Source organism: Acinetobacter sp. YH12227, from assembly GCF_013417785.1.
Classification (GTDB): Bacteria; Pseudomonadota; Gammaproteobacteria; order Pseudomonadales; family Moraxellaceae; genus Acinetobacter; species Acinetobacter gandensis.
In genome coordinates, this window is record NZ_VPDH01000023.1 from 1 (window position 1) to 49,859 (window position 49,859).

Genomic DNA, 49,859 nt, shown 5'->3' on the forward strand with positions numbered 1-49,859 from the left:
CAGCAGGGGTGTCATCGGGTCGTCATCCACCGCATCCGAGGCCAGATAGCTGTTTTCGACATCCCGTTCCAGCAGGCCTTGCCGTTCCAGATAGCGACCCACCCGGTGGGCGATGGTGTGCGTCAGCTGGGTGAGCTCTGGGCTGGTCGGCGCCTTGACCCAGCGGAAACGCGCTGAGCCGTGGGATTGCTCGACATACACACCGTCGAGAAACAGCATGTGGAAGTGAACATTCAGATTGAGCGCCGATCCAAAACGCTGGATCAGGGTGACCGCGCCCGTCTTGGCCACTTGGTGGGTATGGCCCGCTTTCTTGACCAGGTGCGTGGCAATGACGCGGTAAACGATGCCCAGCACCCACCCCATGATCTCGGGCCGGCTGGCAAACAGGAAACGCAGCTGAAACGGGAAGCTCAACACCCACTGACGCATGGGTTGTTCAGGCAGTACTTCATCAACCAGCAAGGCGGCACTTTCGGCCATCCGCCGCGCCCCACAGCTCGGGCAGAAACCGCGACGCTTACAGCTGAAAGCGACCAGGTGCTCGGCGTGGCAAGACTCGCAGCGAACCCGTAGAAAGCCATGCTCCAGCCGCCCGCATTGGAGAAATTCTTCAAATTCCCGTTGCACATAGCCCGGCAATTCCTTTCCCTGCTCTGCCATAAGCGCAGCGAATGCCGGGTAATACTCGTCAACGATCTGATAGAGAAGGGTTTGCTCGGGTCGGTGGCTCTGGTAACGACCAGTATCCCGATCCCGGCTGGCCGTCCTGGCCGCCACATGAGGCATGTTCCGCGTCCTTGCAATACTGTGTTTACATACAGTCTATCGCTTAGCGGAAAGTTCTTTTACCCTCAGCCGAAATGCCTGCCGTTGCTAGACATTGCCAGCCAGTGCCCGTCACTCCCATTCAGTACTTAATGAAAGCTACGGAACAACTAATAAATTTTATGGTTTGCATCTCACCCAAGAAGAAGCAGAAAAAACCATCCCGAAATTATTAGAACGTACTCAAAAGTATTTAAACCATAAAAAAGGTTAATACCCTTGCGTTGATCAGCTAATTGATCAACTGCTGGCTTTATAAACGCAAACGATGTTTTTTTAGTTGATTAAAATAATCCAAAACTTAATTTTGATAATTCAGCACCCATAATTCTACTAATGCATTTCCATCAAGCCTTAATTCAAACCATATTCAATTAACAATGAATTAACACCACTACGGCGTTATTTCTTAAATGTGGTATATGGCTTTACCCACCCCCTACTCGTCTATGGCTAATTGTTCCAGTGTCAGTCAAAAAATGAAATATAATTCATTCTCAAAAATGAGAATCTGTTCACAAATGGGAACGCGAAGCAGCCTTAATTTTAAAAATACCAGTTCATCTAGACTAAATTTGAGTAAGTCTGATTAATATTGAATAAAAAACCTAAGTTTTTCGCCGTATGTTTTAATCTTCAATGGTTTAACTTTAATGAAATTTTTTTTAAATAAACTAATTTAGTGGATTTTGACCGTTATAATGGTTTTATCTCGAGGCATATTGCCTTAAACTTGGAGCCGTGTGATATTAAAACTATCTAGTATCTTTTCTCATGAAGCTAGGATTGAATCCCTTGTTATTCAATTTGAAGCCGATTATCAAACTGCACTAAAGCAAGGTTTAGATATTTACTTTGGCGTTGGCTATGCAACTAATGAGGATAGTCAATCTATACAGGCGTATCTTGTGAAAGATAAGGAGATTTATAAAAAGCATTACTGGAGTTGGGAATACCCAAGAACACCACACAAAATTGAAAAAACTAAAGCTGAGCACCGCCATTGGTTAAACCTAGCTGATGTACGAAACGCTGCGCTCGAGGCGAATATTACAAATGAAGCAGATCTACAATCTGTTTTACAACGTTCATTCGCTACAATATAAAAAGGTAATCTAAATGATAAAAAAAAGTGTGGGTTTTGAACGTGCTTCTGATGTTCAAGCCATCGTTTACTCAGTAAATGATGGATCTGCAGTTTTTGTCGTACCAAATGGCTTTGTGGTGCTGGAGGTTCCATTGTCACAAACTCAAGCCGAGTACTTCAAGATGTATGAGAAGTCACCTAATGTATTTGTGTTGCACGGTAAGGCAAAATTCCATTACGTGTGTGATTGTGAAGTTGAACTGGTTGGCTTTAGTATAGAAAAATCTAAGCTAACAAATCAATTGGTCAATCCAAGCTTATTTAGCCACATTGATAAACCTGCAGTCAGTATAGATTGCGTCTATGATGATATGTCTGCACCAACTATAAGCCCTGGCTTTTATTGTTAATTAGCTGGTATAAAAGTAGCCCGAAATTCGGGCTTTTAATTTGTCTGAAGACAAGTTATTTCAACTCGCACGGCGCTTTAATTCTGATGTTATTTGCCCAAGAAAAAACATCCGAACCTTTTTGTGGGAAAGGCTGACTCTTAGAATACTGCAACCAACACACCGAATTATGGGTTGGATCTTGTGCCTTACGTTTTTCACGTAATTTAATCAGGCTTTCTCTTAACGCTGCAGTATCGTATTTTGGATCAAGTGACATAAAACCTACCGCAAACAGATCCGCATAAGATTCTCGCCATAGTTGCGTTTTACCGCTACTTTCAGCGGTTACAAAGGTAGATACATCATCCATCTTTACTTTGGACCGATCAGACGGCGCAATTGAATTTAATGCTTTAAGTGGCTGGCCAAGTTCACCAGGCACATCGGTCGCACGATCTAAACAGTGAGATAACTCGTGCGCTAATATCAGCATTTCCCAATCGTTGTAGCTTACATCGGTTTTTGCTTCTTTATACATGGTGTTCATGCTGGTTTTAGACATATTCACCAGGCAATATCCTGTACTAGATCTTAATGAAGCTGGAGAAGCTTGCGGTATATCTAAGGAAGTTAAAGCCCAACTTTCGTTAAAGTCACCTAACACAAGTGGCGCGTTGTAGTTTTCCTTGGCAAACTTTTGTAGTTGATTGAAGTTACTACCCGGTACCATCGCAGCAATATGGTCATGGTTGAACTGTTTCTTTTCTAGCGTTTTGAAACACCATATAAAACCATATGACAGTAGAAACATTAGGAATGGAACAACAGCAACAGAGAGCATAAGTAGCATAAAGTTTTCGTCTAGTCGCTTGGTTCGGTCTTTGGTCTTAATATAAGGTGTTGCCAAGCACCAGCTGAGCACTACTGTCATCAAGATTAAAATAACAAGAAAAGTCATGGTGTAGCCAACTGGTTGAATAAACGTAAAGGCAATCCACGCAAAACAAGTTAGGACGGTTAAGGTCCACAAAATGATGTTTAAAATGATTTTTGTTTTCACGCCGTTGGCATCCCTAATCTATAAAAATAAATGTGGCCCATTAAACGGGCCATATTGAGTCTGTTCTCTTCATCATCGCCAATGTGGTCGATATAAATATATTAATAAACCATCAAAGCTAAAAACTTTTCTTAAAAATTTAAGATGCCTGCACACCAGGATAATCGTTGTAGTTGCCATCAATAAATTGATTGGTAGATTTACTGACATCATCATACCAAATCGGCATGCATTTCGACTTGTCAGTTTGATCGATGGCCATGTATGGAAGTCCTAATTCGTTTTGAATCAATTCAGCATCCATAAATGGCTCAAGAACCTTCATAGGAATGGAAAACAAACACTCAACATACCCATTATCATGAATGACCTTCCGGCTGGCTTTAGAAGCACTGTCAAAGCGCAATGCATTCCACAAGTGAGAAGCTTCATTGATGGTATGTGGTTGTTTTAGGTAATTAGGATTTTCAGACGCATAGATCGACAGTGTATTCACATCAATCATCAGCTTAAGTACACCTGAACCGACCATATGTTCAATCGGTATATACAGCATGATAGCGCCGTATCCTAAGCTTCGTTTTTTAGCATCTGGATGTTCACCAATACCACCAATAACGCTATGAATAAGAATAGGTAGAGTTGTGTTCATTTTATAAACCTTTCAATAGTTTTATATCTCTTTATACATTTGATACCGCGTATAGCAGATATATAACACGGCGATGTTAATAGAGATTGCATACAGCCATTAATATTGATTAATGACTTCATCCATCACATAAATTGAGTAGTTGTACTGGTCTAAGCGATATTTGCTTTCTTCAGTATGTTCACTGGCCAATGCTTGTAGTTGAGTTTCGTTCATGGAAGAAGCATAGCGGTTACGGATTGATTTAAGCTGGCTCAATTCTAAACGTCCAGTACTCTTGGTCAGATTGCTAACAGTTGTGAATAGATCCTGGTCATATTCTTGCAATTCACCATACAGCCAAGCAAGGTGTTCTGCACTGATGTATGGGTTATTTTTTTCATAGTAGTTTTTCAGTTTGAGTAAACTCAAACCACATATGAACACAGCAACCATAAGGCTAATGACAAGCCCCTCACCGAGTTTAAGTAGGTACAGGAATATAAAGATACTAATCACGCCAATGGCAATAGAGATATATCGCATAGTTTGATTTTGGAACATTTCTAACATGGGCATTACTCACTTTTTGTAATGTTGTTTTGATAAAGATGGTCTATTTGAGCGATGGCAAGTTTCATGCGTTCCGTGGTGCAAGTCAGGTCGTCATCAAAACGATGGTTGAATTCAACAATCCCCTGTTCTTCCATGTCTTGCATTTCACGCTTAGCATTACTTAAGCCTTTTTCTATACCAACCAGATTCAAGTTAAAGAAGTCTTCTAGTAGCTTTTCACTCTCAATGATTTGTTTGAGCTCAGTGACATAGACTTCAGTTTTCTTTTTGCTGATTTCCGCAGCCATCGCATAACGAAAGTTGCCGTTTACAACAACAGTTTTGAGTTCTGGTGAATATTCGTTGTATTCACTTGGAATTCGACTAACGGACTGGACGGCGTGACTCCAGCCATATTTCTGAAAATATTCAATTCCCGTCATGGTATATACCTACGATTGTTCTTTTTTAAGTTCAATAACAGCCAATAACGCTTTGTTTTGGCGTTCCAATTCATATTGTTTTTGGCGGTCTACATTTTGGCGATCGAAAAGTTCTCTAATCTGCTGTTTGTAGTGGTTGTCATAGTACGAATAGGCTTTACGTTCTGCTTTTCTACGTGCAATGCGAACTTTGGGATGCCAGTTGAATTCTTTGTCGTCTGCATAACCCCTCATGAACTCAACCAGTTTGCTATCACCACGCATTTTACAAACCTTAATGAAGCCCATTTCTAAAACTGTAATTGGCGCACGGCGCGGATCTCCAAACTCCCAACGCCGTTTAATCCCAAAGCCACACATCTCTATTTGAACCGTAATCATGGTTTAACCTTTATCAAATGTTTGAGCTTCTGGATCTTCGACATTAAATCTGGACCATCACTTTCATGGTAAACAAGGTGTTCATTAACGAATGTGATAAAAGCATCCAATTCAGTTTGAATCGTTGCCAATTGATTGCGTAACCACTGGCATGTGGCTTCATCTTGTTTTATCGCCGTTTCAAGCAATCCTCTCGCATGTTCATAGGCATTTGCCTCACCTTGCGCCACCATATCTGCAGATGATTTCCAATCGCCCCATTTCTTATTCCAAAAGTCATCGAGCAACTGCAGTAATTTTTCCACTTCCAATTGGTCATCGCTGATGGCTGGTGTTTGCATTTGATAGATAGATTTTTTAGTTTCTACTTCACTTTGCATCCAACCATCACGAAAAGCTTCCCATTTCGCCTGATGCACCCAAGAAGAATAGTTGCCACTGGCCAACAGACTACCGACCACGCCGTATCTATTTTCAAAAGCGCTACGAGCTTCAATTTCTGAAGCAATGTTTTCATTAGTATTTTGCGTATCAATCATGCTGACTATCCCCATGAAGCAAAGGCACTTGTAATGAGATTTTTGTTTCCTTCATCTCATGAAGTTTTTGAATCGCACGTTCTGGATCTATCACCCATGCATCAAAGAGAAGTTGAGTGACAAAAGAAAACTTCTCACCAACTTTGCGGAACGGTGCGCCGTGGCCATTCAGGAATTGTTCAAACACAAGATATTGCTGTTCGATGGCCTGGTTAAGTTCAAACAGGTCAATACAGCCCTCTAGCAAGTTGTACTCACCTGAAGCATTCGGCATAAACATCCATTTACGCTCATGGGTTAAGCCATCTACATGTAGGTAGGCATGTTTGTTGAGGCTAGTCCACTCAGGTTTCATCATGACGTAGGTGTTGTACTCGTCATCTTCAAGATAGTTGTAGTGGGTAGCATCAACGGGTTTCTTTGCTAAAACAGAAATGGCCTGTTCAAGTGTCAGACCGAGAATGAGTGCATGTGGTGTAGTTGATGATTGGTGATCCATTTTCCCTACCCCTTAGATTATCGGGCTAGTCGGTTTAGGACCACTCAAACAAATTTCGTTTTGAACGTGATTGTAGATCTCAGCCAAGTGAGGTCGTGTGCTAAAGAATTGATCTTTTGATGTATCAGAGAGGTTAGCACTCATGATGGTGAGTAGTGCTTCATTTTTGAGTTGCGCTTGAACCGCCGTCTTTAATGCACCATTCAATGAAGCATGCAGATTGTTGAATAGCGAAATAATACGGGCATTCTGATCATTTTTTTTGAAGAAGATAAAATTAACTTCACGTTCACGGAAAAACACCAGCTGATATTCAAGCCCTGATTCAGATAAATCATTCCCCATATCAATCAATGCATCATGTGTCACGGCGAACGCAGCGTATTTTGAATCAAAGTTTTGAAGTGCTTTACTTGAGATTAGATTCAAACTTACTTTGCCTTGAATCGGCACACATTGGCTCAGTTTCTTAGCCAAGTAATGTGCAGCAGCCATGTGATGTGATCCACCAGCATTTTGAACAAAAATCTTAGGACTCCAGCCATAGATAAAAAATTGATCAGTGGTTGTATCTGGAGAGTTCAATAAACGGATTTCTGGCCATAACAACATTCGTTCTAAATTTTCCATACTCACATCACTAATGTAATCAGGGCATGCGTTTTTTACAAAATCATCAATGCTACGGTACTGGCTTAAATCCGACTTGGAATTTGAGAACCCCCCAATTTCAGATAGGTCAAGTAAGCATGGTGTTTCAAGATGAATGGTTTCTGCAAAAATCGGGTTAAATACTTCAGCCAATTCTTCAGCAAAGGTAGAGATGTAGAACGGCTTATGATTTTGCGTATCTTGACCAAGGTAGCTGATGGAATCGTTATCTTTGGCATGTGGATTCAAAACAATGTTTTGGCCTGGTACAAAATTAGTAGGAGATATACCAGTCATACAAAGAGAATCTTTGATTTGATGAAAAGGGAAAACATCGGTCATGGCGATGCTGTCAGAATTGACTAAATAGGTATCAATAAAGGGTTTTAGCTTGAGATTCTTATAAAGCTTATGTTTTGGTGAAAATACCGAAAGTAAAGTGTCTAACATTTTAAGCACTCCATTGATTAATGCTTTATTAAAACTAATAAAGACATATTAATACAGAAAGTGCTTATAAGTATTTTTTTGGAAAATTAATTTAAGAATTGCGTTTGAGTGGTATTAGTTGCAAGTGGTTGTACGGCGTTGTTATCGACAGACTTTGAGTACTGTTGCACTTCAATAATTCGCACACCTTTAACGTGTAAACGTGTTTTATAGTCAGTCATTCCAAGTGTTTGTAAGTCGTCTAGCTGTTCTTTAGTCATTGCCTATATCCTGTATATTAGATGTGATTTAAGGGCAATTTAATTGATGTATTAAGGATTGTAAAGGGTAAAACACAGTTCATTAAACTTTTTATGAAATGGTATATACCGATTAAGCCTAAAACAAAATAAGGTTTTAAGAAGTGGTTTAGTCATGTTTAAGAATATGCACGTTAAAACTAAGTTATTTTATTAAAATGAATCTATACTAGGGTTAAAACCAAACTGGATGCCAATATGTGTTCAAACATTGAAACTTACGCCGTGAACCTATCCAATGTACCTAAAGCTATCTCTTGCTTGAATATGTATGACTTTCAAACGTTAGCACTAGGACCAACCTTTTACCCGGATTTACACTTGCAGATCGCCACATTCCATATACGGCGTTATTGGTTGCATTTGATGTGAATGCGTCTGAAAAGTTTCGCTTACTCGAAATGATAGTGCCTGAAGCCATTCCGCTGTCGCAGTTGTTGTTATTAGCCATATTCAATGAAACGCCGTATAAGAGCGAATATTAAATAGCCCAATACATGCCGAGTGATGAATTAAGGCGTATTAAGTACAAACAGCTCACCCAAAAAAAACTAAAGGCTGGATAACCAGCCTTATGTCTTCTACATGGATGCGTTTAGTCATCCTTTTTTTTGATTGTAATGCCTGATCGTAATGAAGCTGAAGAACCTTTTGAACCAAGTATCACCAACAATTTTTCAAAAGTAACGCATTCGTGCGAGAACGGGTTTTTCATCAAAGCTTTTTCAAACTTAGCTGCATACTGTTGTTCTACGAATTCCATTTCATTTTGAGTGCTATGTGAGATGGCTTGATCAAGACTGGCTTTGTTTTCCGCAATGTATTGTGTCTGATCTTCAGGTTTTACATGGCGTGGCATCTGAACAAGCTGATATTCAGTAATTGGCGCAACGGTTAAGTCATATCCTGTTAGGATCTCTTTCAATTCATCATAGTAGCTGTCTAGGTTCATTGGTGTGATTAAGGCGCGAGTCACAGCTTCAACATCACTTTCCTGTTGAGCCTGTTCAGGTTCGCTTATACGTTCACCATAGATATTAAATTCAGCATCAAGATCCGCATTGTTGTAAGCACCAGCTTGTACTTGAGGTGAAATGTCAGAATCTTTACCGAAGTACTGGAACTGTTTTCGCTTCTCAATAATCTGGTCTTTAATGTTTGCTTCTTTTTGTGCTGAAACAATACTTTCACGGTGTTTTTGTTCTTTGGAGATTTCACCTTTCGCCGTGGACGAAGACATTACTGTTCTTTGTCCAGGTGCCATCCCTTCAGGTGTGATGGATTCAAGACGTCTTGCTTCAAGAATCTGATGTACAAAATCTTGAGTAAAGTCTTTTACCGTGTTGTTGTTTTCGTACAAGGTGTTATTGAGCTTTCTGCAGATCTCAAAATCACCAAGCGCCGTGACATTGGCAGATGAATTGTTGTCTGTCAGTAGCGTATGTTTTTCCTCAATCTCATGAATGAAGTCTTCAATTTTTAAAGTAGGATCGTAGATTTCAGATTTTTGGATATTGAAGATTGGGCAAAGGTCATTTAAGCGTAAGTACTTGGGTTGAGCACCAGCCACATAGAACGCCAACATTGATACGATTTTAACGTCTGAAGTTTTACCACCTTCCCCTTTAGTTGATATGAGCAAGGTAAATTCGCCGTTGTGCTGTCCGGCAATTTGTTCAATGGTCACACGTTTTTCTTTGGCGAACTGGACTTCTGTTTGTGGTACCGAACGGTTGAATACTAGACCTTGATACATATTGATTGAGTTAACTTTACCTTGCCACTCTTCACCAGCAAAACCATCAACCAATTTGTATGTTGTACTTTCAGCACCCGAAGTAGTACGTCCAATGGCTTTAACGGTCGTGTTACCCCATGTAGCAGCTGCTTCCTCTTTAGATCCACGTTCAATATCTTCAAATGTTTGAGCACCGAACGTAATAGAGAAGTTAAGCGAACGTGCCTGAGCTGGTAAAACCGAAGCACCAACAATAACGATGTAGCCCCATTCGTCCAAAAACAGCTTAAATGAAGTAGTGGCGTTGGTTGGTCGTGCGTCAATAATGGCACGGCGTAAACCTTCCATTTTGTTACCAAGGGAACCAGCCATCATTTGTTTAATTGAGCCAATGATTAATTTTCCGAGCATTTTGAGTGAGTCTGGTGAACGCTCAAGAGCTGGTAATGGCACAGTTAAGATACGGCGGTTAAGTACAACGTCAAAAATATCAATATCACCGCCATGCTCTACACCAAAGATGTGACCGTAGTTAAACGTCAAGTCGTTAATCGCTTTGGTTAACTGCATGGTGATATAACCGTGTTGCTCACGGGTTTTGGTTTCTTGCTTCTTTAACTTTTTAGGGTTGCTTGAATAACCAGGTAATGAAACGAGGTAGCCTTGAAGTTGTTCAGCCACACGTTCAAAGTCAATCCCGTATTTATCGTTATGACAAAATACCAATTCTTCAAGTGCTTCAAGTTCCATGTATTGCGTGAATACTTTTGGTGAAAGCTGAATGAAGCCATTGTCACGTAGATAGACCAAAACTCGTGTAAGTGCAGCGATAAAGGCCATCGCACGACCTTTCCACATGTCACCACCGCCACCGCCTGAGTCATCAAGCAAGTTGATCAAGAATTCAATCAACATCCCTGAGCTGGTGTTGCTCATTTGGTTCATTGAGTTGGTCATCTTGTCGGTTTGTGCACGTAGCATGTTACGACCTGAGGTAATGAAGTTGATCGTTAATAGATCCTCATTACGCCCAAAGCGGTTACATAAACGATAGTGGTCTTGTTGAGCCTTGGTATCACCTTTTGCGTCTACAAAGATATAACCTGAGTTTTGTACGTACTGGTTGGCACAGTTACCTAGCATGTATTCTGTTTTACCCGAACCCGTAGTACCTAACACAATTTGATGTGTACGGTCATCGGAGTTGGATGCATAAACAGGTAGACCAGTTTCACGGCAACGACCAAGGTAAGTCACACCCTCACCTTGTAGCTTATCGCGATTGTTACGTGCGTATTCCAAAAAGGCTTTTGGATTGTCCAGTACGTCATCTTTTACGCGTGATGTAATGTCAGTTGACGCATCCAGTGAGTTTGAATGCAACGGCGCACGGAATGGCCACTCAAAAAAGTAATCATTCGGATGTGTGTAGCGTTTTAATAGGTAATACGCGATCCCTATAAATATCTCACCGCCAAACGGAACAACAAACAAAATAACTGCAATAGCACCAAGAACGCCAACCAAATAATTAGCGCCGTCTGGCGCTGTAAGTTTTAAATGGATTTTCTCTAAGCCTGATCGCGTATCACGCTTAAGAGAACTTGGCCTGAACTTTGTTTGTGTGCCGTATTTTTGTGTAGAAGCCATGCTTTGCGACCTACTCTTTTATCTTCAGGATAATAGGCAAAGTCGTTGTTTAACGACCTTACCCATTTCCAAGCACTTCAATGTATATACCAATTAACGCAAATCTATATAGCTGATTGGAGTTAAGAAGAAACAGCTTCAGACTTACGTTGGTTCAGTAATTTTTTCTTCATGTTTTGCTCAAGTTCATAGCGTTGATATTCAACAACCATCTCTTGTGCCATGGTAGAAATCACTGAAGCAGTTGCTTTGTTTTCGTCAAAGTCCGTGCCTTTATTTTTGGCATTTTTCTCAATCATGGTACGCCGTGTCTTAATCTGGTTCTTCGCACCTTTTGGATAGAATTGTGCAAGGACCTTCAACGCCTTACCACGTTCACCGATAAGGTCATACGTGTAGTTACGGAGCGCACGTTCATCGGGATGTGTACTGAGTGACCATAAAAGGATTGGACCAAGTGAAACGGTATATAAGCCCGAACATTCCATTTTTTCGAGTTTAATTTTACTGAAGTACGTTAAGCCTTGATCTGAGAAACCTACGTTACCTGAACCAAGAGCATCCATTTCTAGTTGAGTTAGACCGATACTGTCACGAATAGCTTCACGAGATTCGCGTGTACCAGGATCGACAATCACATACGCCGTAGCAAAGCCAACCAAGTCTTTAAAGTCTTCTACTTTGTGTGATGCCAAGTTAAGACGAGCACCCCATTTACGCAATGTACGTGCGTCTTCAGCCAATTCTTCTAATAGGATTGGATCGCCTTTCGCAACGTGCAATTCGTCATAAGACATAATTTTGCGGTCTTCAAGAAGCTCATTAATCAGTTGGGTTGCATATTCACGATAAGCTTGTGGGAATTTTGGAATATCGTCACGGCTCACGGCGAACTTACGCTTAATGAACATCCGTACAATCTGGAAGAATAGAGATGTAGTTTTAGGATCTGATGATGTCGCAACTTCGTTTAAGTCGATAGAAGCTACACGAGCGTTACCGATGTCAAAGTTAGTGTGATAGAAGAATGCTGGATAGGTATTTTGTGCAGCCATAATCTGATGCGCCAAAAAGTCCAGTGCTCGTTCATTATCAATATGAACATCACTCCAAACATCTAAAATTGATGAATCAGAAAGGGTTTCAATCATATCGCCAATAGTCGGCATTGCGTAACGGTGTGCCAACGTGCGTCCACGGATCTCATTCAAAGAATGGAAAAGGTCACGTAGAGCGTAATAAGAAATATCCTTACCTTGTTCAGAATGTGGCTCAATCAGTCCGTGTTTTTCCATGATGCGATCTAGTTCTGGATCTGCAAAGCGCATGTACTTACGTGCTTTATGATCAGCATTCGTATCATCAGCAAAATAGAATGTACGGCGTAGGACCGCACCAATAACGTCAGAAGTATTTTTGGCTGGTTGCCCTTTCAATTCAGGCGGTGTTACCAATGAACTTAAAAACGCTGTCATTTGACGCATTTCGTAGTTTAACGGGTAGCGTAAGCCCATACTGAATTCAAGCGGATTAATCGCTTCTTCTTTTGAGTTTTTAATACGCTTATAGATGGCATAGTGACGTAGCTCTTCAGGCAATGAATCTTGCACTGTTTCTACTAACCCACGGCTTGACTCACCCACATCGACAATATAGGTCAACGGGATACGCTCGTTACCAGGCATCATGATGTCCTCAAGCATGCCTTTGTTCATTGTGACCGATTTACCCGTACCCGGTTTACCAATGTTAATAGTCGTCCATACAGTCACTTCATTTGAGAACGAATCAAGAATAATCAGTTTACCGTCTAAGGTTTTGTTGAGCTGATGCCCTTTATGGAATGGTGAGTTAATACGTGTCAGCGGTAACATGTAGAACACATCAAACAACGGTGCTGGTGAAATAGGTGCGTGATTACGTACCATCAAGCCCGGTATATGTGATGCCCAAGTCAAAATAGGATCGCCAGCCTGTTCCATGACTTTTGCACCGCCCCACGCTTCAAAACTCTTCCAAAGCTTTTGGCGCCGTCCTACAAGAATGTTTACACCATCTTCGGTATTTGGTGCCCATGTCATCATGGTCATTTGCAGACCAGCAACAGTGTCTACTTGATCTAGGTCATTTTTAGTGGCCATCAAAATGTTACCAGCATTACGAATGGCTTTGTTTTGTGCCGTCATAAAGTGAATAACGCTTGATAACGTGCGTTTCATCATGGTTCCAGCCATACCATCACCAGTAATACAGTAACTCACCGCATATGGGATAGAACGGATGTTACCGCTAGTGTCGTGCGTTTTGGCCTGGTGTAATAAGCGGAATAGCGTTTCAAACGTATTCGTCTTCGCTGGATATATATCTACCATCAATGGAGCATATACAACGCCGTCAGTGATAACACTTCCCACTGGATAGAATGAACCTTGACTTGTACCAGGTAAGATCGCATTCGTCATGAGTTGTTCTGAGATCGGTTGATACAAAACGTGTGACGCATCATGTTCTGATGGTATTTCTTTCCAACGCATCGGTAAGCGTGTATTCAGCATCGGCACAGACAAGGTGAAGTCATCTGAAGTTGAATGTGAGGCAATTTGTTTTTTAATCGCTAGACCAGCTTCAACAACATTCAATACTTCATAGATTGCTGGAAATTCTTCAGTTGAGAGTGAGTTTAAGAATTGTGAGACAAAAGACTCATGGTGTACGTATAAGCTGTCCGATGATTTAAGCATGTCTTGAGCATTGACCGTACTTGGCATTGTAATTTGCGACAGTAGCTTTTTACGGTTTTTTGAGTCTTGAGCCTTATCGATTGGCGATAGTAAGGTTGGCTCAGAGATTAAAGCGATATAACAGCTTTCGTTAAATACACCGCCTGAAATGGTTTCTGTCATTTCATCAATGATGATGTCTAGATTCATCGCACAACGCGCCGTGGTCGCCTTTTGCATGGCATTCAAGTCATGAATCGCGTATGGCGTCTCATGGTCTACTTTGAACGCTAGATGAATCGTATGTCCACGGTCTTTGAAGTAGTTACGCATGTTGCTCGTCATCAAACCAATTTGACGGCTGAATGCATCACCACTAATTAAACTCTTAATCCCCTTGTATTCGATGATCGTAATCATTGCACCAGTTTTTGTGACAAACGTATGTTCGTCCGATACTGTTTCTAAATCGCAATAATCCTCTACGTCAGCTTTCATGCTTTGTAGGAATAACATCAATATAATTTCAATCTTGGAGTAACCAGTCTTTTTATAACCAGACTTCTCAGCTTTCTTCTTACTCATTTAAACACCTTTATTCACCTTTCTACGTCTATCTTTGATTAGACATGCCTTTAAGCATTAAGCATTAAGCATTAAGCACTAAAAAACGGTAATTCTCTTAAAACGTTAATCGCACTGTCGAAATCCTTATTTTGAATTGCGACCTCAAGACTTTTAACAGAGGGTTTTAAGCTCGTATCTAAAACCAACCTTAATAAAAGCTCATAGTAGGTACTGTTAAAAGGGATATTATCATTTTTTGAATTAGTAAATACATCAGTTTTAACGGTTTCGTCCTCTTTTAATTCGACATACTTCTTAAAACTATTTAGGTCAAACACTAAACCCTTATTAAGCAGTTGCCAAAACGCCGTTTCTAAAACCTCTTGGCTTTCACCTAAAGTACCCACCTTGAAGTTTAAGGAACCTGTATTTTTAAGTTGGAAGTGAACCTTATCAAGCTCTATGTAGATCTCTTTGTTCTGGTATAAGCCCTGTTCGTGGAAAACTTTAGACACCGATAGCTTTAAGTTTTGGTATATACAAAAAGATTGCAGCGAACTCATTTTTAAGTTGCCCGTATCTATCTGGTTTGTCGCATCTTCTACGGACGTTGGTAGATGTATCATCGGAAAGTAGCGTGTCAGTTCTTCAGACAGTTTCTTTTGTTCCAAAACGCTTATAATTGATAATGGATTGTCAAATCCAAAGTTGGTGCTCAGTAATTTCTTATGCTTCACACTCACACTTTGCTTAACCTGTATTTCAACGTCTAAGCCACTCAGCGCCGTTATTTTGTTTAGGTGTACCAAAGTGTCATCCAACAGCAAACAATCGCTGTTAACGGGGATATTCATCAACAGTAGCGCTTTAATCAGTGGATCTTGAAAATGCCCCGTTGAGTCTTCACCAGTTGTTGTCTGATTCCCTATCGCTATATGTACAACATGGAGTAGCATTAGCGTGTTAGATGTATGACCAGTGTCGCGTGTCGTTGGTATATACAAATCGTTCAGGAAGTTGAAAGCCTCAGTACCTATAACGCATAAGCGAAATATCGATAGCTGATCGTGCGTTTCCTTTGGTAGTGCATCTATCCCAAGTTCCCAATATTTGTAGATGTATGGACCAATAAATGAGTATTCATCATCATTCAATATGTCCGTCTCAAATACGCTATCCAATACCGCTATATCATTCACTATGTCAGGCTTAAATGGCTGTAACACTATGCCCGATATAACGTCTTCTAAGCTCATATCTATGTATTCGGTATCTGTTAAGCATTCTGTCATTTATGTGAACTCACTTATCACCCAAACCCTTAAATACATCTAGTGTTTGGTAGTACTCATACTGCTCGTCAGTAAAGATATTCGGGGAAAATACTATGTAGTGGTTTGGCAGATTAAAGCTCTCGTATGCTTCGTCTGATACCTTTTCCAAAGCTTTTGCGAGTTGATACAAAGAAAAGTTTTTGTTCTCTTTGATGGCATTCAAATACCACTCTTTGTACTTGCGGAGCTGGTCTACGTAATCAACGTTCGCTACCAACATATCTTCTTGCTTGGCTTCTTCATATTCAGCCATTGTGTTGAACTTAATGTCCGTGAAGTACAGTTGGGTATCAATGCTTTGGGCTCGTGTCTTAATCGCATTAAACGCCTGTATATCCTCAAACATATTACGTGCGTATTCTGCTTCAGACATCTTTGTAGGATTAGGGCGTTGATGGCGCTTTAACGGCTCTACAAGCAAGCTTTGGCGATGTCGCCGTGCGAACTTAGCAAGCTCAGGATCTTGGTTGTCAGACTTATGCGATAACACCAGTAATGAACGTTGATATTGATTAAAGATCTCTTGAGGTATGTTCGTACTCAATACGCATATTTCAGCTTTCTTTTCCAGTGATAGTGCAAAGATGTGGTTTTGTGCATGGCATAGCGTACAGACCGCTACAATGTTCTCAGCCGTATGATTGCTATGATCGCCGTCTAAGTGATGTGGCTCTAAAAAGTATTCGTCATAGAAATCACAAAAATAGCATTTAGCTGGTTGTGAAGACATTATTTGCTTTATTGTCTCATTGGTTTTAAAACCATCATGGATAGTTTTATCTTGACGTATCTCTTGCTTGTCGTTTACGCCGTTAATAGGTCTTAAAATACCAAACTTACGGTTTATATGTTTCACTTAAACCCCTTAATACTATTAAGTAAGGTCTAATTAAAACATGTATATACTATTTTTAAAATAAAAAAAGCGCAGCCTAAGCCACGCTTTTAAACTTATTTATTATTATATTACGCACCACCCGTAATAGTGTTCGCAGCAGAGAACATGATGAAGCCTACGATTGATAACGCACCACCTACACCAATACAGATCCAAGCAGTTTTCTTTTTCTTTTGTTGATCTTCTTCTGATGTATACATCATATACAAACCAGTACCAACTAAGCCTAAACCAAGCACCATGAACACTACGATTAAGAATTTATAAACGTTTTGACCTAATGTTTCACCACGACCTAAGATTTCATTCGCATCAGAACCAGCATTGTGTTTTCCGTAAGCTGAACCACCCGGGTTCCATGTGCCAGTGTTTGCATATGCAACTTGACCCATTAATGCAGAAACAAAGGCTAAAAACATTACTTTTGCGCGGAATGCAGTCGCTTTTACAGTGCGAACTGAGTGTTTTACTAATGATACCATTGGCATTTTCCTTTTATTTAATATACGGGAGCTAATCTCCGCACTGTAATTAAACATTCTTAAAACCCTATTGCTTTAAGTTGCTTAATTTTAAACTTCTCGTTAAATATCTTCAATATCTTATACAATGTTTTTAAGAAACTCTCACCCTATTTTAAGAAGATTGTTTAAAATATTGTAAAAAAGGTTCCTCCTATTTGTGTTCCAAAGGTATTAACAAAGACATCGTGTACGTCCTGAACGTATACACATAATACACCTGTTATAATTAAAACCCATGCTTTGCGGTATGTCGCATTGCCTTGAGCATCAATTTTCTCTACAAAACCATATAAGCCACGAGCTACCGCTATAATCCCTACCAGTTGCGTAAAACCTACAACCGCCGTAACGATATATGCACCTAAATCATTAGCACCAGCATCAGGCAAGTAACTTTGTACCGTTACAAGTTCTATGCCATTACCACCAAACAATGAAGAACCTAGTGCACCAATGATATATCCGTCATATCCAAGTGATGCAAAAGCACCACCGATAAGAATCTTCAACAATGCCCCACCAGTGGTAGGCTCTTTCATTCCATGACCAAAGAACTTTTGTTGAGGTGATGATGCTTGCACTAAGTCAAAAAGCGCCGTGCCAGTAATCACCAACCCCGTTACAACAAAGCAAATGCGTATAAAGCTTAGTAGTGGACCGTATATGTTTAATATCGCTTTAACTATATCTAATGCATCCACGCTATTTTCCTTATTTCACCCAAATGGCTTGTTCGTTTTCGTCAACAGCATAGACCGTGCGATTGTCTGGCATCTTCTGACCTACATAGACTGTATATGTATGGTTTTGAGAATCTGTCATCCAAGCACGATCGCCTACAACCGCAAAAGCATCCAAACGTTTTGCACCTTTTGGAATTGATAAGGTTTTAGATCCCGATGTACTTAAAGCCTTTTGCTTGGCCTGGTCTTTAGCTATTGTTATTAAACTAGTCTTTAACTCCTTAATTGCCTGTTCTTGCAATTCAACAAGGTTTTTAAGATCGTCATTTTCAGCTTTCAGTTGTTCATTTTTGATTTTGGTTTCTGATTGAGCAACTGCAGTTTGTTCGCCGTTTTGTACTTGCCCTTGCGCTTGCTCTTTTTCTTGCAAACGTTGTAATAAAACAAGTGCATTCGTACCCTGACTTTGATAGAAGCTAATTGCCTCTTTTCCTAGATCAGAATCAATCGGATACGACATGGATTTGTACATAATCATGTATTGACCAGTGGTAGGATCTTTAAACACAATATTTTCATCAACAATGAACGCCGTATCATCAGCAATACTATTGTCCTGTAAAGGTTGTTGATTTTGGTTGTATGTTGCTTGTGTTTGTTGAATGCCTTGACCAACAGTATCAATGGATTCCGGTGTTTGTTCTGGAGCAACTGCCGTGCTGACGTCTTTTGGTTTACTCATTTGTATCCAAAAGAAAGTACCAATCATAATTAAGGCAATAACACCAATAACAATAAGAAGTTTTGGAGGAATACCACCCTTCGCACCACCTTCGCCTTTTTGGGGTTTGCCTTCAGCATCTTTTAGATTTTTCTTTGCCTGTTCAGCAGTCATTTGATTATCAGACATTTCGCTTACCCCTTACTTTTCGGTGTTGTTACGTCAGCATCAAAAAAGACTTCAAATACTTTTCCGCTGTTAACGATATACGTAGTTGGTCGAACTGTTGATGTACGTGCCATGTTCGCCATTTCCGTACCAACGTTACCAATGATGTTCCCGGCAATTTCTTTATCGTTTGGCTCTTCCTTCGTGCTTACAACATTGCCAGTATTTGTGATTTGGGTTGTACCAATGTTTTGATAGGCTTGTCCGTACCCCTCAAAGATTCCAGCAGTAACCATACCGCCAAGCTTTTGCAAAGTGTGTTTTTGGACTTTATCAGCCATACCCGATTGTTTTGTTCCAAGAGTTAAAGCTCGTACTTGGATTGCATACTCTTCGCCCTTAAACAACATACGGGTAAAGTTAAATTCAATATCCGCAGTATTCAGACCAACAGTACCAATAAGTTTTGCGCCGTTAAATTTACCGCCAATAACAGTAGCAAATAGGTTTTTACCTTTATCAGTATTCACACCTGTATCTAAACGCGCTTTCATTGTTGTACCAGCTTTAATGATTGCTAGTCCTTTAGTAGATTCGCTAGTCGTTTTCGCAACGTTCAAGCTTCCAAGGTTTTGTTGCCCTTCCGATGCTTTAGTGTTGTGTGAATATTTATATGTTGAATATCCGTTGACCTTGTTCTTTGTATTAGAAAACGCAGCAAGTTGATCAACAAAAGCAGTTTGACTTAATTCACGCGTTGCAACATTACGTTCTGCATTAGCAGCTGCTTGTTGGCCATATACATTAGCAACATCATTAGCAGCAGATGAAGCATGTTCATATTGTTGCGCGTAGTTAGTTTGATAAATCGGTGCGTTTTGATTAGCACCGTTTTGTGCTTGTGGTTGTTGTGGTAGACCACCGCTAGTTGGTTGAGGTAATGCGCCACCATAAGCACCACCTTGATTTGCCATATTAGCTCTGGCCATCTGGTCAAGTTCAAGCGTAATGTTTGGTGTACCACCTTTTGCAGAACCGTTTACAGGTTGCCCATTTGGACCTGTAATAAAATTCTGATCGTTCAGATCGCCGTTTGGATCTTGTGTTGCAACTGTTTTAAATTCGGGTAAATAGCTTTCACCATTTTTGCCAGCTTGAGCAGCTTCTTCAGCTTGTTTTTGACGTTCATATTCTACGTATTCAGGAGGGATAACATTTGTACCCTGTCCTTGGATTTCTGGTGTAGCAATAGCAACCTGATTATCTAAAGCTAGTTGGTCACTTTTCCCCATTGGGTTAAACATAAAAAAGCCTAAACCACCAACTACTACCAAACCAATAATTGCAACAACGCGAAAGCGCGTATCTGCAAAAACACGTTTTTTGTTAGCAGTTTTAATACTTGTATTTTTCAGTTTTTTAGGTTGGTCTTCTTCTGAATGAACTTGGTTTGCAGAAATAATAGTTTCATCGGTAGTACCTACTTCAGTGCTACGACTAGAATTCTCTTCAATGTCATTCGGGTTATTTTGTTGGTTCGTTGAATCCATTTTTACTTCTCACTTAATGACTTAAAATGCGTCTTCGAGGTAAACAGTTTTAGGTGTACCGCCAGTCGTTGAAAATGTGATGTATTTCAGATCTTCAGAATCTTCATAACGGAAGATCTTCATACCGTTGTTAGCGCGGAAAGAACTCAAAAAGGCTGGTTGAATAACACCAAAGTTACTACGCACATATATATAGCCACCAAACTTCCAAGCACGGACATTAGGACTATCGGTTCGCATTTCGACAGCACCTTCAGGCGCCAAGCCATCCATAAATTGCAAACTCACACCATCTGGAATAATCGATGTTTGATTGCCTGTTGAATACATAGCTTTGGCTGTTGGGCTTCGACCAGGTATACGTGCGTCTACACGAACATCTAAATCACGTTGGCCAGTAGCTAACATCAAAATTACTGGAGCACCCAATCCCTTTAATGTGACCGTTACGTTTCCGAAAGCAGCTGGATCTAATGGTTCGATTGAAAGGATGTTAGTTTCAGGGATTTCATCTGGCTCTTTTTCGTTTTGCTCACCCAAACCATCTGAGAAACGTCCACGGTCCAAAGAAATCTTTTCAATGTTCCATGGATTTCCTGAAGAATCGGTAAAGACAATAGTAGATAGCATGCCAGCGCTTAAACGAATTACTGGCGGTTCCTCACCAGGGTTTAATGAAATACCCAAACTACGGGTTTTCGCTTGTGGCGTATTTACATAAGGACTAGAAAGGCTTCGTTTTTGTTGCAACAAAAGTCCTTTAACTATTTTTGTTTGCTCAGGTGTGAACTGCAAACCAACAAGGTTGTGAACCTGTCTGTCAATTTCCGATGCTGTATCAACTACCTCAGGTGCAACCAAAGGAGATTGAGCATCCGCAAAAGTATTCGGGGGCATATCAGCAGCATTAACTATTGTAGTTAATGCAGTAGAAGCAAAAAGAGCCAAAGATAATTTTTTCAATTTCATAAGTTTCATCCAATTAACGCGCTGGAGTTAACGTAATTGTCTTAACAGCAATACCGTTGTAGTTCAGATAAGAACGTGGATGCTCAACAATAGTAACTGTCGCAATGAAGCGGTGAGTCTCTTTAGGTTGTTTGTCACCTAAAAAGAATTGAGTAGTGATAGGAACACGAACAGTCCAACTAGGTTCTGCAGCATGTAAATCACGGTTTTCGATTTGTGGAACATCAGTAGCAGTAGTTCGCATCGTTAGGTTGTTTTGTACGATTGTGCCAACTGTTTGTGATTGAGCGATTTGCTTCATCAATGAATCTTTACCGCCCTCAGTGAAATACATTGAACCAGCATTGTTAATAACGTCACGCCAGTTCAAGAAATCAAAGTTGTAGACAGAAAGTATTGCACTCTTACCGAATTCAGAAATAACAACGTCAGTAACGCGAGGGTTTTTTGATGCTTCGATTGGACAGATAACCGAGTTATCTACTGTTTGAACAGCTTTAACTTTAGGGTATGCATTAAAGGCAGCAAAAATAATCATCGCAAGAACAGCACTCACGATAAAAGCGAAAAACACGAAAACAAGCCATCGTCTTAACTTTGCAATCTCCTTATCTTTTTCATCCACCTGTTTTCTTAGCCAAAGACTAGGATCACAAGAACCTATTTCAGCGTTTTCATTAGATTTGTCTTTAGACACAACAGCACTCCTATTTCGCTGGCTGATATATAACAGATGGAATTGGACGATCTGATTTAGAGCTAAGCACACACTTAACTGGTGTGCCGTCATCAAAAACCATAGATTCGAAATCTGTTGTGGTGAGTTTAAAAGCCACAAAACTAAGCGTTGTTAAAACGGTTAAAATGCACAATGAGGCAAACGTACCAACCAACACTCTTAAAAGCCTTGCGTATTTTCTTTTACCTATTATTGATACTTCAGCGTAAGGAGAGCCCCATGTTGAAGTAGTCAAATTAGTTTTAGAGTTATCCATTTAGTCAATCACTAAACCCGACTTTAATTCGTCCTTATAATAGTCGGTATTAAACTCATTTGCTATATTAAGATCAAAATAATAAAAGGTATCTAGGTTATTAGCTAAAAGTGTTTTAACAAATTCATGGCTACCATTAACGTTTTCAATAGAATCTAAAGTAGGCTTTATACTAAAACCACTATGGCCTCTCCACTTTCGCCCATAAAAGTTAGAAGCAGTATCTTTACCAGCATGTCCAAAAGCACCAGCTATCACAAACTTATCAATACCCTTTACCTTAGCATTTGCAATACATTGATGCCTTGTACTGTATAAAGTAGGTCGTTGATCTTCATTAGTTAAAACCTTGCCTCTAAGTTTAAAGTAATTGATATAACTTAAACGTAAACGCTCTTGCAGTATTTTAATAAAAGTCTGTTTTTCATCCCATCCAAAGGTATAGCCACTACTTTTATTTAAACTAGATACCTTTCTCACATACCTATTTAGCAAGTTCCAGTAAAGGTATATCTTTTCTTGATCTTCATGTTTAAGGTCATCAAGTATTAAATACCTTTTAAGTCCATTAGCCCGACCATGTGTAGCCTTGCCATTTTCCACAATCATGATCAGTTTTGGTCCTTTTACTGCACAACAGAATGAAACGGAAAACCACTCAACAGGACGCAATCCAACAACAAGATTGGCATCAACAAAAGCAACCATCATCCGATCAAACTCACTAACCCTAGTGTTACTCTCGTTCTTATGTTCGAATTCTCTTACCAAGTAGTTGTAAAACGTGCGTTCAAAGTACTTTGTTTTCAGCTCAGAAGTACGCTTAGGTTTGTCCTTGTTAGCTGTATATTTTGTGTTAATGATTCTTAAATATAGTTCTTCTAAAAAATATTCATCAAAACCAGCATCTATATCTTCATCATTAATAGAGCCATTATTTAGCTCATTAAGCTTTAGACCGATTCCATATACTAAATATGCACGATATGTTCTAAATGTAGATTCCGCATAATATCCATTTTCAGATTTAGTTTTAAATTCAGAATATATGTTTTCATATAACATTTTTAAATCTAGCTCTGAACTATCTAAATGTTTATCAATCTTTTGCTTAAGCTCAATATCATATTTAGTCTTAGTAGAATACGGAAAATCTTCTATACGACTTGTATATTCTTTTAATGTCTTTGGATAGCTATTAGGATTCTCAAAACTGCTCACCACTACCACCCTTAATCCACATGCAAAACATGAGCACATACTACAACGTTAAACACCTTTCTAAAAGTACTCGTTAAAACGTTTTTCACTTTAAGCAAAATGTTTTTCACTTTTAAGCCCAATAAATGCAAATGTCTTTTTTGACTCCTCTCTTGTTAGTACAGTGGAAAAATCAAAAAAATGAAGTTGAGAAATCATAAAAACACAGTGGGCCTTTTTTACAGTGAAGTGCTTGATATGCGTAGTTTCAATAGTCTTTTGCCAGTGCTGATGCCTTAAATTTTTAGGGATAAATACGACTCTAAGCACATCATTATTGCAGTTTAATTGGTGTTTAAGGTGTAAAACTTTATATTTAAGATGCACAGCACTAAACCATAGGGTAGGTTTTTATAAGTAGCAGTTGTAATGTCTTTAAAGTTTTAAATTAGTAATGGTATATACCAAGATGCATTTTTTCTTCAAACAGTTTTTATCAATTTATTTAATATTAAAGAAGCTGACTTATAAATAAATTGCATTATCCACATTAATATTTTTATTGTTAATTAAAAAAGTATATAAACATCTTTATTAATGTACTTCTATATTGTAAAATATAAATTACAGTATTAACAATATTTTAAGTAAAAAATAAACTAAATCTAGTTTGTTATTTTCTGTATAAAATTTATTCTAAAAAAAGAACAATAAAGATAATAAAAAGAAAGAATAAGACTATAAAGGATTATAAAAGACGTCTAGCAAACTATAAGAGCTCATTTACTCTCTACAATTGATTGAAAAAAGTACGTTGTATTTCTATTTCAGATAAGTACTACTAAAAAAAAGCATTGTTTTGGACAGACAATGCACCTAAAAAGAGTATTTTTTACAGATTTGTCTTGTTTAGGCCAGGTACGACTGCCTAAAGAACGGCCTTAGATATACGTTAAAGCTTATAAATTAGGTTTAAGCGAGTGTCTAAAAGTCGGCTTTATACCTTTTAAGGGGTTTTTTATAATTAATAAAGTGCATTTTAAAAGTTTTTAGACTAAAATCATTTTGTCTTTATACCCACTTAATCCGGAGTAAAAATGAAGCACAATAAAAAGCTTTTAAGCGTTCTTGCAATTGGTTTAATGATGTCTGGATGTGCTAGTCGTGATGTAACGCAATTAAACGTAGCAAGCCCTTTATCTATTATATCTGAAGCATCTCAAGAGGCTTTAATTGCACAACAGAATTTAAAGAACTCTACTGCAATTCAAATGCAAACTGCTCAGAAGAAACAAGGTAGCATCAACCATGACCTTTTAAATATCGACTACATAGGCGATCCAATACCTTTAATTAAAAGTATTTCTAGCCAATACGGATACCGTTTTGTAGAAGCTGGTCCTACCCATGAGCTTCCAATTGTTAATTTTAATAAAAAGCGTGTTACGGGTGTAGAAGCTTTACGCAATATTTCTGCATATTTAAATACTGCTTCGATAACTCTAGATCATCAAAATAAAAGTATTTTATTGACTTATAACTAACACCCTTTAAATCCTTTTATAAATATCTGGAGTTTTTATGGACTACTCTAATAATGCTTCATTACAAGAGCTACTAAACCCATCTAACCAGTCTTCTTTAGAAGTTCATGTTAGTAATGTTGAACAGCAAGCTCGTTATGAAGCCATGCTTGAATTGGTTAAGCAAAAAGGTATTAAGTTAGGGATCAATACGTATTTAAGCAACTCTCGTGAGGTCATCAAAAGCCAAGAGCGTAACCTTGATACAATCTTTAACTTTAAACCTTACATGATCAAAGGTGTTGTTGTTCCCCCGGTTATTATTGAATCAAAAGATGTAACTGAGACACCTAATGCCATGTCGTACAAGACGACTAAGCAGACTTATAAAATCTTGAAACAAGCTCGTTTCAGTACTCGTGCACCTGATTGGCGTCAGTACCTTGTTTTCCCTACACTTGATAGCAATGTTGATTACGTGACTTTCATTCCGAAAGAAATGTTACCAGCTAACGAACAAGAACGAAAAATATGGAAAGAGACTGCTGCTAAGTCTTATGAAATGGGTTTAGTTGAGGGCCGAAATATTGTTGAAGATGCAGTAGATCGTCTTAAACGAGATTATTTGGGGATGGTTACTTTCCATAAGTTTGTTTTAGAGGGCAAGTTATCAATGCCAGCAATTAGCAGTCAATCACTGGCTGTTACTTCTACACAAGACACTATTGCTCTTGATATGAAATTGCTTCAAATCCAACAATTACCGCAGTTCAATTCAAATATTGAAACTTGGAAACCAATTCTCCAACCTGAACAAATTGCACCTAGCTATCAAATTCCAAAAATTAACCTTGTTAGCGAACCTTAAGTTCGCTAACTCAATTGGAAGTTTTAAATGCAAATGAAGGTTTCGACATTAAAAGCAAAATCTGCATTATTTGATGTTAACAAGATTAAAGGATCTGAAAATAAGATTCTGACAGCTACCAAAGACATTCGCAAAGACTACGATTCTAGTCGTGGTTTTGGTTTGGCTACATTAACAGCCATAACGACATACAAAGATCCGAAACAAGGGTTTAAAAGTCGCGATGAATTTGAAAGTCTTCTATATGAAGCATTAGCTCATGGTGCTTCAGATATTTTCATTAGTCCAGATCGCCCCATCACAATGATGAAAGACTTGGACTTATATTCGTTAACACACCGTATTATCAATCGTGATGAAGCTTTACACATCCTAAGAACGATTGCTGATGAAAATGCCTACTTAGTCCTTATTAATAATAAGTTTATTAATAAGGCATATCGTATTCTGCAGAAAGACGCTTCAGGTAAGGAAACTCGTTATAACTTTCGTGTGAACGTATCTCGAACTTCGTATCGTGGATCTGGAGATTCTTTTCAGATAACGTTACGTACAATTTCTGGCATCCCCCCTCACTTTTCAAAAGTGGGTTTAGATGAAGATTTCATCAATAGATCGCTACCTCACAATGGTTGCTACATCATCGGCGGTATCACTGGTTCTGGTAAAAGTACAACACTAGCTTCAAATATTCGCTATGTGTTGGAAAATAATACTCATATTCGTGGAAATATTTTAACTCACAATGAGCCTATCGAATACGAGTATGACGCAATTGAAAGCACACACAGTATTGTTAGTCAAAGTGAAATCCCCAATAACTTCGAGACTTTTGCGGATGCAAATAGAGAGGCGATGCGTAGACGTCCTGCTGCAGTTGAAATCGGTGAATTGCGAGATAAAGAAACAATTTCTGCAGCTCTAGAACTTTCTTTAACTGGCCACCCTGTTTTTGCAACGGTTCACGCAACCACAGTAGACAAAATTATTCCACGTATGTTGAAGCGCTTTAAGCATGAAGAACATCTTCAGGCTGCAGCTGACATTATTGGTTCAGTTTATACATTGATTGCTCAACGTCTTGTTAAAGATGTGAACGGCAAGGTATTTGCTGTAAGGGAACACTTAATTTTATCACCTCAACTTAAAGAACAATTGCTTTTAATTGATGATATTCATGCTCAACAGAAGTTTATTCGAGAGTTAATGATTAATTCTGATGGTTCAGATCCAAACATCAGTAAGAGTTTCAGGAAACAAGCTGACGATCTACTCAAAGCTGGTCGTTTGCATGAAGACTACTATTACAAACTGATTTATTAAGAGGCGAATATGGATGATCAATATGCACACTGGTCGCAATTTAGATTAAATCTAATCCTATGGGGCGGTTTAAACGGATATTTGTTTATACCTTTTCTAGCTGTTGTTATTAAGTTTTCCTTATTCAAACTTATGCTTTTCATCGGCTTGATAGTAGCAACATTGGTTATTGAAAAAGTATTTAAATACAAATACAGCTATATCCCCTCTGCTCTTAGACGCTTAGTTTTTGGGGGCAATAAATACACTAGACGCGGTAGAAGACGTTACTCGTTGTAAATCTTGAAAAATTGAAAGGTAAACTTATGAAAAATACTCAAAATGAAAAACCAGCGATTGAAGAACGTTATATTGTTCTAGGTATTGATGATGGACATGGCGGTACAAAGCTTTATGCTGGTCTAGATCCAGATGGAAATGAAATCAAACTGACTATTCCTAGTATTGCTTATTCAGGAAAAGTCCTCACTGGCGAAGAGGAATCTACTGACTATTATGTGGTTAAAGTTAATGAAAACCTTTATACAGTTGGTAAGAAGATCAATAGTAGTGTTCCTCTAGATACCAGAACAGATGAATACCCGACATCTGAATATAACAAGGCACTAATACACCAGGCAATTAAGGCCTATATTGACCATATCGGAACATATGATGGTAGAGCGTTTGCAATCGCTACTTCACTTCCTGTTAGTCGCTATTACACACCTGAAAAAACCAAAAACATGCCACTTATTGATATGAAAACTAATTTTCTACTCAATGGTGATGTTTGCTACAACTTAAAAGATCATAAAGCTGGTAAACCGCTTAATATCATTAAAAGACATATTGTTAAATGTGAAGCTCAAACAGCTTATTTTAATGAGATTATTGATGTACACGGAAACGGGTCAGAAGATAGTGATCTTTTAATAAGTTCTGAATGTGCTGTAATCGATATTGGCGGTAAAACCACTGATATTGTAGTCACATTAGATGGAGGAAACATGCTTGATGGCCATCGTTCTACATCACGTAACCTTGGTATTCTTACCATCTATGAACGAATCACTAGCTTAATTCTTGAATCTGGCTATAAAACGGTTAACGCTAACTGGCTAGATTTCGCACTAAAATCTGGAAATTATGGTATAGGATCTCAAGCCAAAGATATTACAGGTTTAATTCAGCAAGCTAAAAACGAATTCATGATCGAATTAAATAACTTTATCTCTAAACAGATCGGTGGAGGAGATGATTTAGCATTAGTATTATTTTGTGGAGGCGGTGCAGCTTTTCTTGAAAAAGAGATTAAAGAAAAGTACGACTTACCGAACGTAAGAATCGCAGAATCACCAGAGTACGCCAATGCTAAAGGTTTATATAAGTTAGCTAAATACATGTATAAAATGTACGCAGAAATCAAATGACAGATTCAAACTACATACAACTATCCTATCAATTAATTCACTTAACAAGAGAAGATCTTGATGTGATTAGTAGTGTTAATAGAAATCTACCAGGTCTAGACTTAAACGCTTTTAGTTTAAGTCTGCTGTATTTGGGATTTATCTTTTGTACTGACAAGCAGAAGATTTTTCTAAATGCGCCAGTGCAAAATGAAATAGACGAGATGTTTGCACAGCCTGTACGAATGAAAATAGATAAAAATGCAAATCAAAAACTATTTAATTCAATTAAAAAACATCCTCAAGGAAAGCTTCGTAGAAATTACATAACTGCTGTTTTACATGCTGGTATAGCGGTTCTAATTGAGCTTTCATACCTTTATAAGTTGTATGAAGTTAATGAGGATATGCCAAGCCTATATTCTGTCAATTCTTTCCTATTAAGGTTTGGTTTAAGTACTTGTGTTGAAACATACTCCAAGTTTAATACTGCTTACTATGTGTATGATATTGAATATCTTGAAAAAAAGTATCTTGATCATATCACCATACAAATACCAGAAAGTAGTAAGGAGAAAAGTGAACAATCACCTAAAAAGCCCGTAACTGATTCTATCAAGAGCAAGGAGGTTCCTGTTCAAAAAGCAGTTAAGATAAAGGAAGCTAAACATACTGAACATAAAAACATTCAGGACCACTCCCCTACCGTTGAAACATCTCAAAATACCGAAACATCCGAAATTAACAATGCTAAACCAAGTCAAAACGTATCTGAATCAAAACCAGTAACCAATCCAAGTAATTCGGATTGGCTTAACAAGACTTTTAATCCAGATCTATTATAAAAAAACCGGCAATGCCGGTTTTTTTCATTCAAAGTTTTGAAACTTCAATCATTCAAGCTCTTAAAAAACTCTTCAATTTTTCTAGCTTTCTCTTCTGTAATATCGGCATCCAAGGCTACTCGCAACTTAAGTACACTCTTACCTTTGGTACCACATTCAGAACTCATAGAACCAAATTTAACGCCCTTATCTGTTTTAAAATCGAATTTATTCTTACTCGATTGTTCTTCAGTAGTAGCTTCTTCAGTTTTTTCAGGCTTAGTCGCCTTATTTGCTTTTTCTTCTTCACTCAAAATAGCTATAAATCCTTTATGACGCTTGCCCGTGGATTTAAATTCTTCAACGTATTTATCCCATTCTGGTCTTAACAAGTCGAAAATTGCTTTTTCGGTTTTAGTTTCTAAAGCTTTATTTATTGCGGTATTCACTTCTTGAGCAATATATCCAGAAATTAGCTCAGGATCTTCGTTCAAAGAGTCCAAAATGAACTCAGGTAAGTCTAGAATATATTTGAGACGGAAATACTTCGACTTATCAATCGCAAATTTTTCAGTAACAAATTCATAACTTTCAAAAGGATAACCGAACTCTTCACATAATTGCTTGATTTTTAATATGCTTTCAAAATCTGTAAGATTATGTCTAGCAGTATTATCCAATAAAGCTGTTATAGCAGCTTTATCATCATTCATAGATGTTTTAACTAAAGCAGTAATTCTCTTTAGCTTTAAAATCTCTTTAATTGCTCTAAAACGTCTCTCACCAGCAATTAACTCGTAACGATTACCCTTCTGTCGAACAGTAATTGGGTTAATTTGTCCATTAATTTCTATATCAGCAGCCAAAATTGGCAACTTCTCATATACACGTTTATTCATGATACGTGGTTGATAAGGTGATGGATCAATTAAATCAATGTCGATTGATTCTAAATGAGATCCGCTAACAATATTTTTTGTTTCTCGCTTAGCTAGTGGGTTAAGACTCCCCTCTTCTATGGCTGGAGTCGCTGTATTTTCTTTTACATCAGTAACTTGAGCGTCACTCCCTGTTGCATTAGCAACAGGTGTTTTTTTCATGCTTTTTACTTTATCTTTAAAGTTCATATCAGCACCTTATAATTTTTTGTATTCAGAAACCATTAGATCTACAAGTTGATTAATTGCTTGTTTTGCTGGTGTTTCTTTTCCAGCATCCAGATCAAATACGGAACACTTAACATATGATGCTTGACTAAAAACCGTAGCATTTGGAATACAGATTAATTCCTTATTTACCAGTTTTTCTTGTAATTTTGGTTGAGCATATTCATTGCGAATATCTTCAGCCAAGGTAAGATCCACTGTATTACGCTTGTTATAAAAGTTTAGTACTGGCGATAGAATTTTTAAATCTGGATTGCTTGTCTCTAAATCATCCATAGAGTTAAGTATATCTTCCAAACCCTGAATACTGTATTCACCCTGTAATGGAATTAATAAACTGTTTGATGCTAACAAAGCATTAAAAGTTAAAGTTTCCATTCGCGGTGGACAATCTAACAAAATAAAGTCGAAATCCCCTTTTATCTTTCTTAATACACTTCTAATAATTTCATTAGGAACTGGACTAGAACGCTGAATATTGATCTCAACATCACGAATGTTTTTAGCACAAGGAATCAAAGATACATTTTCAAAGTTGGTTTTATCTGGACCTTGTATAACATCGTGGATGTTAATTGTTTTATAGTTTTCAAAAATATCTTTTAGAGTGCCATCTATATCGTCAATATCTGGAACATTTGAAATATGTTTTGTTGCATTACGTTGGCTATCTAAGTCGATTACTAAAACCGTATAACCTAATTTTCCAAGCTTAGCAGCACAATTCACTGTAGATGTTGTTTTGCCCACACCACCTTTAAAATGGATGCTTGTACAAATATAAGTTTTTCCTGAGTTCTTTTGCATTTTTCAATCACCTTTCAAGTAAAGTCAAACAATACAATATTTGAAAAATATTTAAAATACTTTTTCACTTTATTTTTAATATATTTTAACTTTTTCAATCTATATGCCTAACATGTGTCCATATCTTATGTGTTTTTCATTATCAGACTGATAATAGCTTTAGATTCCTAAGCGTGGTTTTTTTCATTATCAGGCTGATAACAGCTTTAGATTCCTTAGCGTGGTTTTTTTCATTATCAGACTGATAACAGCTTTAGATTCCTTAGCGTGGTTTTTTTCATTATCAGGCTGATAACAGCTTTAGATTCCTTAGCGTGGTTTTTTTCATTATCAGGCTGATAACAGCTTTAGATTCCTTAGCGTGGTTTTTTTCATTATCAGTCTGATAACAGCTTTCGATTCCTAATCGTTGATTTTTTCATTATCAGACTGGTATCAGCTTTAGATTCCTAAGCGTGGTTTTTTCATTATCAGGCTGATAATGGCTTTCGATTCTTAATCGTTGATTTTTTCATTATCAGACTGATAACGGCTTTAGATTCTTAATCGTTGGTTTTTTCATTATCAGACTGATAATGGCTTTCGATTCCTAATCGTGGTTTTTTCATTATCAGACTGATAACGGCTTTAGATTCCTTAGCGTGGTTTTTTCATTATCAGACTGATAACGGCTTTCGATTCTTAATCGTTGTTTTTCATTATCAGACTGATAATGGCTTTCGATTCCTAAGCGTGGTTTTTTTCATTATCAGGCTGATAACAGCTTTAGATTCCTTAGCGTGGTTTTTTCATTATCAGGCTGATAACAGCTTTCGATTCTTAATCGTTGATTTTTCATTATCAGACTGATAACGGCTTTAGATTCTTAATCGTTGGTTTTTTCATTATCAGACTGATAACGGCTTTAGATTCTTAATCGTTGGTTTTTTCATTATCAGGCTGATAATGGCTTTCGATTCCTAATCGTGGTTTTTTCATTATCAGACTGATAAAAATGGAGTTGCCAAGAAGAGGGGAGGGCTTACTACTACTTACAGTTAAATAAATGAGTAGACGTTGTGAAATGCACAACTGAAAATGATCTATATTAGCTGAGTAGGGGAGTGCCCTATTCAATAAAAAGACTACCAACAATATTTATAGAGAAATTTATTATATAGGCGGTTAATCCACTTAAATGTCTAGTAGGGGAGGGCTTCTTATTCATTCTTTTTAGTATTTGACCAAGAATACTGGCTTAGTGTTGAGATTGACCTGATTTAAGCTTTAAAAGGTATTAAATGCCACTTTAGTCAAGAGCTTAAAACCAGACTTAAAATCCTTAAAAGGTTTAAGGGGAATTAGATTAAAACCAATATTAACTATATAATACCCAACAATACACATATTAATAGGCTATAAAATGGCAGATCCAAAAGATAAGCTTGTACATGAGAATCATATTTATATATTTACTGTTGTTATGGTTTTAGTGGCTTTTTTGGCTGTATGGTTTGCTTATAAACCTCAAATTGTAGGGTTTTTAGTATACACAAAAGGCATTTTAATTATTCCTCTATGGTGGATACATAGCATATTCAAAGCTATCGGGCTTAACTACGTGCCTTTACTAAGTGAGTTGGTGTATTCAACAGAACACCTATGTAAACCAACAAACAATTGGCTTCCATTATTTTGTCAAAATAAGTTTAGCGAAGTCACTATTTTTCAAATTTCAAAAGCCAGTCAAGCATGGAATTTATTAATATTTTTGTTGGCAACACCTTGGATAAAGAAAGCTTATGACCGCTTCAACAGCGAGCATCCAGCACGGGGCTTTATCAAAAGCATGAACCTAGAAGAGTTCATAGAGGAACAAATTCCAAACCAAAGACACTTACAGGTTTTTGGTCCATTAGACTTGTCAAAATATGATACGAACAATGGTCATTTTAAAGCGCTAGATTCAACTTATGAGTTTGCAAATAGGCATGAGTTAATTACAGGAACTAAAGAGCGCCTTGTGAACATTACAATCAACGGAGTAACGAAAGAATATAATGATAAAAGTGAAACAGTACCTATCATAGATGAAGAGAAGTTTTTAAATGTCTTACGTGAACAACTAGGGGATCTTTGGATAACCCTTGATAATTCAAAAGAAACATCACCCGATGAATTATCGTATTTATCCGATGTTGATACAATTTTGCTAGCTTTGTATTTACCAGTAGCATGTGCAACCGATGAATCTATGGATGATGAAGAGTTCCGTAAAATCAAAAAAGATTCAACAACATTAATTAATTACTATTGGGATATTTGCACAAAAAATATACCTAACAACCCATTGTTTGCAATTGAAAATCAGTATGTTGAGGGCGATCGTAAGCTTGTAGGGTTTAATTTTGATTTCCTTAGAAAAAGAATTCACAAATACATTAAACATCCCGTTGCTACTAAGATTTTTAAAAACCACGCATATGTAAGAACTATTTTGTGTGAGGTTGTATTAACAGCAAGACAACTAGGTGTAATGCCACCAACAGATATACGCTGGTTAAAACTATACAATCGAACTGCATACGCATTCATACAGAATATTGGTAGACCGTCTTTGTTTAGTGAGGGTTTAGGTCCAATCTCGCATTATCTAATTGAGGTGAAATTAGGGAAGCCATTAGAAGAGCCAGACTTTAACATTGGCCTTGTTGGTTTTGAATACGAATTATTGAGTTTTGCCATGACTGAAGCTAGACAAAAAGCTGCTGAAGATGTGAACAGTATTATTCGAGTAGTAGAGTTTACGGACAAGGAATTAAACAACGGATCTTATAACTCTAAAAACAATGATAAAGATGATTTTAAGTATAGTGACGATCATGTTTTTGATATGGTGAGCGTAGAAATACCACAGGATGAAATACAAAAAAACAAGCAAAAAGGGTTTTAGTCTTAAACTTATAAGTTATAATTGACCGGTATTAAAACACCGGTCTTTTTTATTTAACTATTTTTTTAAAACCATATTTTAACTATACTGCTAAAACATGGCTTAAAAGGTAATACTCTAAAATGCTTTTAAATAATTTCACTAAAATAGTAGCAAGTTGCGCTATTAGTATTATTACAATCTCTACTTACGCTGCACCATCTCAGGACCTTACTTCTAAGATGCAAAAAATGGGCAAAGTAAAAGAAGTTAAACCCTTTAGTGGAGGTTTAACTTCTTGGATTCTTGAGGCACCTAATGGGAAAAATGCGGTGTTTTTTACAACATCCGATGAAAAAGTCATCTTACATGGTACAGCTTGGGATTCTGCTACTAAAAAAAATATATCTGAGCCTCTTAAATTAACTGCAAAAAAAATGAATACACCAGCACGACAACCAACAGCTTCCGTTGGGAATTTGGCCAGTGCATACAATCATCCAGTCTTTAAAGCTGTAAAAACGCTTTCAGGGTTTAAAGAGGGGAAAGCGAATGATAACAACACTGTTTACATCATTTACGATCCACGCTGTAAATATTGTCACGAAACATTCAACCTTTCTCGCTCATACGTTAAAAGCGGTGCAACTATTAAATGGATTCCAGCTTTAGTTCTAAACCAAAGTGAAAACGGAAAACAATTAGCAGCTGGAATTCTTCGTAAACCATCTGAAGATACTATTAATAAAACCTTTAATGGAACAGATGAAGAAATTAACTCAATTAAAGTGATTCCTACACCACAGGAACTTGCTGAGTTGGATAAACACTTAGGCGCTCTTCAATCTATCTTCTTCTATCACGAAGATATTGTTGCAATGCCAAAAGAAGATCGTGAACAGCGAGAAGCAATTCGTAGCGCTGGACAAAAGCCACAGCCACTAACTGCTGGTGTACCAGTTGCTATCTTTGTAAATAAAAAGACTGGAAAAGTTGAAGCTCGTAGAGGAACTTCAGAAACAGCCACTCTTGACTATATTTTCAAATAAGAGGGAATTGAGATGAACAAAACTCAATTGAAAGCTTTCCAATCGATTGTCGGAAACTTTTCACCTTATTTCTCTAAGATAAACAATGAGTCTATGTTTTTAGATTCTGACCTTTCTGGAGATACGGATAGAAATCGCCAGGTGAGCATCTTCAATATAGATGCAAAGGCCACGGATCTACTATTAACGATCAAAGGATTTGATCAGGTCGAGAATAATTTGTTTAGAGGACAAGTTTTCTTAAAGTCTGACGAAAACACAGAAATTCTTATAAGTGAGCCATGCTATTACTTAAACAAAAGCAAGGTTCGTTTCAGTACATATGAACTTCAGAGCTACATAAAGGAAGTTTGGCATCAAGCTCTAAATGAATATAAGGCTGATGTTACAGACAGCCCTATACGTTCTAATGAAGAAAAATACAGCTTATCTTTAGCAGATAGATTCTCTAGTTTTAAAACGTCTTGGCCAGCTATGGGCATTGTAGCTGCAGTAGTTGTTTTTGCTGGAGGCGGTTACTTTTTAGGTTCAGGTACTAATGAGAAAAATGCATCTTCAGAAACAAGTTCGCAACAACTAAGCACATCTGATAACCCTGAACTTGACGGTAAAGCCTTGGCTCTTAAAAACATGGGGTTAGATCCTAACTCAATGGCTTTTGATAACTCATGCTTTCAAGAAAAATAAGGTGAATTATCTATGAGAGCTAGACGAATAGAAAACCTTGAAGCATTACAGCTAAAGGCCTCAGAAATAGCACAAATAACCGTTAAAGAGTTGGAAGCACGACACTATTTAGTTTGGTGGTTGAGCTCATATGACCGAAACATGAAACGTGGCTATAACAATGAAACCATTTGTTTAAGCACCTATCAGGTGAATGAGTTTTGTTTTTCATATGCAATCACAAGCGAAGTTGAAAAGTTTTATTTACTAATACAACCCGAAAATTGGTTTTTAAATGATTTAGCTTTCGAGTCTGCTTCTATAGATGAAAAAGGCTTAGTTTTAAATTTAGCTGAAGTAAATGATCAGTTATTCAAGCTGTATATATCGCGAATGCAAATCAGATTTAATCTTGATGAAATTCATGCTGAACGTTTAACACACGCAAAGAAATATGCAAAAGAACTGGTCTTTATTCAATACAACCCACAGAAAAATCAGGTCATGAATGTAGGTGTTTCTATCAATTTAGAAAACAACACAATCAATCGAAAATCATCAAATCAAACGGCAAAAAATAAGCGTTTGAAAGGGGCATTCTAATGAAGAAATCAAACTATTTTAAGGTAATTGGTGCAGTAGCAGTTTCAACAGTTGTTTCACTTGCTTATGCTGGCTTTACTGAAATTAATAGTTCTGGAGACATTGTTTCTAAAGACAGTGCAAATGCTTTACGCACCAGTTTTTCAACACCAAATCAAAATATACCAGCGCCATTACGCACATATTCACTATGGGATAAGATCTCAGAGACAACCAAATATAATGGCACAGTAGAACCGAAGCCAACACCTGTTGCAATTGCGAGTACATCTTCACAAGCACAAAATATTCAAAGCAAAAGCAATATTAATGTGGCTAACATAGAGAGCCAACAGGAAATCAAAAGATTACAGGCAGCACTAAAAGAGAAAGAAACTGAGAATAACAAGCTCAAATATTCAAACCTTGACATGCAAGTGCAAGTAGTTGAACTAAAAAGCGATATAAACGAACTGAAGCAACAAGTTAACTTTTTAGCAAGCCAGATGCAAATTGTTGAAAGCGATGTGCTTGTAATGAAAAACAAAAAACCAAGTTCTTTTCTAGCACGAAATTAAGCAATGGTTGTGAAGAAAATTACTCAAAAACCTACCAGTGAACAGCAACGAGCAATTGATAAAGCAACACGACTAAAAACCAGTTTTAAATTGATTGCTTTTGCTGGTACTGGTAAGACTACGACATTGATCCACTGTAGTAGTGCTTTGCAACAACTAGGTAAGCTTGGACTATATCTATCATTTAATAAAAAGATGGCAGATGAAGCTAATCAAAAATTCGCTGAATATGGATTGAATTCAGTCACATGTTCTACATTCCATTCCCTAGCTTACAGAAATATACCCGGTTGGCTGAAAAATAAGATTAACAAGCCTACGTTACTTCCTAAAGATATTGTTCAAAAGTTTAAACTTGAAAACATTCGATTTCAGTACAACGGGAAAAACCGACAACTCACCGATCTAACATTAGCGCTGATTATCCTGAATACATTACGTTATTTTTGTATGACAGTGGATCAGACTGTTACCAATGATCATGCTTACATAGCATTAAAAGAACAAACATCAATTAAGCGCAATGACGTTCTTGAAGATAAAATCACTTCAATTGCGAAAATGATCTGGAATGATGTAGTTGATCCAAACGGTGATTATGGTATTACACACGATTACTATCTCAAGTGGTGGGTACTGCAAAAACCACAACTTGATTTTGATTACGTGATGGTAGATGAAAGCCAAGATAGTGACCAATTAATACTAGATGTACTCAAACGTCAAAAAGCAAAAGTTATTTTTGTTGGAGATCCATACCAAAGCATTTATGGCTTTAGGGGTGCGAAAGATATTTTACAGAACCTAGATCTTGAAGCATTGTACTTAGAGCAGTCGTTTCGGTTTGGTAATGCAGTTGCAGATATAGCTAATCTACTTCTCAATAAACTTTTTGGTGAAACCCGACAGTTAAAAGGTTTACCAAGTAAAACGTCAAAAGTTACCACTTTCAGTACATCAAGTTATGCACCATCTTCATTGAACGCGATTATTTGTAGAACAAATGCTACGGCTTTTGAATACTTTTTTAAGTTTCATAGCTACCTTAATGGCGAAAAGAAAATACGTCTTGAGGTTGATGGAAAGCGCAGTAAAGATATTTTCAGTGGTATTTTTCAACTGAGAGCAAATAAACGGCCAACGTGTAAAGAGCTTCAAAACTTTTCTTCCTACCAAGAGCTTGTGGACCATATACAAGTGTTTGGAGAAGTGGAGGGGGCAACTACAGAATTAAAAACCTTTCTGGATCTAACAAACCAATACTCATGGCAAGTGATTGAGTGGGCGTTAGAAAATAGTATGGCTGATGATGAAACTGACCCAAAAAATACTTTGGTCATTAGCACATCACACAAGAGTAAAGGTTTAGAGTGGGATAATGTCCTAATCGCAAAAGGGTTTAACTATAAAATTCTCGATAAAAAGCTAATGATTTCTGCAGATGAAAAACGGCTGTTGTATGTGACCGTAACACGAGCCAAAAACATATTATTTACAGATGGCATTAATGATTTATTGGAACACTTAAATTCAAAAAATATGGAGATTTCAAATGCCTAATCAAGTTGAAGTTCTGCAAAATAGAGTGTTTCAGGCATGTCACAATGCTAGTTATATTCGCGGAGAGTTTCATCACGAACCGTATATCATGGAGCTAGTTAAGAAAAAGGGCTCACAGGTCGCAGATATAATCACACCACTTCTTGAAATGTTTCATCTAATTGAAAAGGAAACAAAGTCAAACTTTAGTTTCACGGAAGATTTTAATTTCAAGCAACGCCATTTTGAACCAGGTGTTTATCTCAAAACTAAAGAGATATTAAATGGTGTAGAAACGTTCGATGGCCTGGCTATCGTTGATATTCCTTCAGGATCTTTTAGAAGCATTGTCATAGATTCAGGCGGTGGAATTGCTTCAAGTAAACATACAATTGAGCAGTTTAAGGAATTAAAGGGGAGATATTTAATTCCATTTTATTTTGATGGAATATATGTGCACCCTCACTGTTATACATATTTTTTCATCGAAAATGATATTAAGAGGGTGATGCCCCTTGAGGCTTATGATTCAAGCAAAGTAGGAAATGAGCAAAACATGGGCTTGCATTGGGTAGAAGAAGCAATTGAATACGGTAATCTTCACTTTGGGTTTGAAGTTGAAACACCAGATACCGAAACAATTATAGAAAAAGTCTAAAACCAAACGACAAAAAAGGGCATCTTATAGATGTCCTTTTTATGTTTTGAAATTAATAAGAAAGGTCGATTGCCACTTGTGCTAAAGATGTAAAAGCAGAGGATTCACACATATAAGATTGACGAATAAAAAACGATGGATTGTATGAACTCACCATAGTTTGACTATCACAGTTTTGGCTAAATTTAATATGTTGTATATTGATTGCTTGCCAAGCTGCAGCATTCTTTTGACTTTCCGCACGAACGTCTTTGATGAAACGTGTTAATGATTGGTTGTACGGTGTATTGCACTTAAGTTCTGGTGAACCGTACTCAGAATCACGCGCTTCATTATAATTAAATACGCATTTTTGATACTCGGCTTGTACCTTGTTATAAGCTTGAATAGCTTCAGCTTTGGTCTTATAACCAGCGTTGGCAGATGACGTAATAATGGTAGCAGCACATATCAAAGCTAAACTTAAAAACTTTTTCATAATCTGATCCTTTATTACTTCATTAATGCCGGAATAAACATTGCCCAACCTAATTTGTTGGTCGCTTTACATTGCATGCTTAGTGTTTTGTACTTTGCAGTCTGGCCAGCGTATAACTGATCGCAGTTAGCAATTAACTGAGTAAAGTTTCGATTGTGATCAGCTAGAACACGCGGAGCTTCTTCATTATTAATATATTTAGAAGCAAGGCTACCAAGCTGACTTGCGCGGTTATAAACATTTGTATAGCAATTTAGGTGTTTTGCATCAAATGGATCGTTAGAAACCGCAGCACATTTAACGTTTACTAAGCGCAGTTTTTCAAGTTCAGCACGAATAGAGTCTGAGCTAGTATTAGCACTAGCATTAAAAGATGCACATGCTAAAAGGCTAAAACCCAATAAAGACAAAAATCTGTTTTTCATAATATTTCCTTTAATTGCTCTATTAAGGGTATTCAGAATAGTAAGGACATAAACGCATAACAATACCTTCAAATGTAACGGCTTCAGCTAAAGTCACAACACCATCTCGAGGGTTTCTATCGAGGTTTCTGTTCGCATTATATTCACGACTAGGGCTTTTATATGGTCCACCTAAAACTAGAGCATAAAACCCAGCTATTGTTTTATTATTATAGTCGCTTTTACGTTGTCGTGCTTTTACTGCAAGATATAAATCTAATAATTCGACTTGTTGTTGAGCACTCAGTGTAGTGATTTGCTTAGGGTTTGATTTAATTGAAGCTGGTATTCCTCTCGCTGTTAAATCTGAAGCATTAATATCTGTTATACCAATTTTAGTCCATTGACTTAAACCATATGCACCAGCGTTGTTGTCAATTTTAAGATTAAAACCGGCAGATTCAAAACCAAGAATAGCTGCAACGTCATTAGGGTTATAACCATGTTTTAAAGAAACACGTTTAATACCATCTTTAACCGCACCAAAAGCACCTGGTATACCCCAACCACATTTACGATCTGGAGTACCTTGTCCACCTTTTAAGATTTGTGCATCTGAATAAACTTGCCCGTTTCCACCTTCCTCAAAAAGCTGTTTCATTTCAACTACTGCTACTTCAGGAATAACAGTTGGTTGTTCAGCTTTCGTATAAAGTTCATCTACACGGCCAGAATAGCGTTGAGTTTCTGACGCTGTATAAGCTGCCAAAAGAGCCTCTAAGCGTTCATTTTGTTTATGGATCTCTTTAGTCAAATAGTTTTGTGCATTGATAATGTTTAGCTTTTCAATCAAAAGCCCCATCATCGACATAGTTGCTAATTCATTAAACCATTTAGAGTTGCCATAACGTCCAGTACCAATGTTTTCAATTAATTCTGCTGGCGTAGAATTAAGTGCACCAATATCAAAACCCACATCATCAGCCGTACCACCAAAAATAGTTCTAGGCGGTGCATATTGAGCAACATCATTTGCATAAATGGTACCGCTTGCAGCTGCTTCAGGTGAGATAGTACCGTCAGCAATCATTTGAGCGACTTGCACTTGTGCAGATCCATAAGCATCCATCGAAACATCGCCACTAAATGCAAGTGCTGGAAGCTTTTTGCCTTGTTTTACTGCAATGCCATCTACCGATGAAGAAACGGGGAGGGTGATTCCTGTTGATGATGAATATAAGGCATTCCATTGGGTCCTAATGGTGTTACCCAAGTACGGTGTGTATTTGTTTTCTAATGCTTGTCCTTGTGGCGAGACACTAATCACAACGTCCTGAGGTAAATATGGCGTAGGATCTGTTAACTTATATTCAGAACTACCCACATATGGCGCAGATCCTTTAACGCGTTGCTGAAGTGCAATGGATGGATTTTTAAAAACTTGATCTAAGTTTTTATTCAGCCAAACATCTAGCCCACGTTTTGCCTTTACACCATATTCAATGTGCAAATGCACGGCACATGAACCACAGCCTTTATTTGACATGTGTGCGATGTTTTGACCAGCTTGAATACGTTGACCAGGGTAAGCGTTAAATTTTTTTTGATACGATGGATCAGTATGGCGATACATGATTCGATCGCCAGTATCCATCTGCATAATTAGTGGGTTAGTGGTTGATTGGTTGCTTGAACCAGATGAACGTGTGTCATAAGAGACAATAGAACCTGAACCAATTGCTTTAAGTGTAAGGTCATTAGGATTCGCACGACTAATATCAATACCGTTATGACTACCAGCAGCGCCCCCTCGCAAACGAAATTCACCAAAACGACCAGCACTACGGCGCCCATCATTCGGCATGATCGAATATTTATGGAAAATCATTTTTTGAGCGTTGTTAGGAACTTTTGCCGTATTAGCGTTTGTAGCGGTTACGTTTTCAGAAATAGGATCGGCGTTAGCGGTATAAATAAAAGCCGAGCAAGTCACTAAAATTGCGACTTTAATGCCACAGCTCAAGGGCTTTAATTGAAATGAGGGTCTAAATTTCATAAGTGAATCGCCAGGCTTAAAGGAAGTTCTTAAAATAAATTAACTTCTTATTAAATGTCCCTAATATCTAAGTGGACGGATTAAGTATATACGATTAAATACGTATTTTATACTTTAAAAAAAGTTTTTAGGTTTTGTTTTAAGATAGTATATACATATAGCGTTAATCTTATTGATAGGTTTAAGAATAAGGTTACATGGTTTTAATATTTTAATTTAATAAAAGTAGTGAGGTATCTAAATATGTTAAATCACGCACACGTTTTAAGCGCTACTTTCGACCAAGCGATTGACCGCGCTTCAATGGGATTAGACTTTTTAATCCAAAACAAAGTACACCAGAAGAATGAAAATGCCTTGTTAGCTCACATTGAAATGCTAGAAAACAAAATCAAAGGTATTACAAATCAGTATAACGAATTGGTTGCTGAAGCGAACGCACACATTGATGACGTTACAAGCAAGCACAATGAGCTGGCGAACAAGTACAACAATGTTTGCGCCCAAATGAAAGCAAAAGACATCGAGCTTAATAACAAGCAAATTGAGTTAGAAAAAGAGCGTATCAACAACTTTGACTTACTTGTGCAAAACCGTTCATATAACAATTTGAACCGTGCTTACAGTCATGCAGTTGGTCAGCTAGAGAAAGATCAACAGCAACTTGTTAATATCGGCGTTCGTAGATTTATTTTTAACTCTACAAGCAAAAACAACATTCAGAAAATTAACTTTTAATTATGAATATTTTGATAAAAAAAATGGTGCTTTTTGAGCACCATTTTTTATTGTCTAGATTTTAAGGTTTACCTTTAAACTTAGACAGAGTTGAGCTTAAACCTGAACGCACACGATTAGTCATAGAGCTACGGCCAGAAATATTAGATTTCTTGGTTGCACTAGAACTAGCACCAAAACGTGCATTAGGAGTCGAACCAGTACCATACGTATACCCAGTACTACTTGCAACATTCACACTACCGAAAGTAGAACCAGTCTTAAATGCTGATGCTTTAGCTACACCACGATTAAACGTAGAAGCTGTTTTTCCGTAAGCATTTGCACCATATAGACCACCACCAGTAGTAGGCGTATTATTTGTACCACTTACACTTGTAGCACCCATACCGAATGTAGATTGACCTTGGCTTGGGCTAGGTGATGTTGGTTTAGCACCAAGACCAGTTGTACCACCCGTACCACCACTGACACCACTTGGAGTAATACCACCTGTACCACCAGTTGCAGCGCCAAAAGAAGCGGATCTAGCTGGCATATTTACAGGGCTATATGCAGTCGTACTACCAGTACCGCCTAATGTATTACCACCTGTACCACCATTGCCACCACCACCACCTTTCGGATTGTTTGGACCACCCTTACCACCATCAGGACGTCTACCAGGCGGTAAAGGACGGCGAGATGCTGGAGATGGACCAGACAACGTACTTGCAGCGCCACCAAACTTTTGAATAGCTTCTTTTGAGTTTGTTTCACCCCACTGACCGCCATTCAATCCAGAACCAATCCATTGTTGTACTTGGTCAGCAACACTAAATACCAACCCGTAAATCAGGTAGATCGCTGAAGTCATCAAGAATAGATATAAGAAGAACTTCCAGATAAACGTAATCAGCTCAGTAAAGATAACTGTAAACGTATTAGATGAATAAGCGATGCTCATTGCACCTTGGTAGCTAAAGAACATATCAGTAAGCGTAACGAGAGCTGGCCCGATAATAATTTCAGCCATCCAGAAACCAACAATGATAAATATTGGTCGCATGAACAACGTTAATACCGTGACATAACCTTGTGTTTGGCTACCGACAAAAGTACGCTCAGGGATCATGTGCATTAGCGCCCATAAAGGCAAACCACACACAGCGTATAGGATATGGATGATCCAACCCACACAAGCTAGACCAAAGAAGATCATTGGCATATATGGAATAACAACCGCCATCCACACACCAAGAATCGTCAAATATGTTACTAGCTGACCAAGGATAGGAGCAAAGATATTTTCAACGGCATATTCTAAAGCGTTGGTGCCTTCTTCAGTTACGCCCTTAAGCCCTGGTACCCATTGAACAAGTGCAGAACCAGAACGAGCAGTAAGCACGACTAATTTCATGCCGACAACAGTACCTTGAGCCACAGCTTTATAGACTAAGATTGCTTCACCAGTATCTTGAATATTACGGATAACATTCGTATTGCGGTGCAATGTAGTAGGGCTGATATTTGAGCTAGACGAATTATTATTTAATAATTCCGCATCGCCTTTTTCACCGACCAATATACCCATTACCAATGATTTAGTAATGTTTGTTGCCCAAGCAGAACCATACGCCGAAAACTTTTGATCGATGTTGGATACTTTGTTTGAGTCACCACCATCGGTAGACATTGATATTAAGTTGGTAGAGTCGGCAATATCGCCGTTTGCCACCCAATTATTGTTGGATGTAAGGCTACCAACAGCATTATCCATTGCAACATAAACGGTGTTATAAATTGCTTCACCTTTTGAGTTGCTCATGATTGCTGAATTCAGTGTAGGAGGGGTGAACGTCCACAAAGGTTCAGTAATATACTTCTCAACAATAGCGCGATATTGACCTACTTTAATACGAGCTTCAGGCGTCATCATCCAACCGCGCTGATTTAGCGTATTAACAACAGTTTGAACCGCAGTATAGCCATTTTCAGAAGTCAGAACATTATTCGTTACGGTATGACTCTTATTCACATAATTATCAACTAGCGCATTAAAGGCATCCATTCCAGCTTTACTAATAGGGAATGTGCCTTCTTGCTCAGTAGCATTAGCATTTACTTGATACGCGATATACCATTTTTCCATATCGATAAAAAATTCACGATATAGATTGTACTTTTGTTGCTGTAACTTTGCTTGTACATTTGCCAAAGCAACGTTGATCTTGTTTTGATCTTGCTGGCGTAATTTATAAACAGGGATATCCATCAATTCACTATTAACCGCAGCTGGATTAACAACGTTCATTGATGCACCGCCACAAATTGGCTCTTTTCTACCTCCAACTTCTAAACGGCTGTCTGAATATGCATAGTTATAAGTAATAGATGTCCAGTTTGTAGGTGTTTTAGCTGTTTTATCTATGTAGTTCTGCTTTACCTCCACTGCAGTCCTACTAACACCGGGATCAGCATGACCCACGTATGAACCATCATTGTAGAAGCGTCCGAACGCTGGAGGGAGAGCATAGAACTCTTGGTTTAAAACGTTAATGCAATGCAGCTGTCGAAGCATGACTGGCGCATTTTTTCTGAAGCCAAAAATATCACGTTGATGATCGTGCGTATCTGACAAACTAGCCGAAGCCATTAAGGATTCGCCTAATGTTCTATTATTAATTGTATTAGAAACATTATTTGACCAAAGCACCATACCGAGGACAACCACTTGAATGAAACAGTAGCCAGACGCGGTAGGTAAAAGCAAAATAATCGAATATAATATACGGGAAAACATCGTAGTGACTTTAGAATCTTTCCCGAAAGCTTCACCGTCCTGGGCGCTTTTCAAAAGTGCAGTTAAACCAATACCGATCGCAAAAACCAGAACCAAAGACATTGCCACACTAGCTACACCACCTAATAATATATTAGTGAGTAATCCTGATGATGGTACTGTCGAAGCCGGGCCAGACGCATTGATAAACGCATTGATGAAATCGTGTCCAAAGATAGATGAGAGAAGAGTAACGGCTTGGTCGCCATCACAATTCGGATTTGTCGATTGACAAAATAAACTCATAGCTAACTCACCGTTTTTCTTAATGCTTCTTATACATCGCTTACTTAAGACGACTAAAAGCAAAGTGTTATAAATTACAAGTTAGACGTTTAACTAAAAGGCTTAATACCTTTTAACCAAAGAATCATTAAAACCATTTTATTACAAATAACAATGGTTTTTAAATTAGCAATAATGTACCACAAAACTATTATTGGTATATACAGAAAGTTTAAACATGACTTGCTAATTGTTTTAATGATTTAGTTTAAATACAAGAGACTATTATGGATAAAGCAAAGTTTACATCTCACTTAATTTTACTGTCGGAAATTAAGAAATCTGTATCTAAAGATATGGGGAAAGATATAACTGTTTTAGAGTTATCCTACATACTCAACCAAAGCATAAATCCTTTAATGGCAATAACTTATAAAGAAAAACTAGATAAAATAAATACTTTTGAATTAGATCCTATTGAAGTTCTCAAAAAACGGAAGAACCTAAAAATATTAAAAGTATTAAACCTCATGCTTACGTTAAATCTAGACAAAACCATTAAAAAAGACGATATAGAAAGTTACAACGAGTATAAAGACAAGTTTTTAGAGAACATCGCAACAATAGGTTTAGACAGATTAGAGCAAGAAGCGTTAAAGGTACAAATTGAAAATTTATTGAAGTATAATTGGGTATCTTAATACATCTCTTAATTTTAAGATTCTGACTTTAATAAAGGGTTTAAGCCAAATGGAAAACATACAGAACGAAGAAGATATACTTCAAGACGCGACCAGAGCCGTTTTTAATTGTGGCACTAGTTTTAGTGAAGCTAAAGTAGTTTCCCTTACTGACGAGTTTAACCCACAACCTACACTACAAACACAACGAACCAACCTAAAATATATCTACGACAATAAACTACCGAATGAAATTGGTCGTCAATTAGCGCAAGAACCAGAATACCAAGAAGAAACACGTTCATTACTTGTTGGCCACTTTAAAGAAATGGCTCTAGAAGATTTAATTGAGCAGCAAGATTACCAAAACCGCTACAAACAAACAGATCCAGAATTGGACCAAGACAATGAATATGAAAACAATTCGGATAACGAATACACATCACGCCCACCAGAGCCTAGACCTTGGTAAGCCTAACCATTAAAAAGAAAATGCCCGAATGATGGGCATTTTTTATATCTACGTAATATCTAGCTTCAAAAGTTCAGATGGATCTATGCGCTGACGGAATGAACATGCGAGTTCTTTTACAATTTGATTTTGATATTGTTTGCGGTCGAATGTGTCAAAAGCTGAAACCTCAATTTCAGGATCAGTGATTGCATTTAGAAGATCCTTGGTTGCATTGAGTGATGCGGTAGGACAAACATAGATAAGGTTAAGCACTGAAGTACGAAGCAAAATATCTAATAAGTGATATTTGGGCGGTTCCAGTTCCTTATCTACATTAGAAAAGTAGTTCACAAGATAAATGTCATTTGATAAATGCAGATTGATATTGTCAATGAGATCTTTGGTAACACCGTCAAGAATGCCATTCACCTTCAACAAAAGTTCAGTGTTTTCGATGTCTTTAATTTTTTGCGTATCGACACGTTCATTAAATAAGTTGTTTAGATTTCTCAAAAACTTTGGTTGTGGCGCCGTAGTTTCAAAATACATCTGATTTTTGATACGGTCCTTCATGTAAGTTTGGATCATCTTAGCTTCAGAAGAAAGAAACTCAATCTTAAACGTGTCGTATGACACTAGATCAATAAATACTTGCTGGCCAGCACCCGACTTAATATCAAACCAGTTCATAAAAATACTGGCTTTGAGTGATTTCAATTGTTTAAGAATAGCCGTCTTCTCAAAATCATTCATATTGAAGTAGCTACTTGAAAAAGTATCGAGATAAAACTTCCATTTATCTTGCACTATATTCCACGCTTGATTAATAGAAATGATTGGAGCATCTATAATTTCATCTTTGATGGATTTTGACAGCTCATATAATTCATTTAAACGTGCTTGGTAGTTGAAGTCTTGAGTAATCACATTCTTTTCTTGTGTTGTGGACTCAGAATCCTCAAGATCCGCACCAACCAATAAATAAGCATCGGTTACTTTTGGTGTTTCCTTATTTGACGGTGCTGGTACTGGAGCACTAGAATGTTCAGTGGAAAAAGTTTCATCATCTTCCGCTGGCGTATACGGCGGTGTAGTCTCTTCATTAGGAGAACGTGCGTCTGTACGTTCAGCAAAAAAGTAAAACAATTCTTCTTGCGGTGCAACTTTAAACGGCGTCACATTATTATTGATGATTGCTTTTACAATATGGTTTGCCAGTTTTAGCGTGTAGGATAGGGCATGTATATAAAGCTCTAATGTTGCAAAGTCACTGGTATCAACTTCATTAGCACCAAACCAAGATAGGTTACGCAGTTCAAGCCAGCTCGTGAAAGAATCGTGAGAGCTATTAAAACTTAGATCTACGGTCTTGGACAAATAGATAAAAACGCAAAACAAAAACCTATTTTTGTACTCATACTTAAATACATCAGAATCGGTCCAGATCTTATTCTCAATGAGAGCAAGAATGTAATTTAAAAGCTCATGGTGTTTAGTCGAATCGATTAAGTTGTCTGGTAATACTTTTAGTTGATTAAGGTGTGGTTTTACAGGTGCATCATTGGATGGTTTAAGGAAGTGGTAGAACAAGTTAAATGTTTGCGTATCATCTATATCAATTACAGGTTCATAATCATCTTCATCTACGTTATTTAGATCCTGTTGAATATCGACTATTTGCCCGGTGTGACCTTCTGAACGGTCAATCTGGCAGATACTAAAAAGAACAGGCAAAACCCCGACAATATTACGGTTGTCAATTGTTTGATAGTGGGTATCAAAAAATATCGTATCAGCTAAAAACGTACCTTTATGATAGTTGAGAAAGAAGAATAGTACGTTATTTAAAGAACGGTGATTTTCACCATAAGAGGTGTTAGAAGTAGCGTTAAAGTCATCGAAAAAAACTAAATTTGTATCCATCTAAAAATAGTGAACCGTCCTGGTTTTATCGGAGACAGGTTTGCTTGAGTCAGGCAGCATAGCCTGACGGAATTAATGAACAATAGTAGATATTTTCCGCATCAACAGGCGATACATATCCATTGGTAGAATGCAATCGTTCATGGTTGTACCAGTGTACCCAATCAAGGGTTGCTAGCGCAACATCATTTACGCCATCCCATTCCTGTTTCAAATAATCAATCACCTCCGCTTTATATAGCCCATTCACACTTTCAGCTAGGGCATTATCATAAGAGTCACCTGTCGTGCCGACTGATGCGGCAAGCCCCGATTGTTTAAGCCGTTCACCGTACTTAATCGATAGATACTGACTACCTTTATCAGAATGATGAATTACTCCGCTTGGTCTGCCTCTAGCGTCTAATGCTTGATTTAGGGCATCTAGAACTAGCTGAGTGTCCATATGATTCGATACTTTCCAACCCACAATAACTCGCTTGAATACGTCGATGACAAAGGCGGTATAGACCCAGCCTGTTTTGGTCTTGATATAGGGGTGAGTAGACCAAGGGAATTTCACCCTTAGCCCCTCGCAGAACCGGACATGAACCTCTCAGCTCATCCGGCTCCCATTATCCAACCGATGGTAAACATCCCATTTTCCAGTGCACAAAGGCATTT

The 49,859-nt window shown here is 37.8% G+C and carries 46 protein-coding genes and 2 pseudogenes; 18 read left to right on the forward strand and 30 right to left on the reverse strand.

Annotated features, from left to right (window positions below):
• Window positions 1-789, reverse strand: a pseudogene (locus FTV09_RS06890) (IS91-like element ISVsa3 family transposase); the annotation flags it as partial.
• Window positions 790-1,571: 782 nt separating this feature from the next.
• Between FTV09_RS06890 and FTV09_RS06895 the strand changes: the two are divergent.
• Window positions 1,572-1,934 carry a hypothetical protein gene (locus tag FTV09_RS06895; protein WP_227520106.1) on the forward strand — a complete coding sequence of 121 codons (363 nt, stop codon included), beginning with the start codon at window positions 1,572-1,574 and terminating at the stop codon, window positions 1,932-1,934.
• A gap of 13 nt (window positions 1,935-1,947) precedes the next feature.
• A complete protein-coding gene (locus tag FTV09_RS06900) occupies window positions 1,948-2,325 on the forward strand; it encodes a hypothetical protein (RefSeq protein ID WP_057694184.1) in 378 nt (125 codons plus the stop codon).
• A gap of 55 nt (window positions 2,326-2,380) precedes the next feature.
• On the opposite strand, the gene FTV09_RS06905 is transcribed toward FTV09_RS06900, so the two are convergent.
• From FTV09_RS06905 to FTV09_RS07005, 21 genes are all read right to left on the reverse strand, one after another.
• A complete protein-coding gene (locus FTV09_RS06905; protein ID WP_065995117.1) occupies window positions 2,381-3,367 on the reverse strand; it encodes a hypothetical protein in 987 nt (328 codons plus the stop codon).
• 139 nt (window positions 3,368-3,506) lie between these two features.
• Window positions 3,507-4,019 carry a hypothetical protein gene (locus FTV09_RS06910; protein ID WP_043041524.1) on the reverse strand — a complete coding sequence of 171 codons (513 nt, stop codon included), beginning with the start codon at window positions 4,017-4,019 and terminating at the stop codon, window positions 3,507-3,509.
• Between the two features lie 99 nt (window positions 4,020-4,118).
• Window positions 4,119-4,571 (reverse strand): hypothetical protein, encoded by a 453-nt coding sequence (locus FTV09_RS06915; protein WP_043041543.1) that lies wholly within the window; start codon window positions 4,569-4,571, stop codon window positions 4,119-4,121.
• A 5-nt stretch (window positions 4,572-4,576) separates the two neighbouring features.
• Window positions 4,577-4,996, reverse strand: a complete 420-nt coding sequence (locus FTV09_RS06920; protein WP_033917401.1) for a hypothetical protein — start codon at window positions 4,994-4,996, stop codon at window positions 4,577-4,579.
• 9 nt (window positions 4,997-5,005) lie between these two features.
• The gene (locus FTV09_RS06925) at window positions 5,006-5,377 is read right to left on the reverse strand and encodes a hypothetical protein (RefSeq protein WP_005005929.1); all 372 of its coding nucleotides are present in this window, start codon (window positions 5,375-5,377) and stop codon (window positions 5,006-5,008) included.
• The gene (locus FTV09_RS06930) at window positions 5,374-5,916 is read right to left on the reverse strand and encodes a hypothetical protein (protein ID WP_005005928.1); all 543 of its coding nucleotides are present in this window, start codon (window positions 5,914-5,916) and stop codon (window positions 5,374-5,376) included. Before FTV09_RS06930 ends, FTV09_RS06925 begins: the two co-directional genes overlap by 4 nt.
• Complete coding sequence (locus FTV09_RS06935) at window positions 5,909-6,415, reverse strand: hypothetical protein (RefSeq protein ID WP_104221741.1); 507 nt, start codon at window positions 6,413-6,415, stop codon at window positions 5,909-5,911. Before FTV09_RS06935 ends, FTV09_RS06930 begins: the two co-directional genes overlap by 8 nt.
• Window positions 6,416-6,427: 12 nt before the next feature.
• Window positions 6,428-7,516, reverse strand: coding sequence for a DUF6685 family protein (locus FTV09_RS06940; protein WP_180057528.1), 1,089 nt, complete (start codon window positions 7,514-7,516; stop codon window positions 6,428-6,430).
• 86 nt (window positions 7,517-7,602) lie between these two features.
• Window positions 7,603-7,776: a hypothetical protein gene (locus FTV09_RS06945; RefSeq protein ID WP_001985060.1), complete on the reverse strand. Its 174-nt coding sequence runs from the start codon at window positions 7,774-7,776 to the stop codon at window positions 7,603-7,605.
• A 634-nt stretch (window positions 7,777-8,410) separates the two neighbouring features.
• Window positions 8,411-11,203: a type IV secretion protein DotL gene (locus tag FTV09_RS06950; protein WP_044103265.1), complete on the reverse strand. Its 2,793-nt coding sequence runs from the start codon at window positions 11,201-11,203 to the stop codon at window positions 8,411-8,413.
• Window positions 11,204-11,325: 122 nt separating this feature from the next.
• Window positions 11,326-14,508 carry a hypothetical protein gene (locus FTV09_RS06955; protein ID WP_033917407.1) on the reverse strand — a complete coding sequence of 1,061 codons (3,183 nt, stop codon included), beginning with the start codon at window positions 14,506-14,508 and terminating at the stop codon, window positions 11,326-11,328.
• A 71-nt stretch (window positions 14,509-14,579) separates the two neighbouring features.
• Window positions 14,580-15,782 (reverse strand): hypothetical protein, encoded by a 1,203-nt coding sequence (locus FTV09_RS06960; protein WP_024160951.1) that lies wholly within the window; start codon window positions 15,780-15,782, stop codon window positions 14,580-14,582.
• 10 nt (window positions 15,783-15,792) lie between these two features.
• Window positions 15,793-16,554, reverse strand: a complete 762-nt coding sequence (locus FTV09_RS06965; protein WP_227557110.1) for an HNH endonuclease — start codon at window positions 16,552-16,554, stop codon at window positions 15,793-15,795.
• Between the two features lie 236 nt (window positions 16,555-16,790).
• Window positions 16,791-17,204 carry a hypothetical protein gene (locus tag FTV09_RS06970; RefSeq protein ID WP_180057531.1) on the reverse strand — a complete coding sequence of 138 codons (414 nt, stop codon included), beginning with the start codon at window positions 17,202-17,204 and terminating at the stop codon, window positions 16,791-16,793.
• A 167-nt stretch (window positions 17,205-17,371) separates the two neighbouring features.
• Window positions 17,372-17,947: a hypothetical protein gene (locus FTV09_RS06975; protein WP_005005910.1), complete on the reverse strand. Its 576-nt coding sequence runs from the start codon at window positions 17,945-17,947 to the stop codon at window positions 17,372-17,374.
• Between the two features lie 10 nt (window positions 17,948-17,957).
• Window positions 17,958-18,839, reverse strand: coding sequence for a hypothetical protein (locus FTV09_RS06980; RefSeq protein WP_005005907.1), 882 nt, complete (start codon window positions 18,837-18,839; stop codon window positions 17,958-17,960).
• Window positions 18,840-18,844: 5 nt separating this feature from the next.
• Window positions 18,845-20,368: a DotG/IcmE/VirB10 family protein gene (locus FTV09_RS06985; RefSeq protein ID WP_043041532.1), complete on the reverse strand. Its 1,524-nt coding sequence runs from the start codon at window positions 20,366-20,368 to the stop codon at window positions 18,845-18,847.
• A 21-nt stretch (window positions 20,369-20,389) separates the two neighbouring features.
• Window positions 20,390-21,337 (reverse strand): DotH/IcmK family type IV secretion protein, encoded by a 948-nt coding sequence (locus FTV09_RS06990; RefSeq protein WP_005005900.1) that lies wholly within the window; start codon window positions 21,335-21,337, stop codon window positions 20,390-20,392.
• 13 nt (window positions 21,338-21,350) lie between these two features.
• On the reverse strand, window positions 21,351-21,911 hold the full coding sequence (locus tag FTV09_RS06995; RefSeq protein ID WP_228134816.1) for a DotI/IcmL family type IV secretion protein: 561 nt from the start codon (window positions 21,909-21,911) through the stop codon (window positions 21,351-21,353).
• Window positions 21,912-22,044: 133 nt separating this feature from the next.
• A complete protein-coding gene (locus tag FTV09_RS07000) occupies window positions 22,045-22,332 on the reverse strand; it encodes a hypothetical protein (RefSeq protein ID WP_032055042.1) in 288 nt (95 codons plus the stop codon).
• Window positions 22,333-23,553: a hypothetical protein gene (locus FTV09_RS07005; RefSeq protein WP_227518656.1), complete on the reverse strand. Its 1,221-nt coding sequence runs from the start codon at window positions 23,551-23,553 to the stop codon at window positions 22,333-22,335. It abuts the gene before it with no gap.
• Between the two features lie 1,076 nt (window positions 23,554-24,629).
• Between FTV09_RS07005 and FTV09_RS07010 the strand changes: the two genes are divergently transcribed.
• Genes FTV09_RS07010 through FTV09_RS07035 form a run of 6 tightly spaced genes read left to right on the forward strand, consistent with a single transcriptional unit; the run spans window position 24,630 to window position 29,482 of the window.
• The gene (locus FTV09_RS07010) at window positions 24,630-25,076 is read left to right on the forward strand and encodes a DotD/TraH family lipoprotein (protein ID WP_005028631.1); all 447 of its coding nucleotides are present in this window, start codon (window positions 24,630-24,632) and stop codon (window positions 25,074-25,076) included.
• Between the two features lie 37 nt (window positions 25,077-25,113).
• Window positions 25,114-25,923: a type IV secretory system conjugative DNA transfer family protein gene (locus FTV09_RS07015; RefSeq protein WP_005005889.1), complete on the forward strand. Its 810-nt coding sequence runs from the start codon at window positions 25,114-25,116 to the stop codon at window positions 25,921-25,923.
• Between the two features lie 27 nt (window positions 25,924-25,950).
• A complete protein-coding gene (locus FTV09_RS07020) occupies window positions 25,951-27,246 on the forward strand; it encodes an ATPase, T2SS/T4P/T4SS family (RefSeq protein ID WP_005005886.1) in 1,296 nt (431 codons plus the stop codon).
• Window positions 27,247-27,255: 9 nt separating this feature from the next.
• Window positions 27,256-27,525, forward strand: coding sequence for a hypothetical protein (locus FTV09_RS07025; RefSeq protein WP_005005884.1), 270 nt, complete (start codon window positions 27,256-27,258; stop codon window positions 27,523-27,525).
• Between the two features lie 26 nt (window positions 27,526-27,551).
• Window positions 27,552-28,658, forward strand: coding sequence for a ParM/StbA family protein (locus tag FTV09_RS07030; RefSeq protein WP_032055046.1), 1,107 nt, complete (start codon window positions 27,552-27,554; stop codon window positions 28,656-28,658).
• The gene (locus FTV09_RS07035) at window positions 28,655-29,482 is read left to right on the forward strand and encodes a hypothetical protein (RefSeq protein ID WP_180057534.1); all 828 of its coding nucleotides are present in this window, start codon (window positions 28,655-28,657) and stop codon (window positions 29,480-29,482) included. The genes FTV09_RS07030 and FTV09_RS07035 overlap by 4 nt, the downstream gene beginning before the upstream one ends.
• Before the next feature lie 44 nt (window positions 29,483-29,526).
• On the opposite strand, the gene FTV09_RS07040 is transcribed toward FTV09_RS07035, so the two are convergent.
• Together FTV09_RS07040 and FTV09_RS07045 are read right to left on the reverse strand one after the other, a co-directional pair.
• Window positions 29,527-30,588, reverse strand: a complete 1,062-nt coding sequence (locus FTV09_RS07040; RefSeq protein ID WP_005005876.1) for a ParB/RepB/Spo0J family partition protein — start codon at window positions 30,586-30,588, stop codon at window positions 29,527-29,529.
• Between the two features lie 9 nt (window positions 30,589-30,597).
• Entirely contained in the window at window positions 30,598-31,434 is an 837-nt protein-coding gene (locus FTV09_RS07045) for a ParA family protein (protein ID WP_032055048.1), read from the reverse strand.
• Between the two features lie 1,402 nt (window positions 31,435-32,836).
• Here FTV09_RS07045 and FTV09_RS18070 point away from each other — a divergent pair.
• From FTV09_RS18070 to FTV09_RS07085, 7 genes are all read left to right on the forward strand, one after another.
• Window positions 32,837-34,366 carry a Type IV secretion system protein IcmP/DotM gene (locus FTV09_RS18070; protein ID WP_024160802.1) on the forward strand — a complete coding sequence of 510 codons (1,530 nt, stop codon included), beginning with the start codon at window positions 32,837-32,839 and terminating at the stop codon, window positions 34,364-34,366.
• Between the two features lie 122 nt (window positions 34,367-34,488).
• Window positions 34,489-35,394: a hypothetical protein gene (locus tag FTV09_RS07060; protein ID WP_005028646.1), complete on the forward strand. Its 906-nt coding sequence runs from the start codon at window positions 34,489-34,491 to the stop codon at window positions 35,392-35,394.
• A 12-nt stretch (window positions 35,395-35,406) separates the two neighbouring features.
• Window positions 35,407-36,081, forward strand: a complete 675-nt coding sequence (locus tag FTV09_RS07065) for a hypothetical protein (protein WP_005028648.1) — start codon at window positions 35,407-35,409, stop codon at window positions 36,079-36,081.
• Between the two features lie 141 nt (window positions 36,082-36,222).
• Window positions 36,223-36,663 (forward strand): hypothetical protein, encoded by a 441-nt coding sequence (locus FTV09_RS07070; RefSeq protein ID WP_227518668.1) that lies wholly within the window; start codon window positions 36,223-36,225, stop codon window positions 36,661-36,663.
• On the forward strand, window positions 36,663-37,220 hold the full coding sequence (locus FTV09_RS07075; RefSeq protein WP_032055050.1) for a hypothetical protein: 558 nt from the start codon (window positions 36,663-36,665) through the stop codon (window positions 37,218-37,220). The genes FTV09_RS07070 and FTV09_RS07075 overlap by 1 nt, the downstream gene beginning before the upstream one ends.
• A gap of 3 nt (window positions 37,221-37,223) precedes the next feature.
• Window positions 37,224-38,780 (forward strand): UvrD-helicase domain-containing protein, encoded by a 1,557-nt coding sequence (locus tag FTV09_RS07080; protein WP_032055052.1) that lies wholly within the window; start codon window positions 37,224-37,226, stop codon window positions 38,778-38,780.
• Window positions 38,773-39,417, forward strand: coding sequence for a hypothetical protein (locus FTV09_RS07085; RefSeq protein ID WP_180057536.1), 645 nt, complete (start codon window positions 38,773-38,775; stop codon window positions 39,415-39,417). The genes FTV09_RS07080 and FTV09_RS07085 overlap by 8 nt, the downstream gene beginning before the upstream one ends.
• A gap of 52 nt (window positions 39,418-39,469) precedes the next feature.
• Here the strand turns inward: FTV09_RS07085 and FTV09_RS07090 are convergent, their stop codons facing one another.
• Genes FTV09_RS07090 through FTV09_RS07100 form a run of 3 tightly spaced genes read right to left on the reverse strand, consistent with a single transcriptional unit; the run spans window position 39,470 to window position 42,355 of the window.
• Window positions 39,470-39,895 carry a hypothetical protein gene (locus FTV09_RS07090; RefSeq protein WP_005005821.1) on the reverse strand — a complete coding sequence of 142 codons (426 nt, stop codon included), beginning with the start codon at window positions 39,893-39,895 and terminating at the stop codon, window positions 39,470-39,472.
• A 14-nt stretch (window positions 39,896-39,909) separates the two neighbouring features.
• Window positions 39,910-40,320 (reverse strand): hypothetical protein, encoded by a 411-nt coding sequence (locus tag FTV09_RS07095; RefSeq protein WP_180057539.1) that lies wholly within the window; start codon window positions 40,318-40,320, stop codon window positions 39,910-39,912.
• A gap of 22 nt (window positions 40,321-40,342) precedes the next feature.
• Window positions 40,343-42,355, reverse strand: a complete 2,013-nt coding sequence (locus FTV09_RS07100; protein WP_180057542.1) for a peptidoglycan DD-metalloendopeptidase family protein — start codon at window positions 42,353-42,355, stop codon at window positions 40,343-40,345.
• A 243-nt stretch (window positions 42,356-42,598) separates the two neighbouring features.
• Here FTV09_RS07100 and FTV09_RS07105 point away from each other — a divergent pair, with 243 nt between their 5' ends.
• On the forward strand, window positions 42,599-43,093 hold the full coding sequence (locus tag FTV09_RS07105; RefSeq protein WP_005005817.1) for a hypothetical protein: 495 nt from the start codon (window positions 42,599-42,601) through the stop codon (window positions 43,091-43,093).
• A 61-nt stretch (window positions 43,094-43,154) separates the two neighbouring features.
• Here FTV09_RS07105 and FTV09_RS07110 read toward each other — a convergent pair whose 3' ends face one another.
• Window positions 43,155-46,160, reverse strand: coding sequence for a DotA/TraY family protein (locus tag FTV09_RS07110; RefSeq protein WP_180057544.1), 3,006 nt, complete (start codon window positions 46,158-46,160; stop codon window positions 43,155-43,157).
• A 266-nt stretch (window positions 46,161-46,426) separates the two neighbouring features.
• On the opposite strand from FTV09_RS07110, the gene FTV09_RS07115 reads away from it, so the two are divergent.
• Window positions 46,427-46,840, forward strand: coding sequence for a hypothetical protein (locus FTV09_RS07115; protein WP_005028668.1), 414 nt, complete (start codon window positions 46,427-46,429; stop codon window positions 46,838-46,840).
• A gap of 49 nt (window positions 46,841-46,889) precedes the next feature.
• Window positions 46,890-47,291 carry a hypothetical protein gene (locus FTV09_RS07120; protein ID WP_159123819.1) on the forward strand — a complete coding sequence of 134 codons (402 nt, stop codon included), beginning with the start codon at window positions 46,890-46,892 and terminating at the stop codon, window positions 47,289-47,291.
• A 48-nt stretch (window positions 47,292-47,339) separates the two neighbouring features.
• Here the strand turns inward: FTV09_RS07120 and FTV09_RS07125 are convergent, their stop codons facing one another.
• A complete protein-coding gene (locus tag FTV09_RS07125) occupies window positions 47,340-49,196 on the reverse strand; it encodes a hypothetical protein (RefSeq protein ID WP_159123820.1) in 1,857 nt (618 codons plus the stop codon).
• Window positions 49,197-49,245: 49 nt separating this feature from the next.
• Window positions 49,246-49,731 (reverse strand): annotated as a pseudogene (locus FTV09_RS07130) (IS3 family transposase); the annotation flags it as partial.
• Between the last annotated feature and the right edge of the window lie 128 nt (window positions 49,732-49,859).

Excerpts from the sequence above, each read along its gene's own strand:
- FTV09_RS07095 (WP_180057539.1), bottom strand. The coding sequence starts at position 40,320 with ATGAAAAACAGATTTTTGTCTTTATTGGGTTTTAGCCTTTTAGCATGT.
- FTV09_RS07110 (WP_180057544.1), bottom strand. The coding sequence starts at position 46,160 with ATGAGTTTATTTTGTCAATCGACAAATCCGAATTGTGATGGCGACCAA.
- FTV09_RS06985 (WP_043041532.1), bottom strand. The coding sequence starts at position 20,368 with ATGGATTCAACGAACCAACAAAATAACCCGAATGACATTGAAGAGAAT.
- FTV09_RS07030 (WP_032055046.1), top strand. The coding sequence starts at position 27,552 with ATGAAAAATACTCAAAATGAAAAACCAGCGATTGAAGAACGTTATATT.
- FTV09_RS07045 (WP_032055048.1), bottom strand. The coding sequence starts at position 31,434 with ATGCAAAAGAACTCAGGAAAAACTTATATTTGTACAAGCATCCATTTT.
- FTV09_RS06935 (WP_104221741.1), bottom strand. The coding sequence starts at position 6,415 with ATGGATCACCAATCATCAACTACACCACATGCACTCATTCTCGGTCTG.
- FTV09_RS07040 (WP_005005876.1), bottom strand. The coding sequence starts at position 30,588 with ATGAACTTTAAAGATAAAGTAAAAAGCATGAAAAAAACACCTGTTGCT.
- FTV09_RS07000 (WP_032055042.1), bottom strand. The coding sequence starts at position 22,332 with ATGGATAACTCTAAAACTAATTTGACTACTTCAACATGGGGCTCTCCT.
- FTV09_RS07035 (WP_180057534.1), top strand. The coding sequence starts at position 28,655 with ATGACAGATTCAAACTACATACAACTATCCTATCAATTAATTCACTTA.
- FTV09_RS06990 (WP_005005900.1), bottom strand. The coding sequence starts at position 21,337 with ATGAAATTGAAAAAATTATCTTTGGCTCTTTTTGCTTCTACTGCATTA.
- FTV09_RS07060 (WP_005028646.1), top strand. The coding sequence starts at position 34,489 with ATGCTTTTAAATAATTTCACTAAAATAGTAGCAAGTTGCGCTATTAGT.
- FTV09_RS06980 (WP_005005907.1), bottom strand. The coding sequence starts at position 18,839 with ATGTCTGATAATCAAATGACTGCTGAACAGGCAAAGAAAAATCTAAAA.
- FTV09_RS06925 (WP_005005929.1), bottom strand. The coding sequence starts at position 5,377 with ATGATTACGGTTCAAATAGAGATGTGTGGCTTTGGGATTAAACGGCGT.
- FTV09_RS06920 (WP_033917401.1), bottom strand. The coding sequence starts at position 4,996 with ATGACGGGAATTGAATATTTTCAGAAATATGGCTGGAGTCACGCCGTC.
- FTV09_RS06970 (WP_180057531.1), bottom strand. The coding sequence starts at position 17,204 with ATGGTATCATTAGTAAAACACTCAGTTCGCACTGTAAAAGCGACTGCA.
- FTV09_RS06930 (WP_005005928.1), bottom strand. The coding sequence starts at position 5,916 with ATGATTGATACGCAAAATACTAATGAAAACATTGCTTCAGAAATTGAA.
- FTV09_RS06965 (WP_227557110.1), bottom strand. The coding sequence starts at position 16,554 with ATGTCTTCACAACCAGCTAAATGCTATTTTTGTGATTTCTATGACGAA.
- FTV09_RS07010 (WP_005028631.1), top strand. The coding sequence starts at position 24,630 with ATGAAGCACAATAAAAAGCTTTTAAGCGTTCTTGCAATTGGTTTAATG.
- FTV09_RS06950 (WP_044103265.1), bottom strand. The coding sequence starts at position 11,203 with ATGGCTTCTACACAAAAATACGGCACACAAACAAAGTTCAGGCCAAGT.
- FTV09_RS07115 (WP_005028668.1), top strand. The coding sequence starts at position 46,427 with ATGGATAAAGCAAAGTTTACATCTCACTTAATTTTACTGTCGGAAATT.
- FTV09_RS07020 (WP_005005886.1), top strand. The coding sequence starts at position 25,951 with ATGCAAATGAAGGTTTCGACATTAAAAGCAAAATCTGCATTATTTGAT.
- FTV09_RS06955 (WP_033917407.1), bottom strand. The coding sequence starts at position 14,508 with ATGAGTAAGAAGAAAGCTGAGAAGTCTGGTTATAAAAAGACTGGTTAC.
- FTV09_RS07120 (WP_159123819.1), top strand. The coding sequence starts at position 46,890 with ATGGAAAACATACAGAACGAAGAAGATATACTTCAAGACGCGACCAGA.
- FTV09_RS07065 (WP_005028648.1), top strand. The coding sequence starts at position 35,407 with ATGAACAAAACTCAATTGAAAGCTTTCCAATCGATTGTCGGAAACTTT.
- FTV09_RS07075 (WP_032055050.1), top strand. The coding sequence starts at position 36,663 with ATGAAGAAATCAAACTATTTTAAGGTAATTGGTGCAGTAGCAGTTTCA.
- FTV09_RS06945 (WP_001985060.1), bottom strand. The coding sequence starts at position 7,776 with ATGACTAAAGAACAGCTAGACGACTTACAAACACTTGGAATGACTGAC.
- FTV09_RS06960 (WP_024160951.1), bottom strand. The coding sequence starts at position 15,782 with ATGACAGAATGCTTAACAGATACCGAATACATAGATATGAGCTTAGAA.
- FTV09_RS07015 (WP_005005889.1), top strand. The coding sequence starts at position 25,114 with ATGGACTACTCTAATAATGCTTCATTACAAGAGCTACTAAACCCATCT.
- FTV09_RS07025 (WP_005005884.1), top strand. The coding sequence starts at position 27,256 with ATGGATGATCAATATGCACACTGGTCGCAATTTAGATTAAATCTAATC.
- FTV09_RS18070 (WP_024160802.1), top strand. The coding sequence starts at position 32,837 with ATGGCAGATCCAAAAGATAAGCTTGTACATGAGAATCATATTTATATA.
- FTV09_RS07085 (WP_180057536.1), top strand. The coding sequence starts at position 38,773 with ATGCCTAATCAAGTTGAAGTTCTGCAAAATAGAGTGTTTCAGGCATGT.
- FTV09_RS07080 (WP_032055052.1), top strand. The coding sequence starts at position 37,224 with ATGGTTGTGAAGAAAATTACTCAAAAACCTACCAGTGAACAGCAACGA.
- FTV09_RS06910 (WP_043041524.1), bottom strand. The coding sequence starts at position 4,019 with ATGAACACAACTCTACCTATTCTTATTCATAGCGTTATTGGTGGTATT.
- FTV09_RS07090 (WP_005005821.1), bottom strand. The coding sequence starts at position 39,895 with ATGAAAAAGTTTTTAAGTTTAGCTTTGATATGTGCTGCTACCATTATT.
- FTV09_RS06940 (WP_180057528.1), bottom strand. The coding sequence starts at position 7,516 with ATGTTAGACACTTTACTTTCGGTATTTTCACCAAAACATAAGCTTTAT.
- FTV09_RS07105 (WP_005005817.1), top strand. The coding sequence starts at position 42,599 with ATGTTAAATCACGCACACGTTTTAAGCGCTACTTTCGACCAAGCGATT.
- FTV09_RS06915 (WP_043041543.1), bottom strand. The coding sequence starts at position 4,571 with ATGTTAGAAATGTTCCAAAATCAAACTATGCGATATATCTCTATTGCC.
- FTV09_RS07100 (WP_180057542.1), bottom strand. The coding sequence starts at position 42,355 with ATGAAATTTAGACCCTCATTTCAATTAAAGCCCTTGAGCTGTGGCATT.
- FTV09_RS07070 (WP_227518668.1), top strand. The coding sequence starts at position 36,223 with ATGAAACGTGGCTATAACAATGAAACCATTTGTTTAAGCACCTATCAG.
- FTV09_RS06900 (WP_057694184.1), top strand. The coding sequence starts at position 1,948 with ATGATAAAAAAAAGTGTGGGTTTTGAACGTGCTTCTGATGTTCAAGCC.
- FTV09_RS07125 (WP_159123820.1), bottom strand. The coding sequence starts at position 49,196 with ATGGATACAAATTTAGTTTTTTTCGATGACTTTAACGCTACTTCTAAC.